The sequence below is a fragment of the Parafrankia sp. FMc2 genome (assembly GCF_041008525.1).
In the GTDB taxonomy this organism is placed as follows: Bacteria; Actinomycetota; Actinomycetes; order Frankiales; family Frankiaceae; genus Parafrankia.
In genome coordinates, this window is the sequence record NZ_JBFLUG010000004.1 from 1 (window position 1) to 57,671 (window position 57,671).

49 protein-coding genes (1 of these 49 running past the window's edge) are annotated in these 57,671 nt (G+C 72.7%); 26 read left to right on the forward strand and 23 right to left on the reverse strand.

Features of this window, described 5'->3' with window-relative positions:
* The first annotated feature begins 127 nt into the window (after positions 1-127).
* The 4 genes from AB1460_RS02625 (at position 128) to AB1460_RS02640 (ending at position 7,474) form a co-directional block, all read left to right on the forward strand.
* Positions 128-2,014, forward strand: coding sequence for a DEAD/DEAH box helicase (locus tag AB1460_RS02625; protein WP_368958925.1), 1,887 nt, complete (start codon positions 128-130; stop codon positions 2,012-2,014).
* The gene (locus AB1460_RS02630) at positions 2,014-2,574 is read left to right on the forward strand and encodes a hypothetical protein (protein WP_368959033.1); all 561 of its coding nucleotides are present in this window, start codon (positions 2,014-2,016) and stop codon (positions 2,572-2,574) included. The genes AB1460_RS02625 and AB1460_RS02630 overlap by 1 nt, the downstream gene beginning before the upstream one ends.
* A 258-nt stretch (positions 2,575-2,832) precedes the next feature.
* Entirely contained in the window at positions 2,833-6,717 is a 3,885-nt protein-coding gene (locus tag AB1460_RS02635) for a hypothetical protein (protein WP_368958926.1), read from the forward strand.
* A 46-nt stretch (positions 6,718-6,763) separates the two neighbouring features.
* Entirely contained in the window at positions 6,764-7,474 is a 711-nt protein-coding gene (locus tag AB1460_RS02640) for a hypothetical protein (protein WP_368959048.1), read from the forward strand.
* 2 nt (positions 7,475-7,476) lie between these two features.
* Here AB1460_RS02640 and AB1460_RS02645 read toward each other — a convergent pair whose 3' ends face one another.
* Entirely contained in the window at positions 7,477-8,130 is a 654-nt protein-coding gene (locus AB1460_RS02645) for a TetR/AcrR family transcriptional regulator (protein WP_368958927.1), read from the reverse strand.
* A gap of 47 nt (positions 8,131-8,177) precedes the next feature.
* On the opposite strand from AB1460_RS02645, the gene AB1460_RS02650 reads away from it, so the two are divergent.
* The 3 genes from AB1460_RS02650 to AB1460_RS02660 all read left to right on the forward strand — a co-directional run bounded on the left by AB1460_RS02650 (position 8,178) and on the right by AB1460_RS02660 (position 11,615).
* The gene (locus AB1460_RS02650; RefSeq protein WP_368958928.1) at positions 8,178-9,299 is read left to right on the forward strand and encodes a hemerythrin domain-containing protein; all 1,122 of its coding nucleotides are present in this window, start codon (positions 8,178-8,180) and stop codon (positions 9,297-9,299) included.
* Positions 9,300-9,450: 151 nt separating this feature from the next.
* Complete coding sequence (locus tag AB1460_RS02655) at positions 9,451-10,737, forward strand: ABC transporter substrate-binding protein (RefSeq protein WP_420497178.1); 1,287 nt, start codon at positions 9,451-9,453, stop codon at positions 10,735-10,737.
* A complete protein-coding gene (locus AB1460_RS02660) occupies positions 10,704-11,615 on the forward strand; it encodes a cobalt-precorrin-6A reductase (protein ID WP_368958929.1) in 912 nt (303 codons plus the stop codon). Before AB1460_RS02655 ends, AB1460_RS02660 begins: the two co-directional genes overlap by 34 nt.
* Positions 11,616-11,627: 12 nt before the next feature.
* Here the strand turns inward: AB1460_RS02660 and AB1460_RS02665 are convergent, their stop codons facing one another.
* Entirely contained in the window at positions 11,628-13,658 is a 2,031-nt protein-coding gene (locus AB1460_RS02665; protein WP_420497173.1) for a DNA polymerase, read from the reverse strand.
* Positions 13,659-13,662: 4 nt separating this feature from the next.
* Positions 13,663-14,211 carry a TetR/AcrR family transcriptional regulator gene (locus tag AB1460_RS02670; protein WP_368958930.1) on the reverse strand — a complete coding sequence of 183 codons (549 nt, stop codon included), beginning with the start codon at positions 14,209-14,211 and terminating at the stop codon, positions 13,663-13,665.
* Between the two features lie 130 nt (positions 14,212-14,341).
* Here AB1460_RS02670 and AB1460_RS02675 point away from each other — a divergent pair, with 130 nt between their 5' ends.
* The 3 genes from AB1460_RS02675 to AB1460_RS02685 all read left to right on the forward strand — a co-directional run bounded on the left by AB1460_RS02675 (position 14,342) and on the right by AB1460_RS02685 (position 18,002).
* Complete coding sequence (locus AB1460_RS02675) at positions 14,342-15,268, forward strand: TIGR03564 family F420-dependent LLM class oxidoreductase (RefSeq protein WP_368959036.1); 927 nt, start codon at positions 14,342-14,344, stop codon at positions 15,266-15,268.
* Between the two features lie 369 nt (positions 15,269-15,637).
* Positions 15,638-16,855: an acetyl-CoA C-acetyltransferase gene (locus AB1460_RS02680; RefSeq protein ID WP_368958931.1), complete on the forward strand. Its 1,218-nt coding sequence runs from the start codon at positions 15,638-15,640 to the stop codon at positions 16,853-16,855.
* Positions 16,856-16,988: 133 nt separating this feature from the next.
* Positions 16,989-18,002, forward strand: coding sequence for a zinc-binding dehydrogenase (locus AB1460_RS02685; protein WP_368958932.1), 1,014 nt, complete (start codon positions 16,989-16,991; stop codon positions 18,000-18,002).
* A gap of 57 nt (positions 18,003-18,059) precedes the next feature.
* Here AB1460_RS02685 and AB1460_RS02690 read toward each other — a convergent pair whose 3' ends face one another.
* On the reverse strand, positions 18,060-20,912 hold the full coding sequence (locus tag AB1460_RS02690; RefSeq protein WP_368958933.1) for a SpoIIE family protein phosphatase: 2,853 nt from the start codon (positions 20,910-20,912) through the stop codon (positions 18,060-18,062).
* A 285-nt stretch (positions 20,913-21,197) separates the two neighbouring features.
* On the opposite strand from AB1460_RS02690, the gene AB1460_RS02695 reads away from it, so the two are divergent.
* Positions 21,198-21,725 (forward strand): VOC family protein, encoded by a 528-nt coding sequence (locus tag AB1460_RS02695; protein ID WP_420497174.1) that lies wholly within the window; start codon positions 21,198-21,200, stop codon positions 21,723-21,725.
* Positions 21,722-22,123 carry a nuclear transport factor 2 family protein gene (locus AB1460_RS02700; protein WP_368958935.1) on the forward strand — a complete coding sequence of 134 codons (402 nt, stop codon included), beginning with the start codon at positions 21,722-21,724 and terminating at the stop codon, positions 22,121-22,123. Before AB1460_RS02695 ends, AB1460_RS02700 begins: the two co-directional genes overlap by 4 nt.
* Positions 22,124-22,140: 17 nt before the next feature.
* On the opposite strand, the gene AB1460_RS02705 is transcribed toward AB1460_RS02700, so the two are convergent.
* Positions 22,141-22,593 carry a VOC family protein gene (locus tag AB1460_RS02705; protein ID WP_368958936.1) on the reverse strand — a complete coding sequence of 151 codons (453 nt, stop codon included), beginning with the start codon at positions 22,591-22,593 and terminating at the stop codon, positions 22,141-22,143.
* Between the two features lies 1 nt (position 22,594).
* A complete protein-coding gene (locus AB1460_RS02710) occupies positions 22,595-23,299 on the reverse strand; it encodes a TetR/AcrR family transcriptional regulator (protein ID WP_368958937.1) in 705 nt (234 codons plus the stop codon).
* Positions 23,300-23,658: 359 nt separating this feature from the next.
* On the opposite strand from AB1460_RS02710, the gene AB1460_RS02715 reads away from it, so the two are divergent.
* The 7 genes from AB1460_RS02715 (at position 23,659) to AB1460_RS02745 (ending at position 30,310) form a co-directional block, all read left to right on the forward strand.
* Positions 23,659-23,943 (forward strand): hypothetical protein, encoded by a 285-nt coding sequence (locus tag AB1460_RS02715; protein WP_368958938.1) that lies wholly within the window; start codon positions 23,659-23,661, stop codon positions 23,941-23,943.
* Positions 23,944-24,225: 282 nt separating this feature from the next.
* On the forward strand, positions 24,226-24,819 hold the full coding sequence (locus AB1460_RS02720) for a TetR family transcriptional regulator (protein WP_368958939.1): 594 nt from the start codon (positions 24,226-24,228) through the stop codon (positions 24,817-24,819).
* Positions 24,820-25,155: 336 nt separating this feature from the next.
* Entirely contained in the window at positions 25,156-25,614 is a 459-nt protein-coding gene (locus AB1460_RS02725) for a hypothetical protein (protein ID WP_368958940.1), read from the forward strand.
* A 40-nt stretch (positions 25,615-25,654) separates the two neighbouring features.
* Positions 25,655-25,804, forward strand: a complete 150-nt coding sequence (locus AB1460_RS02730) for a hypothetical protein (protein ID WP_368958941.1) — start codon at positions 25,655-25,657, stop codon at positions 25,802-25,804.
* Positions 25,805-25,914: 110 nt separating this feature from the next.
* Positions 25,915-26,802 (forward strand): hypothetical protein, encoded by an 888-nt coding sequence (locus AB1460_RS02735; protein WP_368958942.1) that lies wholly within the window; start codon positions 25,915-25,917, stop codon positions 26,800-26,802.
* A 238-nt stretch (positions 26,803-27,040) separates the two neighbouring features.
* On the forward strand, positions 27,041-29,419 hold the full coding sequence (locus tag AB1460_RS02740; RefSeq protein WP_368959037.1) for a beta-glucosidase family protein: 2,379 nt from the start codon (positions 27,041-27,043) through the stop codon (positions 29,417-29,419).
* Between the two features lie 105 nt (positions 29,420-29,524).
* Positions 29,525-30,310: a hypothetical protein gene (locus AB1460_RS02745; protein WP_368958943.1), complete on the forward strand. Its 786-nt coding sequence runs from the start codon at positions 29,525-29,527 to the stop codon at positions 30,308-30,310.
* A 63-nt stretch (positions 30,311-30,373) separates the two neighbouring features.
* Here AB1460_RS02745 and AB1460_RS02750 read toward each other — a convergent pair whose 3' ends face one another.
* Complete coding sequence (locus AB1460_RS02750; RefSeq protein ID WP_368958944.1) at positions 30,374-30,997, reverse strand: copper resistance CopC family protein; 624 nt, start codon at positions 30,995-30,997, stop codon at positions 30,374-30,376.
* A 410-nt stretch (positions 30,998-31,407) separates the two neighbouring features.
* Here AB1460_RS02750 and AB1460_RS02755 point away from each other — a divergent pair, with 410 nt between their 5' ends.
* Complete coding sequence (locus AB1460_RS02755; protein ID WP_368958945.1) at positions 31,408-32,277, forward strand: sugar phosphate isomerase/epimerase family protein; 870 nt, start codon at positions 31,408-31,410, stop codon at positions 32,275-32,277.
* Positions 32,278-32,537: 260 nt separating this feature from the next.
* On the opposite strand, the gene AB1460_RS02760 is transcribed toward AB1460_RS02755, so the two are convergent.
* The 7 genes from AB1460_RS02760 to AB1460_RS02790 form a co-directional block, all read right to left on the reverse strand.
* The gene (locus AB1460_RS02760) at positions 32,538-33,575 is read right to left on the reverse strand and encodes a hydroxymethylglutaryl-CoA lyase (RefSeq protein ID WP_368958947.1); all 1,038 of its coding nucleotides are present in this window, start codon (positions 33,573-33,575) and stop codon (positions 32,538-32,540) included.
* Entirely contained in the window at positions 33,572-34,813 is a 1,242-nt protein-coding gene (locus tag AB1460_RS02765) for a CaiB/BaiF CoA transferase family protein (RefSeq protein WP_368958948.1), read from the reverse strand. Before AB1460_RS02765 ends, AB1460_RS02760 begins: the two co-directional genes overlap by 4 nt.
* Before the next feature lie 27 nt (positions 34,814-34,840).
* The gene (locus AB1460_RS02770; protein WP_071086314.1) at positions 34,841-35,629 is read right to left on the reverse strand and encodes an IclR family transcriptional regulator; all 789 of its coding nucleotides are present in this window, start codon (positions 35,627-35,629) and stop codon (positions 34,841-34,843) included.
* A 20-nt stretch (positions 35,630-35,649) separates the two neighbouring features.
* Positions 35,650-36,408, reverse strand: a complete 759-nt coding sequence (locus AB1460_RS02775) for an IgiC (protein WP_368958950.1) — start codon at positions 36,406-36,408, stop codon at positions 35,650-35,652.
* The gene (locus AB1460_RS02780) at positions 36,398-38,446 is read right to left on the reverse strand and encodes an FAD-dependent oxidoreductase (RefSeq protein ID WP_368958951.1); all 2,049 of its coding nucleotides are present in this window, start codon (positions 38,444-38,446) and stop codon (positions 36,398-36,400) included. Before AB1460_RS02780 ends, AB1460_RS02775 begins: the two co-directional genes overlap by 11 nt.
* A gap of 10 nt (positions 38,447-38,456) precedes the next feature.
* A complete protein-coding gene (locus tag AB1460_RS02785) occupies positions 38,457-39,287 on the reverse strand; it encodes a TauD/TfdA dioxygenase family protein (RefSeq protein WP_368958952.1) in 831 nt (276 codons plus the stop codon).
* Between the two features lie 132 nt (positions 39,288-39,419).
* On the reverse strand, positions 39,420-40,304 hold the full coding sequence (locus AB1460_RS02790; RefSeq protein ID WP_368958953.1) for an SDR family NAD(P)-dependent oxidoreductase: 885 nt from the start codon (positions 40,302-40,304) through the stop codon (positions 39,420-39,422).
* Positions 40,305-40,459: 155 nt separating this feature from the next.
* Here AB1460_RS02790 and AB1460_RS02795 point away from each other — a divergent pair, with 155 nt between their 5' ends.
* A complete protein-coding gene (locus AB1460_RS02795; RefSeq protein WP_420497175.1) occupies positions 40,460-42,193 on the forward strand; it encodes a dolichyl-phosphate-mannose--protein mannosyltransferase in 1,734 nt (577 codons plus the stop codon).
* Positions 42,194-42,248: 55 nt separating this feature from the next.
* On the opposite strand, the gene AB1460_RS02800 is transcribed toward AB1460_RS02795, so the two are convergent.
* Entirely contained in the window at positions 42,249-43,169 is a 921-nt protein-coding gene (locus tag AB1460_RS02800; RefSeq protein WP_368958954.1) for a TIGR03619 family F420-dependent LLM class oxidoreductase, read from the reverse strand.
* Positions 43,170-43,188: 19 nt separating this feature from the next.
* Positions 43,189-44,496, reverse strand: a complete 1,308-nt coding sequence (locus AB1460_RS02805) for an AMP-binding protein (protein ID WP_368958955.1) — start codon at positions 44,494-44,496, stop codon at positions 43,189-43,191.
* 225 nt (positions 44,497-44,721) lie between these two features.
* On the opposite strand from AB1460_RS02805, the gene AB1460_RS02810 reads away from it, so the two are divergent.
* The 3 genes from AB1460_RS02810 to AB1460_RS02820 all read left to right on the forward strand — a co-directional run bounded on the left by AB1460_RS02810 (position 44,722) and on the right by AB1460_RS02820 (position 49,063).
* Complete coding sequence (locus tag AB1460_RS02810) at positions 44,722-46,278, forward strand: acyl-CoA synthetase (protein WP_368958956.1); 1,557 nt, start codon at positions 44,722-44,724, stop codon at positions 46,276-46,278.
* A 135-nt stretch (positions 46,279-46,413) separates the two neighbouring features.
* Complete coding sequence (locus tag AB1460_RS02815) at positions 46,414-47,619, forward strand: NAD(P)/FAD-dependent oxidoreductase (protein WP_368958958.1); 1,206 nt, start codon at positions 46,414-46,416, stop codon at positions 47,617-47,619.
* A 16-nt stretch (positions 47,620-47,635) separates the two neighbouring features.
* On the forward strand, positions 47,636-49,063 hold the full coding sequence (locus tag AB1460_RS02820) for an MFS transporter (protein ID WP_368958959.1): 1,428 nt from the start codon (positions 47,636-47,638) through the stop codon (positions 49,061-49,063).
* A gap of 122 nt (positions 49,064-49,185) precedes the next feature.
* Here the strand turns inward: AB1460_RS02820 and AB1460_RS02825 are convergent, their stop codons facing one another.
* The 4 genes from AB1460_RS02825 to AB1460_RS02840 all read right to left on the reverse strand — a co-directional run bounded on the left by AB1460_RS02825 (position 49,186) and on the right by AB1460_RS02840 (position 52,888).
* Positions 49,186-50,115 (reverse strand): alpha/beta hydrolase, encoded by a 930-nt coding sequence (locus AB1460_RS02825; protein ID WP_368958960.1) that lies wholly within the window; start codon positions 50,113-50,115, stop codon positions 49,186-49,188.
* A gap of 151 nt (positions 50,116-50,266) precedes the next feature.
* Positions 50,267-51,010: an SDR family oxidoreductase gene (locus AB1460_RS02830; protein WP_368958961.1), complete on the reverse strand. Its 744-nt coding sequence runs from the start codon at positions 51,008-51,010 to the stop codon at positions 50,267-50,269.
* Positions 51,007-52,296 carry a cytochrome P450 gene (locus AB1460_RS02835; RefSeq protein ID WP_368958962.1) on the reverse strand — a complete coding sequence of 430 codons (1,290 nt, stop codon included), beginning with the start codon at positions 52,294-52,296 and terminating at the stop codon, positions 51,007-51,009. Before AB1460_RS02835 ends, AB1460_RS02830 begins: the two co-directional genes overlap by 4 nt.
* Positions 52,297-52,414: 118 nt before the next feature.
* Positions 52,415-52,888: a MarR family winged helix-turn-helix transcriptional regulator gene (locus tag AB1460_RS02840; RefSeq protein ID WP_368959040.1), complete on the reverse strand. Its 474-nt coding sequence runs from the start codon at positions 52,886-52,888 to the stop codon at positions 52,415-52,417.
* Positions 52,889-53,012: 124 nt separating this feature from the next.
* On the opposite strand from AB1460_RS02840, the gene AB1460_RS02845 reads away from it, so the two are divergent.
* Together AB1460_RS02845 and AB1460_RS02850 are read left to right on the forward strand one after the other, a co-directional pair.
* Positions 53,013-53,975, forward strand: coding sequence for an alpha/beta hydrolase family esterase (locus AB1460_RS02845; RefSeq protein WP_420497179.1), 963 nt, complete (start codon positions 53,013-53,015; stop codon positions 53,973-53,975).
* 25 nt (positions 53,976-54,000) lie between these two features.
* Entirely contained in the window at positions 54,001-54,813 is an 813-nt protein-coding gene (locus AB1460_RS02850) for a class I SAM-dependent methyltransferase (protein WP_368958964.1), read from the forward strand.
* Positions 54,814-54,892: 79 nt separating this feature from the next.
* Here AB1460_RS02850 and AB1460_RS02855 read toward each other — a convergent pair whose 3' ends face one another.
* From AB1460_RS02855 to AB1460_RS02865, 3 genes are all read right to left on the reverse strand, one after another.
* Entirely contained in the window at positions 54,893-55,537 is a 645-nt protein-coding gene (locus AB1460_RS02855; RefSeq protein ID WP_368958965.1) for a nitroreductase family protein, read from the reverse strand.
* An 85-nt stretch (positions 55,538-55,622) separates the two neighbouring features.
* Positions 55,623-56,345 carry a metal-dependent hydrolase gene (locus AB1460_RS02860; RefSeq protein ID WP_368958966.1) on the reverse strand — a complete coding sequence of 241 codons (723 nt, stop codon included), beginning with the start codon at positions 56,343-56,345 and terminating at the stop codon, positions 55,623-55,625.
* 180 nt (positions 56,346-56,525) lie between these two features.
* On the reverse strand, positions 56,526-57,671 hold the 3' portion of the coding sequence (locus AB1460_RS02865) for an ABC transporter substrate-binding protein (RefSeq protein WP_368958967.1). 78 nt of this gene lie beyond the right edge of the window; the window shows 1,146 of its 1,224 coding nt (coding positions 79-1,224); its start codon lies off the right edge, out of view; its stop codon occupies positions 56,526-56,528.

Sequence of the window (57,671 nt, forward strand, 5' to 3'; positions counted from 1 at the left end):
CGAGGGGGCGCCGGGCGGCCAATCGACGCAAGCCACACGCACGGCAGATGACTGAGAGCCACACCCGACACCCCTGGGCCCCCGGACCTTACGACCGGCCCGAGTCGACCCAAGGAAGAAGGTAGGGATGACTGAGCTGCCCGGTCGGCTGCAGGCCACCTTTGTCCCCGCGGAGGACGCGATCGCCTGGTGGGGTGTGGCCGAGCTGGACGACGCGATACGCGAGCAGGGGCTGCCCGCGGGCCGCCCGGGCGTCTGTCGCCTGGCCGTGGCCAGGGGCGACGAGGTCCGGCCGGCGAACGTGCCCGTACGGTTCGCCGACCTGGACGCCGCCCGGCACGGGCTCCTGACGCTTGATCCGCGAGCCGAGGTCGGCGCCTCCGTTCGGGCGTGGCGCGACGCTGCGCGGCTGCTGGACGGCGACAGCCCCGAAAGCGATGACAGCCCCGAAAGCGGGGACGCGGCCTTCGGGGCTTTGGGCCTGCGGATGCCGCCGGCCGCCCACGCGGTGCTCGACGCCGACGGCACCGCCATCGCCGCCGCCCCCACGCTGCTGGCGCAGTTCCGTCAGGCGGTGGCCACCCGCGTCCTGCTGCGCGGCGCGGCCGTCACCGCCGAGCTGCGGCCCTACCAGGCGCACGGTGTGGCCTGGCTCCACGCACGCCCCGGTCTCGGGCACGGGGGGATCCTGGCCGACGAGATGGGTCTCGGCAAGACGCTGCAGGCGATCTGCATGCTGGCCACCCGCCAGTCGGAGAAGCCACACCTGGTGGTCTGCCCGACCTCACTGATCGGCAACTGGCGGCGCGAGCTGGCGCGGTTCACACCCACCACCCCAGCGATCATCTATCACGGCGCCAGTCGGGCGCTGCCGGCGACCCACCCGCCCGGCACCGTCGTCATCACCAGCTACCCGGTGCTGCGTAGGGACGAGCCGCTGGCCGCCACGGCCTGGGACGTCGTGGTCCTGGACGAGGCGCAGCAGATCAAGAACCCGGACGCCCTCGCCAGCAGAGCCGCCGCACAGCTGTCCGCCACCGTGCGGATCGCGATGACCGGCACCCCGGTGGAGAACCGGCTCGACGAGCTGTGGTCCATCCTCAACGTGACCAGTCCCGGTCTGCTGGGCACCCGCGGCCGGTTCCGGCAGCGGTTCGTCGCGCCGATCGAGCAACGCCGATCCGCGTCCGCCGCGGCCGCGCTCACCCGGATGATCACACCACACCTGCTGCGCCGTACCAAGGCCGACGTCGCCGCCGATCTGCCACCCAAGCTGTACTCCACGATCGTCTGCACGATGGCTGACGAACAGGCCCGGCTCTACCGGGAAGCCGTCGACAGGGCGTTCACCGCCGGGCTCGGCGCCGGCATCGAGCGCAGCGGCCGGGTACTCGCCCTGCTCACCGCGCTCAAGCAGATCTGCAACCATCCCGCCCAGTACCTGCGGGAGGGCACCGCCGCGCCCGGCCTGTCCGGCAAGTTCGACCGGGCGACCGAGATGCTGACCGAGGTCGTCGAGCAGGGCGACCGCGTGCTCGTGTTCACCCAGTACCGCGCGATGGGCGAGCTGCTCTCGAAGCACCTGGGCACGGTGCTCGGCGTCGGCCCGGTCCCGTTCCTGCACGGCGGCCTCGCCACCGAGCGCCGCGACCAGCTCGTCCACGCGTTCCAGGAGGACGACGAGGCGCCGCCCGTCCTGCTGTTGAGCCTTCGCGCCGCCGGCTTCGGGCTCAACCTGACCCGCGCCTCCCACGTCCTGCACTACGACCGCTGGTGGAACCCGGCGGTGGAGGAGCAGGCGACCGACCGGGCGCACCGGATCGGTCAGCTGCGGACGCTCAACGTCCACACCCTCGTCACCGGCGGCACGATCGAGGACCACATCGCGCAGATGCACGAGAACAAGCGGGGCGTCGCCGAGATCGTCTCCGGTGACACCCGGGCCGCACTGGCCAGGATGTCCGACGACGACCTCCACGCGGTCCTGGACCTCGGCCAGGGGGTGCTCGCGTGATGCCACCGGAGTTCGGCGCCACGCCCTGGGGCCGGGCCTGGGTCCGCACCGTCGAGTCGACGTCCATGGCGCGGCCCAACCCGCTGCTCCCCAGGGCACGCGCCCTCGCGCGGAACACCACCACCGTCGTGGCTGCCGGCGTCGGCCACGTCGAGGCCGAGGTCACCGTGCCCGGGCAGGTGTGCCGGGTCCGGATCGACCTGCCGGTCTGGCCCGACGAGACGCAGGCCGAGGCAGGGCGTCTGATCGCCAGGGCCATGGCCGAACACCGTGGGCTGGTGGCCGGAGACCTGCCCGACACCCTCGAGGCGGACCTCACCCGGCACGCGATCAGCATCGCCGTCCCCCCGGAAGCGCAGCAGGGCGCCTGCACCTGCCGGGCTCGCACACGACCATGCGTGCACATCCTCGCCACGATCTACGCGCTCGCCCAGCTCGTCGACGAACGCCCGGCATTGGCGGTCGAGCTGCGATCCACCCCCACGAAGGCCACCATCACCGCGGACCCGGGCTGGGTCGCGCTGTCCGACCTCGACCCGGCCGGCTTCTACGGAGACTGACCCGCTGACGATCCCGACGATCCCGCAGGATGGCGAGATTGCCGATGAGGACCCGTGCGACGATCACCGGTCCGGCGGAAGACATCACACTACGGATGATCTGCGGACGCCGGAAAAGGGAAATGTGAAGGCGCTGGCGCGGTAGTTTCCCTTTTCGCGGTCTGGGTGGGCATCCGTGTCGCAGCTTTCCTTCGGCCGGCAGTCAGGATGGGCCTGGATTCCGCGGCTGCCGCGGGGCGTGGTGAGAGGAGACGACGCATGGCCGACGACCGCGAGGATCGCCGGGTTCCGAGCACGTTGTTCGCCACCGTGGAGCACCTGATGCGGCGGCGACGCGGTCAGCCACTACCCATGATCGTCGTGCATGGGGTGGGCGGTGCCGGGAAGACCCACCTGCTCGACGAGGTCGAGAAGTACTACGAGTACGCCGTGCCGACGATGCGCATTGATGCCGGCCCCGAGCTGCTTCCCACGTATCCGGCGTTGCTCGAGGCAATGCTGGAAAGTCTTGTCGACGGCCATGACGAGTTCGGCTCGCTGCGGTTGCGCCGGCTGCAGCTCGTCATGCTCCTGATGAAGATGGGGCAGATCAGGCCGCGGTCGATCCGCAGAGTTCCCGAGTTCCTGCTCGGCGGCCTGTCCCTCGTCTACTACGTGTTGGAGGAGGCTGCCGACGAGGTACCGCTGCTCTCAGCCCTGCTCAGGGCTTTTCGCGTGTGGGTGTTCGACACGGTGCTGCGGCTGCCGTCGCCGGTGCGCCGACTGTTCGCACCCCGCCAGAACACCCTGCTGCGATGGCTGGAGCGGGACGGCTGGCAGGCCCTGACAGGCACGTCCGGGCACCGGCAGGTCAGGAAGGTGTTCGAGGAGTTCTCCGTCCACCGGCAGCGCGACAGTCCCGCCGGTTTCGACCGGCTGCTGGTGCAGGCCCTCGTCGACGACCTGCGCGCCGCCTACCGGACGCACCCGCGGCGGCGGGTGAGCTGTCTGCTTCTCGTGGACGACGCGGATCTGGTCGAGGCGACGGGATCGGTCGGGAGCCGTCCTCTTCCCGCACTGCTGCGTGATCTCGCCGGCCAGCTGCAGGCGCATCCCGACCTCGGGCTGCTCGTCGTGGCGACGGCACAGACCGCCCCACCGCCTGGCAGCGCCGCCGCCGACCCGGATGACGAGGGCGAGCAGGAGCCGGCGGCGGTCGCTGCCGCGCTGGTCGAGTCCTGGCGAACGACCCGGTCCGAGCCCCGGCGGGGCACCCGACCGGCGGGCCCCTTCGGCTGGTATGACCCGCGGGTCATGCTCGCCTTCCATCTCGAGCCGCTCAGCCGGGCACGGACCCGGCACTACCTGCGCGACTCCGGGCTGCCGGCGGCGCTGGCGGACGGCGGTGGCGCGGAGGACCTGCTCGACCGGCTCCACCTGATCACCCGCGGTCATCCGCTCGCGGTCACTCTGATCCGGCAGTACCTGCACGAGCGGCTCGCCACGAACTCATGGCCCCGGGTATCCCGTGCGTTGCTGGAAGCACGGCTGCGGGACACCCCTCGCGGCACGGAACTCGACAGCATCCAGGAGTACCTGGACCTACGGTTCCTGCACCGCTTTCCCGAACTCTACGAGCGGCCCGGCGCACCACCGGACCCGGACCTGGTCGACCGGGACGACATCCGCGACCTGCTCCGGACGCTGGCGGTTCCCCGCCGTCTCACCGACGAGGTCCTGCGCCTGCTCGGTATCGCGGCCGGTTCCAGCGGCCTCGCCGCGCTCCGGGCCGGGGGCCTGTGCTCCCCGGCGCCGGACGGGCGAGGCCAGCTGCTCCAGCCGCTCCTGCGCGACCTCCATCAACAGGATCCGGCGGATCCCCGGTACACGGCCTGGCACCAGGAGCTGCGGGACCATGTAACCGCGGCCCTCGGCAGCCGGCGCGACGAGCAGGGTGCCGACGAGGTCGAGCAGGGTGCCGACGAGGTCGAGGAGCAGACCGACCTGCTTTACCACGCGCTGGCACTGGGTGACGTCGAGGCGGTGGTGACCGCGATCGCGGCGCAGGTCGGCCGGCAGGAGACGTGGCCTACCGTGCTGGAAGCCGTCACCGAGGCGCCGATCCCCTCCCGTCCGCTGGTGGGCGGGCCCCCATCCGGCGGCGGTGAACCGGACCACGGGCCGGGCGAGAGGGCCCGGGTGTTACAGCGGCTGCTCGTCCTGCTCTGGCGGCGCAGATCCGTGCGTCCCGGCGAGGGCGGCGAACTACCGCCCTGGCTGGCCGGCGAACTGGACGACGTCGGCGGAGACAGCCCGACGGCCGCGATCGCCGAAGCCTTCCGCGCGTGCGCCGACCCGGCCGGGCAGCGGGCGGCCGAACGCTACGAGGCCATGGCGGAGTCCGACGACGACGGGCTGCCGCCGCCCGGGCCCGTCCACCGGCCTCGACCGCACTACCGGTATCCGGCACTGCGGCCGACCCGGCAGGAGACCCGGATGCTCGCGCTGGCCACCGTGGTGCTTCTGATCGTCGGCTACGGAACCGCCTACGTGGACCAGCGGGCGGACCTGTGTCACCCGGCGGGCTTCACCGATGTGCGATCGGTGTTGGGTGCACGCTGGGATCCGTACGTTCTCGACAAGGTGGCGGGCGCGGAGTGCATCGGGGTGGCATGGCCACCCGTCGAGTTCGCGACCGGCTCCGCCGGGGCGGTGGACAGCTGGCGTACCGGTCGGATCACCGATCTGTCCCGGCTCATCAGCGCCGAGAACGACCGGGTCAGCAGGATCGCGCGGCAGGACGATCAACATCGGGTGGTGAAGGTCGTCGTGGCCACCCAGCTGAGTACCGCCCAGGAACCGCCCTACTTCGACCTGGCCGTGGGTATCAACGAGCTGATCGGTGCGCTGCTCGGCATGCAGGCCTGGAACGGCGCGTCGGACCAGCGTCCGGCACCGGTCCTCGTCCAGGTGGTGCTCGCGAATCTGGGTGGAACGTCGGCCCACGCCGCGAAGGCGCTGGCGCGGGTACAGCAGCTGGCCGAGTCCGATCCGAGCGTGGTCGCCGTCATCGGGCTCGGCCAGACCCGCGCCGGAACCGCCGAGAGCCTGGCCACACTGGGCTCCGCCGGCATCCCGATGATCGCCTCGGCCCAGTCCGGTGACGCCCTGGGCCAGCAGGAGAACTACTACCGGATCGCTCCGGCGAACTGGCTGCAGGCACAGCTGGGCACGGCCTGGATCCGTCAGGAACATCCCGACGCCCTGACGTCGCTGATCATTTCCAATCGGGACAACTACAGCGCCGGGCTGGCCGGGGACTACCGCCGCCAGCTCGCCGGTTCCCTCGCAGCGATCGACGACCGGGACGTGATCAGGTTCGACGAGCAGACCCCCGGGCTGTCGCACTACTTCCAGCGCGAGATCCAGCACCGGTGCGACAGGGAGCCGGAGAAGGACCAGGTACTCGTCTACACCGGCCGGGCCAACGAGGCGATCGAGCTGGTCCGTGCTCTGGGCTCGCCGCAACTCGATGCCGACTGCGCAGGGCGGGTGACGATGCTCGGCGGTGACGACATGACCCAGACCGAGGAGACCGAGATGCAGCGGGAGCTGCGAGGCAACCCCGCCCACATCTACTTCACGACGTTCGGCACGACCAGCGAGGCCCGCCACATCCTGCCCGACCGCTCCCGCCAGGTCTGGGAGCAGCTGTACTGCGACTACGACCAGCTGCGCGTCACGACGCTCCCCCAGCACGCGATCGAGCTGGGGGGACACATCCAGGTGGCCTACGACGTCTTCGGAGTACTCGCCGACATCGCCCGCCAGCTCGGCCAGCAGCATGCGGAGATCAACCGGGAGACGATCCGCGGTGCTCTCGCGGGCACCAGCCACGAGGGCGCGACCGGGCTGATCGATTTCACCCGGCCGGAGTTCACCGTCGAGCCCTGGACCTCGGACGGTCCGGCGTCGGACGTGCGACCGGAGCGGACTCGCCTGGTCGTCCTGCAGGAACTGCACGAGAGCGACGACACCGATGCGGCTGCCGGCAGCCGCGACGAGGACGAGGACGAGGACAGGACGGTGGTCACCAAACCGACGGCGTTCCTCGCGAACGGCGATCTTGTGCCGATCGCCCTCGAGGAACCGCAGCGCTGCTGACGACCAGGCTCTGGCAACGCAGAATGATCTCGTGGACGAACTGGGCATGGATGATGCCGTGAACGAGCTGGAGATCGTCTGGCGGCAGCTGAGCTCCGGCCAGAAGCCCATGGCGAGCCTGCCGCATCTCGCGGCGCAGGCGCTTGCCGACGGGCACGACAGCCCGGCGTTGCGCGAGCTGGCGGGGCTCGGCGTCCGTGACGATCTGCTGGCCCGCCGCCTGCTTCCGCTGGTACTCGAGGGGCTTGGTCGCGATCTTGACCGGGTGGTGGGCGACTGGGGGCGGACCGTGCCCTGGGAGACGGCGCGGGAGCAGTTCGAGGCCGATCTCGTTGACCGCACCGAACATGCGATGGCAGCTGTCCGGCGTGATCTCGCAGAGATCGGCAGCACGGTCGGCCGCCTGACGCTGCACTGGGCGGGCAGCTACGACGACGACGGTCAGCCGCATCTGCTGGTCGGCTTCGACGGCGAGCCTTACCTCGGCGGCGGGAACCCGGCCGAACCCCTGTGCGGCCGGGATCTGGCCGCGTGGGTGGCCTCCCTCGCCGCGAGCACGCAGGAGGCCGTGATGGAGCTGTTCCTGTCCTACTGGCCGACCTGCGAGCGGCATCGCCGCGGCCTGCACCTGCGTGATTCCTATGCGTACGGCGACGACGAGGGGGATCGGGGCGAGCAGGGGTGGCCGGTGTGGCGGTGCCGCGCGGAGGGCGGCCACCTCGTCGCTCCGGTCGGCGGGCTGGGAACCGGCAGCTGAGGTCAAAGAAGCAGTGTGGTGAGGGTGGCCTCGTACCAGGCGGCGACGGAGGCCTCGCTGCGGTCGGGGTCGTCCTCGTAGAGCAGCCACGCCGTGTACCAGTTGCACGTCGTCCACACCGTGCGCGAGGCGTCGTCCACGCTGAGACCGGGCCGCAGGCCACCGCCGGCCGCGAGGGCCGCCACGAACAGCCGCGTGTCCTGCAGGCGCCGCCGCTCCTGCTCGCGCCAGGCGGCGGCGATCGACTCGTCCTGCGCGGCCGCCTGGACGTAGGCGCGGCTGATCTGGGCGTTGCGCCTGGCCCGGCGGCCTGCGAGCACCCCGAACAGGTGCAGCTGGCTTCGCTGGTCCGCGGCTCCCATCGCGGCGCGGAAGGTGTCGTCGTCGGCGAGCGCGGTGTCGGTGCCGTCGTCGACGGTCCGCTCCAGGGCCAGTTCGAGCAGCCGTGCCTTGGAGGCCAGCGCGTAGACCGACTCGACGGCGACGCCGGCCTTCGCGGCGACGGCCTGCATCGTCGTTCCGGCGTAGCCCTGGGTGCAGAAGAGGTCGACGGCGGCGTCGAGGATCGCGGCCCGGGTCGCCTGGGCCTGTGCGGCCCGGCGGGGCGAGTGGTAGCTGCGGGTCGGCTTCACGACGACGTGCACTCCAGGTGGCATGGAATCAATACGGTCTGCCTGTAGTGATTCTAGCGAGGGAGCCTCCGATGGCGAAACCGACCGCCTATCTTCTGATCCACGACGCCATCCGCCTGGAGCTGCGTCGTCTGGCCGACGTGACGTCCGAGCTCGCCGACGGCCGCCGGGTGGCCGGGCCGGCGCAGCTCGCTGCACTGCGCGACCACGTGAACGACGTCCTCGACGTCCTGCACCACCACCATGTCGGCGAGGACGACTACCTCTGGCCCCTGCTGCGTGACCTCGGCCTGCCGGCCGACGGCCTTGCCGTCCTCAGTGCCGATCACGAGAAGCTCGACCTGCTGATCCAGCGGCTGCGCACCGGGCTGACGGGGCTCGCCGGCGGCGACCGCGGGGCCGTCGGCGCGCTCGCCACCGTCACCGGCACCCTGCACACGCTCATGGACGAGCATCTGGCCGTCGAGGAGTCACTGGTCGTTCCCGCGATCGAGACCATGATCACGGACGCCGAGCTGACCCGGCTCGAGAAGCGGATGAGCCGCGACTCGACGGCGCGGATGTCCTTCGCGCTGCCCTGGGTGGCCGAAGCGGGCCCGGACCGGATGGCGGAGGTCGCCGGCGGGATCGGGCCGCTGCTGCCCGCCCTGCTTGCGGTGAGCCGTGCCGGTTACCGGCGCCGGCTGGGGGTCGCCTACGGGGCCCTCGTGGCGGAGCCGGGCCCGGTGCGGCTGCGCGGCGCGGCCGAGATCGTCATCCCCGCTCCGGTGGAGGAGGTGTATGCGGCGGTCTCCGACGTCCGGCGGATGGCCGGCCACAGCCCGGAGTGCTACCGGTGCGCGTGGCTGGACGGGGCCTCCGAACCTGTGGTCGGGGCCCGCTTCCAGGGCTGGAACCGCTTCCGGGGGTTCCGGTGGTCCCGTGAGTGCGAGATCGTCACCGCCGATCCGGGCCGGATGTTCGCGTTCCGGACGCGTCGGACCAGTCTCCGGCCGGACAGCACGCTGTGGCGCTTCGAGCTGCGCGAACACCGCGCGGGCACGCACGTCAGCCAGACGTTCGAGCTCTCCGCCGGTGCGGCGGTCATGCTGTTCGAGCGGGTCAGCGGTCGGGAGACGAGTACTCCGGCCGCGATGCGGCGCACCCTGGAGCGGCTGCGTGACGACCTGGCCCGCCTGCCCGTGCACACCTGAGTCGACCAGCCGCAGGGCGGTGTAAATCCGCCCGAAAAGGTTGACGCGGGCCGGCCCACTGCGAATGCTGAATGGCCGGTGCGGAAAGGGAGCGAACAGCGGAATGGTGCTCTGGGGAAGTGGCGTGGCCGGCCGGCCTGTGCGACGCTCGATGCCGGACTTCACCTGGAGTAAACGGAGGCGGAGGCAGAGCCGGGTAAGTGCGGGTCGCCGCCGTGCCCCGTGGGCAGCAGCCGGTCTCTCAGTGGTTCTCCTGACGGTGTCGAGCGGGTGTTCTGGCGCCGCTGATGCTCCGGCTGCGCCGGACTGCGCGAGCGCGCCGGGGATTACGAGCGACACCATCCGCCTGGGTCTGCTCATGTCGGACTCGGGGACTGCGGCCAGTCAGGTCATCGGTGCCCGGTCCGGCATCGACGCGCGCATCGAGTCCCAGAACGACCGGGGTGGGGTGCACGGCCGCAGAATTGTCTACGACTGGCGCGACGACGAGTCGAATCCGGCGGCGAATCTGATCGCGGCGCAGGACCTGGTCGAGAGAGGTGGGATTTTCGGCCTGCTCAGCGCGAGCATCGTGGCGACCGGTTCGGCCGATTACCTGCACGAACGGGAGATCCCGATCGCGGGCCTCGCGACCGAGCCGGCCTGGTCGAGCTACGACAACATGGTGAGCTACCTGAACCGGGTGCCGACGGCGGTCATCTACGACACCCTGGCGCAGTTCGCCCGGTCGAAGGGGGTGCAACGAGCCGTCATCGTCAAGACCTCGATGTCGGCGGCCTCCGAGGTCGGTGCCCAACGGATCGAGCGGATCCTGCGGCACGCCGGAATCGAGATCGTCGCGGCCGTCGACTACACGCCGAACGGCATCACCGCGGCGACCCTCGGCCGCCAGATCGCCCAGACCGGAGCCGACGGCCTGTTCGGCGCGCTCTCCGGCGACCAGTTCGCCGAGGTGTACGGCGGCGCGGTGGCGGCCGGTGCTCCGCTGCGTGCCGGCGTGGGAACCAACGGCTACGGCCATGAGCTCCTCAGCAGGTACGGCGCGAAGATCGCCGGGGCCTACTTCTACCTCGCCTACCAGCCGTTCGAGGCTGACACGCCCGCCCAGCGGGAGTATCTGGCGGCGCTGGCGCGTCATGCCCCGGAGCTTCATCCGCCCGACGCGCAGGCCGCCGTCGAGTCCTACATCGTCACGGACCTGCTGATCAGGGGACTCGACGCCGCCGGGCCGTGCCCCACCCGGGCCGGGCTGCTCGCCGCGCTGAGATCCATCACGGACTTCGACGGCGCGGGCCTGCTGCCCGGGCCGGTCGATCTCACCAAGGGCTTCGGCCAGTCGGCGAGCTGCCTCACCTTCGTGCAGGTCACCCGGGCCGGGACGGGCTTCGACGTCGAACAGACGCGGTGCGGTCAGCCCATCTCCGGCCCGGCGGCGTGACGCGGCGGGTGCTGGTGCTCGGCGGCACGGCGGACGGCCGCCTGCTCGCGGAGCGGCTCGCCGAGCTGCCCGACGTGCGGGTGACCTACTCCCTCGCGGGCCGGGTCGCCGCGCCCGCGCTGCCGCGGGCCGCCGGCGCGGCCCGGATCCGCGCCGGCGGGTTCGGCGGCGTGGATGGTCTGGTCGACTATCTCCGGTCCGCGCGGATCACGGCGGTGATCGACGGGACGCATCCGTTCGCCGCCGTGATGACCGGGACGGCGGTGGCGGGCTGCCGGGCGGCCGGAGTACCCCTCCTGGTCATGCGGCGGCCAGGATGGAGCGAATCCGCCGGTGACCGCTGGCACCGGGTGCCCTCACTCGACGCGGCGGCCCGCGCCCTCGACGGACTCGGCGAGCGCGTGTTCCTCACGACGGGCCGTTCCAGCGTTGCGGTGTTCGCCGGTCTGGACCGGCACTGGTTCCTCCTGCGGTCGGTCGAGCCGCCCGGGCCTGTGCTGCCCGCCCGGTCGGAGATCCTGCTGGAGCGGGGCCCGTTCACCGTCGAGGGGGAGACGGCGCTGATGCGCCGCCACCAGGTGGACGTCATCGTCACCAAGGACAGCGGCGGCACGCTGACGGCGGCGAAACTGGGCGCCGCGCGGGCCCTGGGCCTGCCGGTGGTGATGGTCGACCGGCCCCCGCTGCCGGCCGGCGCGGTCACCGCACCGGACTCCGGTGCGGCCCTGCGCTGGCTCGACGCCCACGGCGACGGAGCGGGCGGCCCGCCGGACCCACCAGGCCCGCCAGACCCACCAGGCCCTCCGGACCCACCAGGAACGCAGGACCCACCAGGAACGCCGGGCTCCGCGGACCCGCTGGCGTGGCCTGGCCGCTGAGCGGCGGCTGGTTCAGCTCTTGGCGTCCGACCACCGTTCGGAGACCGTGATGTCGGCGACGAACCGGACACCGCTGCCCGCGGCCCAGTAGCCGGCCGTCGCGTCCAGCGCACGGCGGGTCGTCACCACCACCTCGTCGGCCCGTTCCGTGGGCACGTGGAGCAGCAGCTCGTCGTGCAGGCAGAGCACGATCTCCCCGCCGAGCGGCACGAGCAGCTGGCGCACCGTCACCGCCCACGCCTTGAACAACTCGGCGGCCGCGCCCTGGACCACCGCGTTGCGGGCGAAACGGCCCCAGCTCGCGTTGACCCGTTCCGGATCGCGCGCGCCGTCCGCCTCGTCCGTGCCGTCAGGCCTGACGGGCAGCGGGATCCGGCGCCCGCCGAAGGTCCGCAGCGGGGGCCGTGTCACGCCCGCCGGCGCCGCGGGCTCCCGGCCGACGGCCTCGGCCGCGTCGAGGTAGGCGAGGGCCACGGGGTAGGTCCGCTGCATCTGGCGCAGTGCCTGGCCGGCGGCTCCGGACGTCTGCCCGTACATCGCGGCGAGGACGGCGACCTTCGCCGTGGGACGGTCGACCCGCAGGCGTGCCGCGACGGGTGCGTACAGGTCGTCCTGCGCGGTCGCCCGGGCCAGCTCGGGATCTCCGGAGACCACGGCGAGTACACGGGGCTCTATCTGGCCGAGATCCGCGCGCACGAACCGGTACCCGGGTTCGGCGATCACCGCCACCCGCAGGTCGCCGGGCAGGCTGTGCAGCCCGGCGTCGGCCGTCATCCGGCCCGCGGCGCCGTCGCTGCCCCGCCAGCCCCCGCGCAGCCGCCCGTCGGCGCCGACATGGTCGTCCAACCAGCCGAAGCCGTAGGTCGTGGCGATCCGCTCCGCGCGCCGCCAGGCCAGCAGCGGCTCGATCACCGGGTGGGCGCCGCGCAGCGCGGTGAGCCGCCACGACCGGGTGTCCGGCACGTCGATGCCGACCGCGGCCAGGCCGGCCCGGAGCGACAGCGGGCTGCGCAGGTCCACCGACGGGCCGAGATGGCGCAGGACGGGGGCGTCGCGGGCCTGCCTGGCCGTGACCCGTCCGGTCTCGTCACGCGGCCTCGGCCCGATGATGCCGGCGATGGTCCGCTCGGCGGTCGGGCGGTGCACCGGCAGGCCGCGCCGCGCCAGCTCGTGGGCGAGCAGCTCCGCGGCCGACTCGGCGCGCGCCGTCAGGACGGCCAGCGGCACACTGGTCGGGCGGGCCCGCGGGTCGGGCAGGGCCCGCAGCGCCCGCTCCTGGGCAGCCATGGCCGCCAGCGCCAGCTCGGCGAACCGCTCCGCCCGCGCCAGCCTCACGTCCACCCCGCCCGCCGCGGTTCCGCGCAGGGTCTCGTCGATCCACCCCGGGCGGAGCTGGCCGTCCGCCCCGACCGGGCCGTCCGCCGGGACGTCGTCCCCGACCCGTCCCGCGCCGACCGGGCCGCCCGCACCGGGCAGCTTCGGCGACTCGTCGATGGTCGCCAGCAGGTCGAGCTGGCCGTCGCTGCGGTGGCGCGGCGGCGACGGCGGGGGCGGGAGCCCGCGGACGGCGGCCCAGACCGCACCTGGGTCGTCCCGCCGGCCGCCGTGCAGGACGCGGTGGACGGCGGCCAGATCCCAGCACAGCGCGGGATCCGTGCCTCCGTCACCCGCCGGGCGGGGGCCCCGACCTGTGGAACCGGCATCGGCCCCGGAACGGTCGTCGCCGGTCCCTGTCAGCAGCGACCCGATGCCGCGCACCGCCCACCACACCCATCGGGGCGAGAGAGCCGCCTCCACCGCGCGGAGGACGGCGGCGGGGTCGGCGGAGTAGGCCCACGTCGTCCCCCCGTGCGCCAACGCGACCCCGGTGCGGCCCACGGGGACCACCGCCACCGGCGAGCCGCGGCCTGCGCCGGCCGCGGCAAGCGCCCGCGCCGCCGCGCCGCCGGCGTCCGCTGTCGCCTCGGCGCCGGCGGTCCGGGGACTGTGGGGGGCGTGGGGCGTGCTGGTCCCGGGCGCCCTGGGCCCGGGCGCCCTGGTCACGCGGTCATCCGGATGCGGACCACAGGACATCGTCGGCGGCGCGGGCCCGCAGGCCGTCGAGCAGCACCGTGGTGAGGTGGTCGTCCGCGCGCGCACCCGGGCGGCACAGCGCGACGTTGAGGATGCCGATGACCTCCGCGGACGGGATGTCGGAACGCAGCGTGCCCTCCCGCTGCGCCCGCTCGATGACGCGTGCCAGCAGCGCGTTGAAGTCGGTGACGAGCTCCTGTAGATGCGCGGGCGGCGGCAGGCCGGCGGTGAGGTCCTTGATGACCGCCAGTGGCAGGTCCGTGCACAGCGCCACCAGACGGAGCAGGGTCGCCCAGCCGTCCTCCGTCGGGTCCCGTTCGGGGGCGAGCAGGGTCCGCAGGGCTTCCGCCGCGACGTCGACCAGCAGGGCCTGCCGGTCGGGAAAATGCCGGTACAGCGTGCCGACGCCGAGCCCGGCGGCACGCGCGATCTCCTCCATGGACGCCGCCGAGCCACGCCGGGTCAGCAGGGCGCTCGCTGTGGTGACGATGAGCTCCCGGTTCCGCCGGGCGTCCGAGCGCACGGGCCCGACCTCCCCTCGGCACGATCTCCTCGGACCGATCTCTCGAACCGATCCCCGCGCCACCGCGGGACATCATGCTACGGTTTCGCCGACGCGGAAACGGAATCCGAGATTCACCTTGGGGGAACCGCTGAAGATCGGCCTCTATGTCAGTGGCACCGGCTCCAGCCCTGACGTACTCATCGACCAGGTACGCGCGGCGGCGGACGCCGGGCTCGACAGCGCGTACCTCAGCCAGCTGCTCTCCTGGGACGCCCTCACCGTCGCCGCGCTCAGCGCACGGGCGGTGCCGGGAATCGAGCTGGGCACGGCCATCGTGCAGACCTATCCACGGCACCCGCTCGCCCTCGCCGGCCAGGCACTCACCGTGCAGGCGGTGAGCCGGGCGCCGTTCACCCTCGGTATCGGCCCGAGCCACCCGCAGATCATCGAGGGCAACTTCGGTTACAGCTACGACCAGCCGGCCCGCCACATCCGCGAGTACCTGTCCGTCCTGCGGCCGCTGCTGCGCGGCGAGCCGGTCGACCACCGGGGGCAGGCGGTCACCGCCGCCGGGATGGTCGACGCCGCGGGGGTGCCGGCGCCGTCCGTCCTGCTCTCCGCACTCGGGCCGGTGATGCTGCGCACCGCTGGCGAGCTGGCCGACGGCACCGTCACCGTCTGGACCGGTCCCGAGCTGGTCGGCGACTACATCGCTCCCACGATCACCCGGGCCGCCGCGGCGGCCGGCCGGCCCGGACCGCGGGTCGTCGCGACCGTCGTGGCCAGCGTGACCGATGATCCCGACGGTGCCCGGCAGTGGGTCGCCGAGCAGCTCGGCTTCGCGGCCGGCTTCCCCGGCTACCAGGCCGTGCTGGAACGCCAGGGCCGCACCGGCGTCGCGGAGACCATCGTCGTCGGCGACGAGGACACGGTCGGCCAGGCGCTCGCCGCGTACGCCGCCGCCGGCACCACCGAGCTGGTCGTCGGCCCGATCGGTGACGCCCAGGCCCAGGCCCAGACGCTGGACCTGCTCGCCAGCCTCCGCGGGGACCTCGCGCCGACTCCGCCGGCATGAGCGTGGTGTAGTGGTGCGGTGGCAGCCGGTTGCGGAGTGTCATCCGGCGCCAGGGGCGGAGATCCGGGGGAGGGGCTTCCCGGCATCCGTCAAAGAAGGTCGTCGGGTCAGTCTCCGGAAAGCGCCCGGCGGGTGCGAGCACCGGCCGGTGGCGTCGCCATCCGCCTCGGGTGACCTGGTGTGCCCAGCCGGGCTGTTTGTTTTCTCGGAAGCACATCCGCCGGTTTCCTGACAGGGCGCATCAAGGGGCGGCGCGGGACCGAACTCGGTATGGTCGGCGAGATCGTCGATCCGCCGGAGCGGCCTTGCGCGCGGGCCGGCGAGTTCGTACCAGCCGGGCCGGGCACGGACGATCGAATGGGGTGTGTGATGCGTGACGCGGTGATCTGTGAACCGGTCCGTACCGCGGTCGGGCGTTTCGGCGGGGCACTGCGCCCGCTGAGCGCGCAGGCGCTCGGCGCGGCGGTGCTGCGGGGCCTCGTCGAACGGACCGGCCTGGGGCCGGCGGATCTCGACGACGTCGTGTTCGGCACCTGCTACCCGACGATGGACGCGCCGGCCCTCGGCCGCGTCGTCGCGCTGGACGCCGGCCTGGACATCAGCGTCCCCGGTCTGCAGCTCGACCGCCGCTGCGGGTCGGGCGTGCAGGCGGTGGCGCTGGCGGCGATGCAGGTGCAGACCGGGGTCAGCGACGTCGTGATCGCCGGCGGCGCGGAAAGCATGAGCAACGCGGCCTACTACTCCACCGGGATGCGCTGGGGCGCGGGCGGCGGGGACGTCACCCTGCACGACGCGCTCGCCCGCGGCCGCGTCACCGCCGGCGGCGAGAACCATCCGGTGCCCGGGGGAATGATCGAGACGGCGGAGAACCTGCGCCGTGAGTACGGCATCCCCCGCGCCGAGCAGGACGCGCTCGCACTGCGCTCGCACCAGCGGGCGGTGGCGGCGCAGGCCGCCGGCCGTTTCACCGACGAGATCATCCCGGTGCGGGTGCCGGGTCGCCGCGGCAGCGTGACGGTTGTGGACGTCGACGAGCATCCGCGGGCCGACACCACCGTCGAGTCGCTCGCGGCCCTGCGGCCGGTGATGGGCCGCACCGACCCGGAGGCGACGGTCACCGCCGGGAACTCCAGCGGGCAGAACGACGGCGCCTCGGCGTGTGTGGTGACGCACCCGGAGGCGGCCGAGCGGCTCGGCCTGCGCCCGCTGGCGCGCCTCGTGAGCTGGTCCGTGACGGGCGTCGAGCCGGGGCGGATGGGGATCGGGCCGGTCTCCGCCACCGCGCGGGCGCTGGAACGGGCGGGGCTGAAACTCGCCGACATCGACCTCATCGAGCTCAACGAGGCGTTCGCCGCGCAGGTACTGGCCTGCACCCGCGAATGGGGCTTCGGCGCCGCCGACTGGGAGCGGTGCAACGTGAACGGGTCCGGAATCTCGCTGGGCCACCCGGTCGCGGCGACCGGCGGCAGGATTCTCGCGACGCTGCTGCGTGAGATGCACCGCCGGGGCGTCCGCTACGGCCTGGAGACCCTGTGCATCGGCGGCGGGCAGGGCATCGCGGCGGTCTTCGAACGCGTCGACGGATAAGCCGCACGTCTCAATACAGGCCCGGTGCGGCCCTGGGTTCCCGGCATAGCGGCACCAGTGAAATCATCGTGGCTGACCTGGGTGACGTCGCTGCGTTCCCGATCGCTGGACGACCGTTCGGAGGGAGATATCCGTGGACCTGATGCGAGCCGCCCGCCTCCACATTCCCAGCCACACTCTCACGATCGAGGAGGTCCCCAGACCTGTTCCCGGGCCGTGGCAGGTGCTGGTGAAGGTCGAGGCGGCCGGCGTGTGCATGTCGGACGTCCACCTCATCGACGGCTCGCTGGGCCGGCCCCGGTACCTGCCCGACGACACGGTCACGATCGGCCACGAGGTCGCCGGCACCATCGCGGAACTCGGCCCGGACGTACCCGAGCTGGCCGTGGGCCAGCGGGTTGTCCTGCAGGCGGGTGAGGTCCGGGAGGGTGACATGCACACCCGCGGCATCGACTTCGACGGCGGCTGGGCCGAGTACGCCCTGGCCGGGGCGGAGTCGGTGTTCCCGTTGCCCGCCTCGATCCCGTTCGAGCAGGGGGCGATCATCCCGGATGCGGTGTCGACCCCGTGGGGCGCGATCGTGAACACGGCCGCGATCCGGCCGGGCGAGGCGGCGGGGGTGTGGGGCGTCGGCGGGCTGGGCGCGCACGCGGTCCAGGTACTGCGGGCGGTCTGCGCCTACCCGATCGTCGCCGTCGACCCCGTCCCCGCCGCCCGGGAACGGGCCCTGGAACTGGGCGCGGACCTCGCGCTCGACCCCCGGGACAACACGCTCAAGGACCGGATTCTCTTCCTCACCCGCGGCGCCGGCCTGAACACCGCCTTCGACTTCGCCGGGGTCCCCTCGGTGTACGACCAGGCGTTGGGCGTGCTCGCGCAGGAGGGCCGGCTGGTGGTCGTGGGCCTGTCCGGCCGCCCGCTGACCATCCGCAACAGCACGACCTTCGGCTACATGAAGCACCAGGTCCTGGGGCACTTCGGGTCCGGGCCGGAGGTCGTCGCCCGCCTGGTGGACCTGGTGGAGCACGGCCGGCTCGACTTCTCCCGGTCGATCACCGACGTCCTGCCGTTGGAGCAGGCCAGCGTCGCCGTCCAGCGGATGCACACCAAGGAGGGCGACCCGCTGCGCCTCATCCTGCGGCCCTGACGCGCGCCGGACCGGGCTCGATCGGCCGGGCCCCGGCCCCGGGTTCAGGGGCCGGGTTCAGGATTCGAGGCGGACGGCGAGCATCGCCACGTCGTCGTCGTTGTCCCCGGTGCGGCCCAGCGCGGCGAGCAGGAGGTCGCACAGCTCCTCAGGCGGCAGGTCCGGCGTGGCGCTGCGCCGCAGCAGCTCCAGGCCCTCGTCGATCGGGCGGACCCGGTCCTCGACCAGTCCGTCGGTGTACAGCAGCAGCGTGCTGCCCGGTTCCAGGACCAGTTGCGACTCCGGGTAGTGCGCCACCCCGGTGCTCAGTGGTGGCCCCGGCTCGACCGGCGGATACCACGGCTCCCCGCGCGGCGGCATGATCAGCGGCGGCAGGTGCCCGGCGGACGCCACCGTCAGCGACCCGTCCGCCGGGTCGAGGACGCCCACCGCCACCGTGGTGATGCTCCCCGCCTCGAGGCGGCTCATCGCCGCGTCGAGCTGGCCGAGGACCACGGCCGGAGCGAACCGCTCCCCGGCGTACGCCCGGGCGGCCGCGCGGATCTGGCCCATCGTCGCCGCGGCGTGCAGCCCGTGTCCCATGACGTCGCCGATGACCAGCGCGGCCCGTCCGCCGTCGAGGTGCAGGACGTCGTACCAGTCGCCGCCGACCAGCGCGCCGGCGCTGCCCGGCAGGTAGCGCCAGGCGACGGTGAGCCCGGCGACGTCGGGTGGCCGGCGCGGCAGCATGCTGCGCTGCAGCGTCACCGCGATGGCCCGCTCACGCTCGTACTGCAGCGCGTTGCCGAACGCGCCGCTCGCCCGCCGGACCAGTTCCTCGGCGAGGGCCTCGTCCCCGGCGTCCGCCCCGTACACCGGCCGGCCCGGCCCCGGCTCCCGGCCCGGACGGCCCTGCCCGGACCGACTCTCGGGTTCGGGCAGGGCCCGCCGACGGCCCAGGGCGACGACCGCGGCGGCGCGGCCGGCCACCAGCAGCGGGAAGGCGAACGTCCCGGTGTCCGGGTCGCGGACGGCGACTCCGTGCTGCGCCGCCGTGACGACCGGTGGTGGCGGACGCCCGGTCAGCGTGCGCAGCGCGTCGGTGCCTCCGGCGGTGGCAGCCGTCACGGCGGTGGCCTCGAGAAGCGATGGGGCGCCGGCACCGTCCATCGGGATCCGCCAGGCGGCCGCCGCGTCCGCGTACCGGGGCACGAGCAGCCCGAGGAGGCGGTCGAGGATCTGGCCCGAGTCGAGGGTGGACGCGAAAAGCTCGGCCGCGTTCGTCAGGAAGGCAGCGCGCTCGCGGGCCCGCCGCTCCGCGGCGAACAGCCGGGCCCGTTCCATCGCCAGCGCGGTCTGCGCGGCGATCGCCTCGACGAACGACCGCTCGTCCGGGTCGAACAGGTGTGGATGGTCGAACGAGAACCGCAGGGCGCCGAGCACCCGGTCGGTGACGACCAGCGGCAGGCAGCACATCGCCACCACCGACGGCTCGAACCGAGCCAGGTCGGGATAGCGCAGGTGGCACTCGGCCCGCGACTCCAGCCAGACCGGGCGGCCGCTGCGCAGCGCGTCCACGGCCGGCAGCTGGTCGTCCAGCCGCTCCGCCCGCAGCTGGGCCATGAGCTCGTCGCCGTACCCGACCGCCCCCGGGACCTGGACCTGCGCCGCTCCGCCGGTACCCGGCTCCACGGGCACCAGCAGGCCGCCGCCGACGGCCCCGAGCGCCGTCACACTCTCCGAGACGACCACCGCCGCCACCTGCTCCGGTGTCGTCGCGGTGGCCAGCGCCGCGGTCACCCGTTGCAGGCGCGCCGCGCGTTCGGTGGCCCGCCCGGCGAGGACCTCGGCGTCGAGGGTGTCCAGCAGATACTGCTCGAAGGTCGGTGTCGCCACCGGCGCGTCGCCCGTCTCCAGCGCCCGCAGCTGATCCACCAGCGAGCGGACGTACCAGCGGCGGAACGCGACATGCTGCGGCGGGGACTGCAGGGTCAGCAGCCGGGCCGCCCGGGCGTAGCTCTCGATCTCCTCCAGCGCCGTCAGATAGGCGTCGCCGGCCTCGGCGGAGGTGGTCGACAGCTCCAGATCCAGAGTGGTGCGGGGCGCGCCGCTGGCGGCCGCGGCGAGCGCCAGCCGCCGGATGGCCTCACGGGGCTCGGCGAACCTGGTCGTCACGATCCGCAGCAGGTCCGCCAGCCGCCCCGGCAGTGGACCGCTGGACCCGCTCCGCGCCCCGGACGTGGCGAGGGTGAACTCCCGCATCAGCCCGTCGACGTGGTTCTTCGCCGCGAGCAGCAGATCTGTCGGGACGTCCCCCAGCCTGATCGCGAGCCGCACCGGGCCGCCTGTGTCGGGTGATGCCGGGTCGTGTGGCGCCGCGTCGGGTACGCGCGGGGCAGCAGGCAGCTCACTGGCGGGAACCGCCGCACTGCTGGGGTCTGCCGCACTGGCGGGGTCTGCCGCGCTGGCGGGGACCGCCGCACTGGTGGCGGCCAGGGCTCCGTCGCCGGCCAGCTCCGCCCAGATGATCTTGCCGTTGCCTGTCTGGTCGACGCCCCACCGCCCCGCGAGCGCGGCGACGAGGCCGATGCCGCGGCCGGTCAGCCCCAGCCCACCGGCCGGCGGGCACACCGGTGGCGTCGCACTCCCGTCCGCGATCTCGATGCGGATGGCCTCGTCGCTGACCAGGAGCCGTGCCTCGACCGGCGGCTGGCCGTGCAGCCAGGCGTTCGCGGTCAGCTCACTGGCGATCAGGACGGCGTCCGGCCGCAGGTCGGCCCACCGGTCACCGCGCAGCGCCGCGCCCACCAGCCGACGCACCGCGGACGGCGCTGACGGCTGGCAGTCCAGCTCCCACTGGCCGGCCTGGACCCAGCCCTCACCAGGCGGGGGCCAGCCCAGAGGTGCTGCCGCAGCCAGGCCGTAGTCCACCGACCATGTATACCTGCCTTCGCCGGGAAGCACCTCCCGGGATACTTATGCCTGAACGCCGCGTTTCGGGCTGGTCGCAGGCTTCCGGTGTAGGGCGTCATCCTCCCGGTACGTCCCGCTTTCCGGGGTGGTGCCGCGACAGGTACCCGTCGATGCCGCCGTGCGGGAGGTGCGGCCGGCGCCGAACCGGGTGAAGGCCCGGGAGGTCTCGAGCCGCGGTGGGTAGGACTGCGCCGAGCAGGTGACCGGCCGATGCCCGCATCGGCCAGGAGGGGAGTGACGCCGGTGACCATCGATGCGACACCAGCTGCCCGGCCCGTCGTCGTGACGGGCCGCGAGACTGCCGGTGACCAGGCGGGCGGCGCCGGGATCACCCAGCCGCGCTGGACCCACATCGCGCTGCCGTCGGGTGACCTCGACGCCTCCATCGCCTTCTACACGTCCATGACGCCGCTGGTCGTGGTGGCGATGCGGGAGGACGCCGACGGGCGCAACGTCTGGCTGTCCAACCCCGGGCAGTGGGAGACGCCGTTCGTGCTGGTGCTGGCCTCGTTCAACGCCACCAGAGGCAGCCAGCAGGGCATCATGAAACCGTTCGCGCACATCGGCATCGAGCTGCCCACCCGCGCGGACGTCGACAGGGCCGCCGACCGGGCCCGGGCCGCCGGCTGCCTGCACTGGGAACCGCGGGACATGCCGGACCCGATCGGTTACATCTGCGCCGTCACCGACCCCGACGGCAACGTGATCGAGTTCAGCCACGACCAGCGGGTCTTCGCGACCGTCCGGGAGCTGTGGGGCCCGAAGTCGTGACGGCGGCAGCGGCGGGGGAGTGGTCCGCGCTCCCCGCGCCGGTCGCGGCCTACGCGGCGGCCCTGAACGCCGCCGACCCGGATGCGGTGGCGGCCTGCGTCACGGAGGACTTCCGCAACGAGCACGCCTCGCCCGCCGGCCAGGCCAGCGCCGGACGGACCGCCTACCGGGAACGGCTGCCGGGATTCCTGGCGGCCTTCCCGGGACTGCGCTACACCCCCGACGCGGCACCCGTGGCGTCCGGTGACCAGGTGGCCGTGCCCTACCTCATGACCGCCGCGCTTCCCGGCGGCCCGCTGCGCCTGCGCGGCCTGTGGCTGCTGACCCTGCGGGACGGCCTGATCGCGGCACGCCTCGACTACTGGGACAGCGGCGCTGTCCCGCCCTCGGCGGCCTGACCGGGCGCCGAGGCCGGTCAGGCCGCGGTGTCGGTGCGCGGACGAGGTTCGTGGATCCCCCGCAGCTCGGCGTCCACGATGACGATGAGCTCGACACGCATGCCGTCGGGATCGGTGAACCAGACGGCCTGGAACGCGCCCAGATCCTCCACCGTGCCGTCGCCGGCACCCCGTTCGACGAGACGGGCGCGCAGGGTGTCGAACGCCTCCGGTGACGCGGCCGTGAGGGCGACATGGTCGAGGTGACCTCGGTCGAACATCGCGGGCAGCGCGGCGCCGTGGGGATTTCCGACCACCTCGGCGGGGTGCAGCCAGGAATGCGGGCCGGTCCGCAGAATCGCGTGCCGGAACGCCGGTGTCGTTTCGGTGAATACGACATCGAGGTCGAAGACCTCGCGATAGAAGTCGACGAAACGGTCGAGATTGTCGGTGAGGACGGCGACGTGGTTGACGCCGGCAAGCAGAGGCATGTCAGCTTCCTTCGGTCGTGGCCGGGTGGGGCGCCGGTTCGGAAGGTTCCCGCTCCGGGGACATCTGTTCGCCGGAGGCGACACCGCCGATAGCGTGGGGAACGGTCGGGCGGTCAGCGTGGGGCTGGGGCTGGGCGTCGGCTCGCGCCCGGGCGCCGGCGAGCAGGAGCTCGAGGGCGAGGGCCGCGGACTCGGCGGACTCCTCGCCGTCCATCTCCCAGAAGTCGCGCAGGTTCTGCCAGGTGGACGCGGTCGTGAGGAGCTGGGCGACGGCGGCGACGCGGCGGGTGTCGTCCGCGCCGAGGCCGGGTGCCTCCGCGCGGACGAGCGCGATGGCGGCGCTCCGGCGTTCCTCCCGGTTCGAGAGCCGGGCGAGCAGGCCTTCGGGGGCGAGCAGGAGTTCGCGGATGACCGGGGCGATCGTGTCGAACCCCGGAAAGGCCCGGCGGACGAGCGCGACGGCGCCGCGGCCGTCGGTCGGGAGCCGACCGTCGAACCCGATGCGTCGGTTGGCCCAGGCGAAGACAGCGGCGAGCAGCGCCTCCCGGGTCGCGAAGTGCCGGTAGACGGTGCGTTCGGGGACCCCGGCCTCCTTCGCCACCTTGGCGAAGGTGAGGTCCTCCCCGGCGGTGAGCAGGGCCGCCACGCCGTCGAGCACGCGTTCGCGGACGAGCTCGGAGCGGGCCTCCCGGAGCGACAACGTCATGGCAGTGATACTGCCGAAATGGCAGTGGTACTGTCAACATCTGTCGGGCGGGTGTCACCCGCCGCCTCGCGGTCCGAGCGATCACCTCGCGGCGGGCCCGGACGCGCCACCTCGGCTGCACGTGGGAACGCTGAGACCCGTGACCCTGTCATGGTCTGCCTAACGACCCGGGTGAGAACGCGTGTTCGCGCTCGCCCGCTGAGTACCCTGGCGATCGGGAAGTTCTACCGAATGTAGAACCTCTGTCGGTCGGCCAGCAGAAGTGTGTCGGTGGCCGGCTCGGCAGGCGGCGCGGAGGGCGTTTCTCCGGCACGGCGCCCCTGGGCAGGCGCCCGCGGACAGTGCGGAAGGGAATTCCGGTGAGCGGCAGGGTGAACTGGCTCGTCTGCAAGGTCGGCTGCATCGAGTGCGGCATCATCGAGGAGCCGGCACTCATGATCATTGGGATATACGCGGACGAGGAGCAGGCCGTGACGGCCGCCCGCGACGCCTCCCACACCATTGCGAAGCGGTGGGGGATGACCAACCCCGAAGAGCCGTACGCAGTGCGCGCCGCCGAGGTTCTCGGCACCCGGATGGGCGCCGGCTGGATGTGGACACCGGCCGACCACGAGCAGGTCTACGCTGTCCAGGTCCCGTTCTGAGCCGTTCGGATCTGAGTCGTTCGGAGATCTGCGTGGCGCAGGGCTGAAAACGGCACCGGGCCTCAAGCACGGTTCTCATCCGCTCCAGGTCTGCCGCATCCCGCGAATGTTTCTCCGGCCGCGACGCCAGCCCGCGAACGTCCAGTACAGCCTGCTCGACAGCCCGGGTGGCAACGCGAACGACTGCAGGAACCGGATCCGCCCGGAGGCGCCTGGACGATCACCGGGGGCCGGGGCGGATAATGTCCTGGGTTGTCCCGACCTCGGGGGGTGAGAACCTGCTTGCAGCCATCAGACGAGATCGTCCGCGTGGTGCTGGAACTGTTGGAGTCCGGCGGCTACGAGGGTGTGCGCCTGCGTGAGGTGGCGCTGCGGGCGCAGGTCTCCCTCACCACGGTCTACAAGACGTTCCCCACCCGCAACGAACTCATTGTCGCGGCGCTGGAACAGTGGCTTGCGGTCCACGCCGACCCGCGGCTTCGGCCCGCTCCGGCACCGGAGCCCCTGTACGACGGGCTCATGCGGATCTTCCGTCACGTCCTGGAACCGTGGACGCAGCACCCACCGCTGCTCGCGGCCTGGGTGCGGGCGCAGCGAGAACCGGGTGGTCACCGTCTCCTCGCCCAGGCGACCGCGGCGATCGAACCGGCGTCCCGGGTGCTGCTCGATGTCTGCGAACCGGTCTATGCCGACGACATCGCTGTCGTCCTGACGAATGCGGCGCACGGTCTCGTCTGGCAGTTCGCGAACGGCGCGATCGGAGCCGACGAGATTCTGCCCGGGCTGGAACGCACCGTGTTCCGGCTCACCGCCGACAACAGGCATCCCGCCCGGCGCGTCCGGAACACGACCACCCGCGGGCAGCTGCCGGCCTGAGTGCGGCCTGCGTCGACCTGTCGGACCGGCCTGGGGCCGGCCAGCCCCCACCTACGGGCCGGCGGTCGCCGGGAAGGCGGGCATTCTGACCAGGCATAGGTCGATCTGGCAGCTCTCGGGGGACCGTGGCTGAAACACCGGCGGGGCAGCCTGCGGGAGAGGCCCAGCCCCTGGCACCTGGCGAGGGCCCCACGGACCACGGGACCTGCGGAGTCCGCCGACGGTGCTCTCTGCCGTGGGCGTGCCGGCCCGTGCCGCGTAGCGTTCACAACCGGCCGGGTTCCTGGACGTCGGACCAGGCGCCGGACCGAGCCGTCCGGAGGGTGACGACCGAAGATGATCGTTGTGCTGATCGTGCTGTTCCCCTTCGCGCTGATGGTGATGATGCTGGGGATGCACGCGATCGAGGGCGCCTTCACCAGGTCGGCCGCGTTCGCCGAGCCGCCGAGGCTGACTCTCGCCACGCCGCCTCTCGCCACGCCGCCCGCCGGCTCCGTGGCCGCGGGCTTCGCGGCCGCCACGCCGCCGGCGGCGCACGGGCGGTCCGCCGCGCCCCGTCCGGCGGCGGTGCCCGACCCGACCGGCGCGCCCCGTCCGGCGGCAGCGCCGCTCCTGTCGATCGTGCCCCGTCAGACCCCGGCGCCCGGTTCTGCGGTGCCGTCCCGTCCGGCGGCTTCGTCCCGTCCGGCGGCTTCGTCTCCGCCGGCGGCGCCTCGCGTGACGGGGCCCCGTCTCTCGGTCGTGCCGGCGCATCCGTCCCGGTCCGTCACGCCGTCGACCGTGCCGACCGCCTAGCGTTCCTGCTCGGGCGGCACCGCGGAACCGGCACCGGCGGGTGCAGTGCCGGGTCCGGCTCGACACCCACGAGACGCTCACCGAGGCCGTCGCCCTGTACACGAAGGCGGGTTACGAGCCGGTGGACCTGTACAACGACAATCCGTTCGCGACGCGTTTCTTCGAGCGGGTGCTGCGCGACGTCCCGTAGGTCGGGGCGACGCGACGGCTGGCCGCGGCACGGCGCCGCCACCACGCGGGTCGGCTCCTGTACGTCTCCGGACAGGAGCGCGCCTGATGGTGCGTATGGGCGGTAGACACATGTCCGTGACTGTGCATCCCGATGACCGGCCGGCTCGCCCGGGAGAGGGGGCCAGGCCTCCGAGCGGGCCGCGGCCGAGCCCGCCGCCCCGACCAGCCCGGCCCGGCGAGCGGGCTGAGGGTGGCGAGCGGGCTGAGGGTGCCCCGCCGGAGGGTCTCCTGTTCCGGCTGGTCCGGGGGCCGGTGTTGCTGGTCGCGCTCGTGGTGGTCGTGCCCCTGCGGTTGCTCTGGGAACTGGTCGTGATGACCGTGCGGGCGCTCCGGATGCTGCTGTGGAACTGGCTGGCCCGGCCGCTCCTGCTCGGGCTGAAGCGCCTGGTGTGGGACTGGTTCCTGGCGCCTCTGTGGCGCCTGCTGTGGCGGTGGGTGTTGTGGCCCCTGCTGACTGCCGCCCGGGTCCTGCTCCACCTCCTGGTCGTGGTGCCCGTGCGGTTCCTGGTCACCTACCTGCTGGTCGTGCCAGCGCGATGGTTGTGGCAGCAGGTGCTGAGGCCGGTACTGCGGGCACTGCTGGCCGCCGCCCGGTTCGTCCTGCGGCTGGCGGGGCAGGTGCTGTGGGTGCTGGTGGTGTGCCCGCTCCGCTGGGTCTGGCGGGTGGTGGCGGTGCCGGTGGGCCGCGCCGTTGCCGTGGCGGTCCGGTTCGCTCTGCGGGTCGCGGCCGCGATCTGCCGGGGCGTGGGCATCGTGCTGCGGATCGTGCTGGTCCGGCCGGTTGTCGTGGTGTGGCGGGCGGTGGTCGTGCCCGTGGCCCGGGCTGTCGCTGTGGTCTGGGACGTGGTCGTTGTCGCCCCGGCCCGCTGGGTGCGCCGCACGTTCTGGCTGCCGGTCGCGCGGGCGACCCGCGAGGTGACCAGGGCGCTGTTCGGTCGACCAGCCCGGCGTCAGTGACCGGATCACGCGCCGACGGAACCGGGCGAGGTCCGGCGAACGCCTGATCCGCGGCTGCTGCCGGCGGGCCGAGGGCGGTGTTAGCGTCACGTTTTGTGCGGCCGCTGCCACGCGAGTGCCGCCGGACCCGCAGACCCCGGACCCGGGAGTGCCCAAGGTGACCCGCAGGGACGATGCCATCCGCAGGGACGATGCCACCCGCAGCCCGGAGGCCCGGGCCGACGAACTCCTGCGCAGGATGACCGTCGAGGAGAAGGCGCAGCAGGTCACCGGCGTCATGCCCATCGCCCTGTTCGGTCGGGCCGGCCTGCTCCGCGACCAGGCGGAGCGGCTGCTGGGCACCGGCATCGGTCACATCGCCCCGCTGGGCATGCTCAGTCATCCGACTCCCGCGCGGCTGGCGGCCTCGGTGAACGAGATCCAGCGGTTTCTCGTCACGCACACCCGGCTCGGCATCCCGGCGCTGTTCCATGTGGAGGCGCTGAACGGGGTCGTCTCACCGGGGTTCACCGGGTTCCCGACCGCGATCGGCCTGGCCGCGACCTGGAACCCGGCCGGGGTGGAGGAGATGGCGGGCGTCCTGCGCCGCCAGACGCGGGCGATCGGGCACCGCCATGTCCTGTCCCCGGTGCTGGACGTCGCCCGCGACGCCCGGTGGGGCCGGGTGCACGAGACCTACGGTGAGGACCCGTACCTCGTGTCGGCGATGGGGGTCGCCTTCGTCCGCGGCCTGCAGGGGCCGGACCCGCGCGACGGGGTGATCGCGACCGGCAAGCACTTCCTCGGCTACGGGCTGACCGAGGGCGGGCAGAACATGGCGCGCACGACCGCCGGCCCGCGGGAGCTGTACGAGGTGTACGCCCGCCCGTTCGAGGCCGCGATCCGGCTCGCCGGCCTGGGCGGGGTGATGAACTCCTACAGCAGTGTGGACGGGGTGCCGGTGGGCGCGAGCCCGGCCGTGCTCACCACCCTGCTCCGGGACAGGCTCGGTTTCACCGGCACTGTCGTCTCCGACTACGACACCGTCCGCCACCTGCACACCCGCCTGGAGGTCGCCCGCGACGCCGAGGAGGCCGGCCGCCTCGCGCTCGCCGCGGGCATCGACGTCGAGCTGCCGACCCCCTACGGGTACGGCCCGGCCCTCGCGGCGGCGGTGCGGCGCGGCACCGTCCCCGAGGACCAGCTGGACCGGGCCGCGCGGCGGGTGCTGCGGGACAAGTTCGCGCTCGGCCTGTTCGACCAGCCCTACGTGGACGAGGACCCGGCCACCCTCGGCCGCGTCGCCGGCGAGGGGTCGGAGCTGTCGCTGGCGCTGGCCCGCCAGTCGGTCACCCTGCTCACGAACGACGGGACGCTCCCGCTGGACCGGGCGGCCCTGCGGCGGATCGCGGTCGTCGGCCCACACGCCGACGGAGTCGCTGTCGCGTTCCCGCCCTACACCTACCCGGGCGCGCTGGAGATGCTCCGTGCCCGCATCACCGGCGAGCGGGCCGCCATCCCCGGTACCGAGCACCTGACCGCCGACCTGCCCGCGGAGGCGATCGAGCTGCTCGGCGACGAGCTGATGGCCGCCTTCGCCAGCCCGATCGACGAGTACGTCCGGGAGGGCTACGGCGCCGTCTCGCTGGTCGACGCCGTCCGGCGGGCCGCCCCCGGTGTCGAGGTGAGCACCGCGCCCGGCTGCGGCGTGCTGGCCGAGGAACCGGCGGACGTCCCCGCTGCCGTCGCCGCCGCCCGTGACGCCGACCTGGTCATCCTGGCCCTGGGTGGCCGGGCCGGCTGGTTCACTCCGCGGATCACCGAGGGCGAGGGCTGCGACACCGCGGACATCGACCTGCCCGCCCACCAGGTGGATCTCGCCCGCGCCGTCGCCGCCACCGGGACGCCGTGCGTCGGCGTCGTCCACACCGGGCGGCCGATGGCGCTGACGGCGCTGGTCGACCGCCTGCCGACCCTGCTGTGCGCCTACTACGGCGGGCCGCACGCCGCCACGGCGCTCGCCGAGGTGCTGTTCGGCGAGGTCAACCCGGCCGGGCGCCTGCCTGTCTCGATCCCGCGCCACTCCGGGCAGGTGCCGGTCCACTCCGGGCAGCCGACGGGCACCGGCTACCGGCGCACCGACCTGGACATGCACCAGGGTTACCAGGACCTGCCCTCGACCCCGCTGTTCCCGTTCGGCCACGGACTCAGCTACACGGACTTCACCTATGGTGATCTTGCCGTCACCCCGGACCTGGTGGACGCCGGCACCGGCGCCGTCACCGTGGAGGTGACCGTGCGCAACAGCGGGGCGCGCGCCGGGGACGAGGTCGTCCAGCTCTATCTCTCCGACCAGGCCACCGGAGTCAGCCGGCCGGCGCGGGAGCTCGTCGGCTTCACCCGCCTCACCCTCGCCGCCGGCACCGCCGCCGCGGTGCGGTTCACGGTGCCGATGAGCCAGCTGGGCTACATCGGCCTGACCGGTGAGTTCGTCCTCGAGCCCGGCCCCGTCCAGGTACACGTCGGCAGTTCCTCCGCGGACATCCGGCTGACCGGCACCTTCGAGATCGCCGGTGACACCGTCGTCCTCGACGGCCGGCGCACCTACCTCTCGGAGGTCACCGTCGTCCAGCACTGAGCGTCGGGCGCGCAGCGCTGTGTCCGTGCGTTTCCGGTGCGGCGCTGCGGGCGATCGATACGCTGCTGTCGCGTCAGATCGACGACGGCACGGGGGCGGGGGATCATGGACGCGGGGATCGTCGCTGCCCTGATCTCCTCCGTGCTGAGTGCCGTCGTCGCGGTCGCCGCGACGGTGTGGACACACCGGCAGGGCGTCGAGATGGAACGCCTTCGCCACGACCTCGAACGGTCCGAGCGGGACAACGAGAAGCGGTCCGCCGCGAAGACCGAGCTCGACCGCTACCGGGAACCGCTGCTCGTCGCCGCGTTCGATCTCGGTTCCCGCATCCACGCCATCCGCAAGAAGGAGTTCCTCGCCTATCTGACGTCCACGGAGCGCCGGAGCCGGCTCGCCCTGCTGGGCACGCTGTTCTGCGTCGCCCGCTACTTCGGGACACTGGAGATCGTGTACTCGCGCCTGGCGTTGCTGCGCTTCGAGAGCGCAGACGACACCCGGGTCGTCGCCGCACTGCTCGCGGACATCGGCGGGGCGTTCAGCAGCGACCAGTACGACCGGATCGACACCTACCACTCCTCTCGCTTCATGCTGTGGCGGGAGGAACAACGGGCCATCGGCGAACTCATACGCGGCGGGCCCGGCAGCACCGCGACCGAGTGCCTGGGGTTCGCCTACTTCCACGACACCTACGACAAGGTCTTCGCCGAGTGGTTCGACGCGTTCGCCGCGGCGCTGGAGTCACCCACCGCCGCGGCCAGCGCCCGGCTCGCCCGGCTGCAGACGCTGCTCGCGCTGCTCGTCGGCCTCCTCGACGAGGAGGGCGCGTTCACCCTCACCGTCGGGGGCGAGCGCCTCGCCCCCGACTGGGTCACCCCGGCAGGCCTGGCCTGACCCGTCCGAGCGGTCGGGGCGCCTGCCGCCCGGGCAGCTGACGGACGAGCGGATGTCCGCCCGTCAGGGCTCGCGGCGGGTCGGCCGGCGCCTCCTGATCACGAAGGTGGCGGCGATGATCGCGAAGGCGGCGATGCCCGCGCCGATCACCGCGATGATCCAGCCGTGCCCGCCGCCGCTGTCGTCCGGCGCGGGGCGGATCACCTCTGGGGCGGTGCTCGTCGCGGACGTGACAGCAGCCGTCGGTGCCGACGTCGGTGCCGACGTCGATGTCTGCGTGGGCGTGGGGGTGGGCGGCGGTGCGGGGGCGGCCACGGTGAAGGAGAACTCGCCGTTCATCGCATGGCCGTCCCCGGCGATCACCCGCCAGACGACCTGGTAGCCGCCGCCCGCGAGCCCGGTGACGGGCACCGTCAGCGTGGTGTCGGCAGCAGACGGTGCGCCGACCGTGACGGGCGCGCCCGCACCGCCCGTCACGGTGACGGTGGAGCCGTCGGCGCGGACGAGCCCGCTGAAGGTGAGCGAGAGCTGCCCGGGCACCGTGTCCAGCGTCGCGCCGGCAGCCGGATCGGAGGCGGTGAGCGCCGTATGGGCCCAGGCGGGCGAACCCAGGGCGGTGACCGTCAGTGCGGCCAGCGCGACGACCAGTGTCGCTGCGGACCGGATCGCGCGTGATCGTCTGTGCACGGCTCGGATGTTACGGCGCGCACCGCTCCGCCGACCGCAGAGCCGGCCTCCCGCCCCGCGCGGGTCTGCCCACACGTCCGCCTGCATCGGCGTGGTCGGCTGCATCAGCGTGGCGGCCGGCCGGGGGCAGAAGAATCCGGTGCGCCGCCGCGGCCAATTCCGTCATCTCGCGTGGAACGGAGCGGTATTACTTCCTGGATGCTGCCTTGACGCGCGGCCGGCGACACACCTAATCTGTGTTATCCGAATGTCATCATATCGTCAACGGGAGTTGCCGTGGGCAGGCTGATCTGTATGGTGAGCGGGGCGATCTGTTTATCGGGCGGCCGGGGCGCGGGAATCCGCGCGAGTATGCGTCCCGGTTTTGTCGATGATCGGGCTGTGTTCTCCGTGTGGGCCGGGGTCGCCCGGTGACTGCGCCGGCGCCCGGTGCCGCGTCGGTCGCGGTGACCGCCCCGACGCTTTTTCCGCTCGGCGGTCCCTTCGGGGCGGCTGAGGCGCGTGCCCTGGTCGACGCGGTGGCCGGTGCCGGTTTCGGTGCCGTGCAGCTGACCGGCGCCCATGTCGACGGCGCCGCCGCGGATGGGATGGCCCGCGAGGAGTTCCTCGACCTGCACCGGGCCCGCGGGCTGGAGGTCGTGACCGTCGAGGTGCTGATGGGCTGGGCGACGGCCGACCAGGAGGCGATCGCCGCCGAGGCCGTGCCGCTCCTCGACCTGGCCCGGCACGCCGGCTGCGACAAGGTCGTGGCGATCACGATCGACAGGTCGGGGGCGTCGGCGGCCGAGGTGGCGCAGCGGCTCGGGTACCTGTGCGATCTCGCGGCCGAGCGCGGCCTGCAGATCAGCTACGAGTTCATACCCTGGTCGGTGGTGCCGACCCTGGCGGATGCGCTGCGCCTGCTCGACGCGGTCGACCGGCCCAATCTCGGGCTGGTGCTGGACACCTGGCACCTGTTCCGCCAGCCGGGCGGCCTGGATGAGGCGGTGCTGCGGGCGGTGCCCGCCGACCGGGTGCACGTGGTGCAGCTGTGCGACGCTCCCGCCCGGCCCGCCGACGACCCGGTGGTGGAGACGACGACCGGCCGGCTGCTGCCCGGGGAGGGCGACATCGACATCCCGGCCGTGCTCGATGTGCTCGCCACCGCCGGTGCCACGCCGGTTCTCGCGGCCGAGGTGTATTCCGCTCCGCTCGCGGAACTCGGGCCGGCGGAAATGGCACGGCGAGTTTACGCGGCGACCGGCAAGGTCCTCGGAACTCGTTTTTCCGCGCGGGCGTGAGTAGATAGGAGGGCGCCGTTCGCCCGGCTGGCGGAAGGTGCACACCTGCCAGCCGGGAAACGACGTCACCGGTGCTCGCGCGGTCCGCGGAAAAGCCGGTCGGCGGAAAAGCCGGTCCGCGGAAAAGCCCATCGCCGCGGGCGGCCGTGTATTCCGAGAGAAATCGGTACCGCGGCGGTTATCCGCCGTCGCCCACGGTCAACACCATCGTCACGAACGGCCGCCATCGCCCGCGGTGCGTCAGCCGCGGTGCGTCAGCTCTACCGGGTCGTGGTGACCCCGCCGAAACCGCTCATGATCTCCTTCCAGGTCGTGTCGACCATGCCGCGCGCCGATCCTCCGCGGGTGCGGTGGTCGAGCGGGTCGCGTCCGGTCGCCTCCCGGGCCAGCTCCGACACCCGGGTGTACCGCTCGGCGTCCACCCCGGTGCTGACGCCGATCGCGTCGGTGAACGCGAGGATGTCCTCGGTCGGCAGGTTCCCGAGGACGTCCGGCTCGCCGGGGAACCACAGGTCGCCGCCGATGCCGCAGAACGCCGACTCCAACCAGTCGACACCGGTCTGCAGCGCGGCGAGGGCGTTCGCGAGCGCGAACCCGTTGCGGGCATGCAGGTGCAGCCCGAGCTCCAGGCCGGGGAAACGCTGCCGGGCCGCGGCCAGCGCCTCGGCGACCTGCACCGGGTTGGACATGCCGACGGTGTCACCGAAGTAGACCCCGGTCGCGCCGGCGTCGACGGCACGCCCGATGATCTCCATCCGCGCGGTGGGGTCGGTCGGCCCCACACACGGCGCGAAGAACGCCATCGCGATCCCGACGACGAGCGTGGCACCCTCGCGCCGGGCGGCCGCCCCGATCGCGGGCAGCTCGGCGAGGACCTCCTCGACGCCGCGGCCCTGGTTGAGCCGGCTGACATCCTCGTCGCAGCAGGTCAGCGCGACCAGGTGGTCGAGACCGCAGCCGGCGGCGCGCAGCGCCCCCTTCAGGTTCGGGACGAGCGCCCGGTAGCGGACGCCGTCGACCCGGGGCACCGCGGCCAGGACGGCTTCGGCGTCCGCGAGCTGCGGGAGGACCTTCGGGTGCGCGAACGAGGCGACCTCGATCTCGCGCACCCCGGCCTCGATCAGCCGGTGGACGAGATCGACCTTCACCTCGGTCGGGATGGTCTGCTCCACCGACTGCAGGCCGTCCCGCAGTCCGACCTCGACCAGCGTCACGCTGTCCTGCAGGGTGAGCGCGGCCGCCGGCGCCGGCCCGCCCTCCGCCGGTGTGTCCGGCGCGTCCGGTGTGCCCGGCGTCATCGGACGACACCCCGCTCACGCAGGTCGGCGATGTCGGCGTCGCTGAAGCCGAGCTCGTCCAGCAGGTCGTTGGTGGCGTCGCCGAGTGGCGGGCCGGCCCAGCGCACCCGCGCCGGGGTGCGGCCGAACCGCGGGACGACGGTCTGCATCGGCAGCTCCGAGCCCTTGACGTCCACCGCGACGATGGACTGCCGGGCGGCGAAGTGCGGGTCGTCGAGCATCTCGGGGGCGCGGTAGACCATCCCGCAGGGGACGGCGTGCTCCTCGCAGCTGCGCTCCACCTCGTGGTGGGTCAGCGTGCTGGTCCAGGCGGCGATGCGCTGATCGAGCTCCTCCTGCCGGTCGCCGCGGGCACCGTGGGTGGCGTAGCGGGGATCGTCCGCCAGCTGCGGGGCGCCCATGGCGGCGGCGAGCCGGCGGAAGACGGTGTCCTGGTTCGCGGCGATCAGCACCTCGGCGCCGTCCGAGGTCGGGTAGACGTTGGACGGCGCGACGCCGGGAAGAACCGATCCGGTGCGCTCCCGGACGTGCCCGAAGGCGGCGAAGTCGGCGACCAGTGACTCGCTCATCGCGAGGACGGCCTCGTACAGCGCGCAGTCGACGACCTGCCCGCGCCCGCTGACGCCACGCTCGACGAGCGCGGAGACCGCGCCGAGCGCGCCGAGGGTGCCGGCCAGGCTGTCACCGATCGACAGGCCGGCGCGGCTCGGCGGGCGGTCCGCCTCGCCGATGAGGGCCCGCAGCCCGCCCATCGCCTCGCCGATGGAGCCGTAGCCGGCCCGGGCGGCGTACGGGCCGGTCTGGCCGAAGCCGGTGACCCGCACCATGATCAGGCCGGGGTTGATGGCGGAGAGCTCCGGGTAGCCCAGGCCCCACCGTTCCATCGTGCCGGGGCGGAAGTTCTCCACCAGGATGTCGGCGGTGGCCGCGAGCCGGCGGACCAGCGCCTGGCCCTCGGCGCTGCGCAGGTCGCAGCCGAGCGAGCGCTTGTTCCGGGCCAGCACCGACCAGTGGACGGGGTCCCTCGTCCCGTCGGTGTGCCCCCAGCGCCGCATCGGGTCGCCGGCCGACGGATCCTCGATCTTGATGACCTCGGCGCCGTAGTCGCCGAGGAGCTGGCCGCAGAACGGGCCGGCGATGAGCTGGCCGAGTTCCAGCACCCGAATGCCGGCGAGTGGGCCCTCACCGGGCCGGCGGCGTGCGGCCGGCGCGCTCGTCGTCCCGGGTTCGTCCACCATCTCCGGTCTCCTCGATCCTCGGTGTGCCTACAGAAGCTGCTGGGAGATCGCCTTCGCGCAGTCCACCAGAGTCGGCGCGTGCCGGGCGGCCGACTCCAGGGAGAGCCGGAAGGTGGGCGCGCCGATCGCCAGCGCCCCGACAAGGGTCCCGTGCGCGTCGGTGACCGGCGCGGCCATCGAGCTGAGCCCGCGTTCGCGTTCCTCCGGGGCGTATGCCCAGCCGCGGCTCCGGGTCTCCCGCAGGTCGTCCTCCAGCCGCTCGCGGCTGACGATCGTGTTCGTGGTGTACGCGGTGAGGCCGGCGTCGAGGGCGGCCCGCAGCGCCTCGGGGTCGTAGGCCATGAAGACCTTTCCCGCGCCGCCGGCGTTGAGCGGCTGGATCTGGCCGACCCGGCCCTGGTAGATGATCGACTGCTCGGAGTGGCTGATCAGCACGGCGACCCGCGACCCGCCCTGGCGCACGTAGACGATGCTCGACTCGCCGGTGCGGTCGCGCAGTTCGGTGACGACCGGCTTCGCCGCCTCGATCAGGTCGGAGCCGGCGGTCGCCGCCGCCGACCAGGCCATCACCCGCAGCCCGATCGAGTAGAAGTCACCTGTCCGCGCCAGCAGGTTCTCCTGGACGAGTGACCGCAGGATCCGGGCGACCGTCGTCGCCGGCAGGTCGGTGGCGGCCCGGACGTCCGATGCCCGCAGCCGCGGCTGCCCCCGGGAGAAGCAGTCGAGGATCAGCGCCTGGCGGTGGAGTACCTGCACCGCGTCTGCGTCACGGGCTGCCCCGCGTTCCGGCTCGTCGTCCTGGTCGTTGGTTCGCAATCGGTGTGCTGCCCTCAGGTTCAGTGGTGGAGGAGGAGTGAGCCGAATCCCTCGCGCCGGTCCGGCAGACCGGCCCGGCGCAGCGCGTGCCAGTACGTCGCGGTGTTCACCGCGATGACCGGCAGCCCGAGCCAGCGCTCGGCCTCGTCGGCGAGCCGGGCCATCGAGAGGTTCGCGCCGAACTGGATGATGGCCCGCGGCCGGTCCCGCGCCAGGTCGGTGAGGGCGGTGCGGACGTCCGCCTCGGGGATGTGGGAGATCTGCAGCGGGGTGGGTGCCCGCAGGTGGATCGCCCGCCGGTAGTCGTAGCCGAGCTCCTCCACGAACCCGCGCAGGTGCCCGTCGGCGTCCGGCATGTACGGGGTGACCAGGGAGACCTCGCCGCCGTCGACGCCCAGTGCCGCCAGCGCGGCGGGCAGGGCATCCGCCGCGTGGATGAGGGTCAGCGGGCCGAACTTCTCGGCGAGGCGCTTCTCGATCGCCCGCGCGGCGGAGATCCCGCCCTGGTAGACGGCCTCGATCGAGACACCCATGAGGACACAGTCCGGAGCGCAGGACAGCACCCGCCCGACGGCGTCGTCCAGCGCGCCGTCGATGGCGCGCACGAGTTCCTGGAACCCGGAGTCCCCGTCGATCGGCTTCTCCGGGATGTGGATGCGCGCCACGTGGTTCGTCACCCCGTACGGCCGCATCGCGTCGTACTCGGGCTGGACCACCGTGTTGACCGACGGCGTCACCACGCCGAACTTGGCGCGGTATCCCAGTGGGTCACCGGGCATGGTCTCGTCTCCTCAGGCCTGGTAGCGGGTGGGAGGCAGCGGTGATCGACCGGGCGGCGAGGTCACCGTCCCAGACGGCGTCGAACACCCGGCGCGGGGCGACGCAGTCGCCGACGGCCACCGCGTGCTGCCCGGCGGCGCGGAGCTCGCGCAGCAGGCCGTCCTCGGCGATCTGCCCGGTCACCAGCACCACCGCGTCGACGGGTTCGCGCACCTCCTCCTCGCCGGTGTAGACGTCCGCGAGACGCACCCTGTCCTCGTCGATGGCGACGAGCTCGAAGCCGGCGGTGAGCCGGACCCCGGCCCGGCGCAGCCGCCCGGTGACGCTTGGCAGGTCGTGGCTGTCGGCCAGCCCGATGCCGACGTGGGGGAGCCGGGTGACGATCTCGACGGTGCGGCCGGCGGCCAGGTACTCGGCGGTGGCGAGGGCCCGGCGGTCCCCGATGTCGTCGAGGACGAGCACCGACGCCGGCAGGGTCACCTGGTCGCCGAGGACCTCCCTGACCGTGTAGACGTTCCACTGGCCGGTGCCCGGGACAGGCGCCGACCCGGGCGCCCACCGGGACGGCCGCAGCGCCGTCCACCCGTCGCGGCGCGGGACGGACCCGGTCGCCACGATGCAGGTGTCGTAGTGGCCGGCGAGCTCCGCGGCGCTCACCTCGTGGCCCAGCCGCAGGGTGACGTCATGGTGCCGCAGCTGCTCGGTCATCCAGTCGGTGATGCCGAGCCACTCCCGGTACGGCTCGGCGGCGCTGAGCCAGCGCACCTGGCCACCGGTTTCCGCCGCCTGCTCGAACAGCGTCACCCGGTGGCCCAGCTCGGCCGCTGTCAGCGCCGCCCGCAGCCCCGCCGGCCCCGCCCCGACGACCGCGACGGTGGCCGCGGGCGTGGTGGTGGCGGTGGCCGCGGCCACCACGGTCCCGGCCTCCCGGCCGACGTCCGGGTTGTGGATGCAGGCGAGTGAGGTGCGGGCGATCGAGGCGATGCAGTGGTTCGCGCCCACACACGGCCGGATGTCGTTGGGACGCCCCGCCGCCGCCTTCGCCACCCACTGCGAGTCGGCGATCAGCTGCCGGGCCATCCCGACGAAATCCGCCTGGCCGCGCTGGAGCACGGCCTCGGCCAGGTCGGGGGTGGTGATGCGCCCGACGGCGATGACGGGCAGCCCGCCGGCGGCCGCCCTGATCCGTTCGGTCGCCGGGAGCTCGTAACCCGCCGGCGCGGGGGCGGCACCGTAGATGAGCATCCGGTCGAGGTAGGTGCCCTGCGAGACGGAGAGGTAGTCCACCTTGCCGGTGGCGACGATCCGCCGGGTGATCTCCACCCAGTCAGCGGGGCGCAGCGCGGCCTCGAAGTCACCGTCGTCGCCGTTGATCCGGATCCCGACGACCAGGTGTGGCGGCACGACGGCGCGTACCCGTTCGATGATGCGCTCGACCAGCCGGAACCGGTTCTGCGCGCTGCCGCCGTAGTCGTCGGTGCGGTGGTTGGTGGCGGGGGAGAGGAACTGCCCCAGCAGGTAGCCGTGCGCCAGCCCGTGGATCTCCACCCCGTCGAGGCCGCCCTCGACGGCGAGCCGCGCCGACTGCTCGTACCCGTCGACGAGCTCGTCGATCTCCGCGGCGGTCACCTCGTGCGGGATCTCCCGGTACACCGCGCACGGGACCGGGCTCGGCGCCCACACCGGCAGCCGGCTCACCACACTGTCCGTCTCCCGGCCGCGGTGCCACAGCTGGGCGAACAGCAGGGTGCCGTGCGGCTGCACGGCCGCAGCGACCTTGCGGTAGCTCTCCACGACCGCCGGGTCGTAGGCGAGCACGACACCGGTGCGGGGCTGGCTCGTCGGATGGACCGACGTCGCCTCCATCGTGATGACCGCGACCCCGTTCGCCGCCCGCTCTCCGTAGTAGGCGGCGTGCGCGTCGGAGTAGGTGTGGTCGGTGGTGAACTCGGTCGCGTGGGCCGTCATCCAGACCCGGTTGCGGGTGGTGCGCGGACCGAGCCGTCCGGGGGTGAACAGCGCTGGGTAGGTCGTCATCCCGCCTGGCCTACTGGATCGGCTCGTCGCCGAGGAGGGTCGTCCGGTGCATGACGCGCGGCTTCGAGCGGTCGAACTCGCAGGCCCGGTGGACGAGGCCGCGGTTGTCCCAGATCACCATGTCGCCCACCGTCCAGGTGTGGCGCAGTACCCGGTCGGGCGTGGTGGTGCGCTGCTCCAGCTCGTCGAGCAGCTGCCGGCCGTCGGTGGCCTCCAGCCCCACCACGTGGGACGTCGTCGACCCGATCACGAGCGAGCGACGGCCGGAGCGCTGCCCCCAGACCAGCGGGTGCGTCCGTTCCGGCCGGGACGCCCACTCCGCCAGCTGCTCCGGTGTCGGGTCCGGGTAGCTGTGGCGCTGCACGGCCTCGAAGGTGTGCACCACCCGCAGCTTCGCGAAGCGCTCCTTCTCCGCGGCGGAGAGGGCCTCGTACGCGTTGTAGGTGCTGGCGAACTCCGTCTCGCCGCCCTCGGCGGCGACCACGTGGGCGCTGAGCACCCCGGCCTTCGGCGGGGGCACGGCGTCGAGGCAGCCGTCGAGGTGCCAGCGGTCGTTGCTGCGGAAGTACTCGGCGTTCGGGTTCGCCGGGTCGAAGCTGATCTCGGTGACCTCGGGGATCCGGTACTTGGCGGACTTCGCCAGGCTGCCCAGCTTCCGGCAGAACTCCACCTGGCTCTCGTCGTCAGCGTGTAACTCGCGGAAAAGTAGCACGCCGTACTCCTCCAGCGCGGCTGTGCAGGCCCCCGGCAGATCGTCGTCGGCGCGCAGGCGCTCGACGTCGACACCGAGGATCTCCACTCCGACGTGCTCGCTCAGTCTCTCCACGGCGATCACGGCCATCCGTCGTTCCTCCTCCTGCCGGTGCCCCGCCCGGGAGCCACCGACCCGCTGGTCCTGCTGGTGCTTTCCTCGCGTTCGCGTTGACCCACCGCGGCGCTCGGATCGTGGTTCGATTGTGCTACTGATCGGCCGTCAGATCCGGCGTCCGGCCGGTACCTCGTTGTGCCTGCGCGGCCAGCGGAACATCGCGTTCGACGCGTGCTGACCACCGTTGATCAGCAGGGTCACGCCGGAGACCCAGCCGGCCTCCGCCGAGCACAGGTAGAGCGCCGCGGCGGAGACGTCGTCGACGTGGCCCACCCGGTTGATCGGGTAGAACGACGCCAGATCGATCTGGTCCTCCTCGGAGACCAGCCGGTCGGCGACGAGCGGGGTGTCGATGAGGCCGGGCGCGATCGCGTTCACCCGGATCCCGTGCGTGCCGAACTCCATGCCCAGCGTCGAGGTCAGATGATTGATGGCCGACTTCGCCGACCCGTAGAGCACGGCGCCGGGTGTCGGGAACAGGCCGCCGGTCGAGGTGATGTTGAGAATGGCGCCGGGAATGCCCAGGCGCACCATCGACTCCGCGGCCCTGATCGAGGTGAACAGCGCCGACTTCACATGCAGCTGGTAGACGTGGTCGACGTCGTCGTCGGTGAGATCGAAGGTGGAGCGCTCGAGCCGCCCGGTGTCACCGGCCGAGTTCACGAGGACGTCGATCCGCCCCATCACGTCGAGCGCGCGGGTGACCAGGTCCTGCGGGGCGCCGCGGGCGGTCAGGTCGACGGGCAGCGCCCACGCCTCCCGGCCCAGCTCCTTGATCTCCCGGACGGTGTCGTCGAGCTGCCCGGGGCTGCGGGCGGCGACGGCGATGTCAGCCCCGGCCTTCGCGTAGGCCAGTGCGATCGCCCGGCCGATGCCGCGGCCACCCCCGGTTATCAGGGCTCTGCGGCCAGCATAGGAGAACATGATCGACCTCCGTACGTGGTAGCGATCCGGCCGGGGCTCCGCGAGCGTCTCCTGGCCGGCCGACATGACCGTATCGTGGTTACTGGACCCGCAATACGGCTTCGACGAAAAATCATTGCTCGGGCAACCCGCACCGGATCGCCATCCACTGAGACGCTCCGGCCGCCTTTGTGTGGATATCGGAGGCAAGGTTCCACCCCGTCACCACCTACGCTGGACGCGTGACGGCACCGACGACGGCTGACCCCGCCGCCTCCGCGACCGGCCCCGGTACGGCGGGCACGCCGCGGCCGGGCGGGGGCGGGCCTGGGCGGCGGCGTCTCCCGGACCGCGTCGCCGCCCTCCGGTCCCGCGGCGCCGCTGGCGCCGCCGACGGCTCTGGCGGCTCCGGGCAGGCCGCGGCCGGTCCCGGCCCGGCCGCCGGCAGCGACCGGGCCGACGAGGTGCTGAGGGACCGGCTCTGTCCGCCGATGCCGACCGATCGGGTGCTCGGCTGGGCAGCGGCCCTCGCCGTCACCGTCGTCGCCGGCCTGCTGCGGTTCTGGCAGCTGACCGAGCCGAAGGGCATCTACTTCGACGAGGTCTACTACACCAAGGACGCCTGGGGCCTGATGACCGCGGGCTACGAGGTGGACAGCAACACCTGCTCCGGGCCTGCCTTCGTCGTGCACCCACCGCTGGGCAAGTGGTTCATCGCCGCGTCCGAGAAGGTCTTCGGCTACATCGACTGCGCCGGGGTGCCGCACGGCAGTCCCGAGCTCGGATGGCGGTTCGCCTCCGCGTTCTTCGGCACCCTCGCCGTGCTGGTGCTCACCCGGCTCGCGCGGCGGATGTTCCGGTCCACCCTGCTCGGCTGCGTCGCCGGCCTGCTGCTCGCGCTGGACGGGCTCGCCTTCGTCCAGAGCCGGATCGGCATCCTCGACATCTTCCTGATGACGGGCCTCGTCCTGGCACTGGCCTGCCTCGTGCTCGACCGCGACCACGGCCGCGCCCGCCTCGCCGCCCGTCTCGCGGCCGACGGCGCCGCGCCCGACGAGCGTGCGGCGCGGTACGGGCCCCGGCTCGGGTGGCGGCCGTGGCGGATCGCCGCCGGGCTGTGCCTGGGCGCGTCCATGGGGGTGAAATGGAGCGCGCTCTACACCCTGGTCGGGTTCGCCGCGCTCGCCCTGGCCTGGGACATCGGCGCCCGGCGCACCGCCGGCGCCGCCATGCCGGGGCGCGGGGCGCTGCGCCGCGACGCCCCCGCCTGGGTGGGCTGCTACGTCCTGCTGCCGATCGTCACGTTCCTGGCCACCTGGACGGGCTGGTTCGCCACCGACGGCGGGTGGCGCCGGCACGAGCACGGCGACGGGTTCGTCGCCGCCTGGCGTGGCTGGTGGTCCTACCAGCAGGCGATCCTGAACTTTCACGAGCACCTGTCCTCCCCGCACGTCGCCCAGTCGATGCCGATGAGCTGGCTGGTGATGGGGCGTCCGGTGGCCTACGACTACGAGGGCGTTCCGTTCGGCCAGCAGGGCTGCCAGGCCGCGGAGGGCTGCGCCCGCGAGGTGCTGGCGCTCGGTAACCCGGCGGTCTGGTGGGTCGGGTCCGCCGCCATGGCGGCGATGATCGCGCTGTGGGTCAGCCGGCGCGACTGGCGCGCCGCCCTGGTGCTCGTCGGCTTCGGCTCGTCGTTCCTGCCCTGGCTGGCGTTCCCGGACCGCACGATGTTCTTCTTCTACGCGCTGCCGCTGCTGCCGTTCCTGATCCTCGGGATCACGATGTCGGCCGGCCTGGTTCTCGGCCCCCGCACCGCGTCCGACACGCGCCGCCTGGCGGGGGCGGTGGCCGTCGGCAGCTACCTCATCGTGGCCATCCTGCTGTTCGCCTACTTCTACCCGCTGCTGGCCTGGCAGGTGATTCCGCTGAACGACTGGCGGGACCGCATGTGGTTCCCCAGCTGGATCGTCGCCTGACCGATTCGCTCTGGTCGAGCGGCCGCCCTCCCGGGGCGGCGCCGCAGACCGGGAATCAGGCGATCGCGGGCATGATCTCCTCGGCCACCCACTGGGTGTAATCGTAGTATTCCTGGATGTCGTTGACGGCGGGAATGGGTACCGAGCTCATGGTGACGCCGAGTTCGGAGAACCAGCCCAGCCGGTCAATGATCTCCTGCCTGGTCATGCCCGGCCGGGCCCGCGGATCCGTCTGGACGCTGTGGCCCTCACCGACCCGGGAGGTGGCGAACCCGTAGTACACCTCGGAGAGCCGGCCGTTGTAGTCCGGCTGCGAGCGGATGAAGTCCAGCCGCGCCGGAATGTCCTCGGGCTTCGTGAGGAACGGCCACCACCCCGACGCGTAACGGGCGGTGCGCCGCAGGACGGGGTCGGCGTCGCCGCCGAACCACACCGGCGGGTGCGGGCGCTGCACCGGCTTCGGCTCGAAGGCGACGTCCCGGAAGGAGACGTAACGGCCCTCGAAGGCGGGTTTCTCCGCCGTCCACAGCTCGATGATCGCCTGGACGTACTCCTCCGCGATGGCGCCGCGTTCCCGGAACGGGACACCGAGGATCTCGAACTCCTCGGCCAGCCACCCGACACCGAAGGTGACGGTGACCCGCCCGCTGGACAACCAGTCCGTCGTTGCCAGCGACTTCGCCGTCACCACGGGATTCTGTAACGGCAGGATCGCGATGCAGGAGTTGACCCGGATCCGCTCGGTGGCACCCGCCAGGTAGGCCATCCCGGAGTAGGCGTGGAAGTAGTGCGGGCCGGACAGCTCGACGTGGCTTTCCGGAATGACGTGGTGCTCCGGCAGGCTGATCATCGCGTAGTCGAGCTGTTCCGCCCAGCGGGCCAGGCGGGTCTGGTCCGCGCCGGTCACCTGGGCCTCCCACGGCTGGCAGGTGGCCTTCAGCCGCAGCATGTGCGGCATCGAGAATCCGAGTCTCACGTTCGTCCGCTCCCGTCGCTCAGGTGAGCAGTAGCTTCTTCTGGACCTTGCCCATCGGGTTGCGCGGCAGGGACGTCGCGAAGCGGATCTCCCGCGGGCGCTTGTGTGGCGCCAGCGTCGACGCGACGTGATCGATCAGGTCAGCGGCCTCGACAGTGTCACGGGTGACGACGACCGCCACGATCCGCTGGCCCAGGTCGTCGTCGGGAACGCCGATGACTGCGGCCTCGGCGACCGCGGGATGGGCGAGAAGTGCGTTCTCGATCTCCCCGGCGCCGATCTTGTAACCGCCCGACTTGATGAGGTCGGTGCTCTGCCGGCCGACGATGCGCAGCTGCCCGTCCGGTTCGAACACCCCGAGGTCACCGGTGGCGAACCAGCCGTCCGGCGCGAGCGCCGCCGCTGTCGCCACCGGATTGCCCAGGTAGCCGGTGAACACGTTCGGACCGCGCACCTCCACCGGGCCGAACTCCTCCGCCCCGGTGACGCGGACCTCGACGCCGCGCAGCGGGGCACCGACAACGCCCGGCCGGCGGTCGCCGTCGGCCCGCGCGGCGGTGTTGATGAGGGTCTCCGTCAGGCCGTAACGTTCCGCGACCCGCTGGCCGGCCTGGGCCACGAACCGGTCGAACACCGGGACCGGCAGTGCCGCCGAGCCCGAGACGAGCAGGCGGGCCGACGCGAAAGCCGCCGGCTCCGGCACCCGGGACCACATGGTGGGCACCGCGAAGTACAGCGTCCCGCCGGGCACCGGCGCGAAGCGTGCCACGTGCCGCAGCGCGGAGCCGATCCGCAGCGGGCCCAGCGTGCCCAGCACGAGCCCGTGCACGTGGAAGAGCGGCAGGGCGTGCCCGAGCACGTCGTCCGGTGACCAGGCCCAGGCGTCCGCGAGCGCGTCGATGTTCGCGGCGATCGCCCGCCGGGGGATGACCGCGCCCTTCGGCGGCCCGGTCGTCCCCGAGGTGTAGATGACAAGCGCGGGCGCTTCGGCGCCAGCCCCGCCAGCCCCGGCCGCCCCGGGGGGCAGCGCTGAGCGGGCGGTCAGGTCGACCTCGTCGAGGACCAGGTCGGGTGCGCTGTCCTTCAGGACGTAGGCCCGCTCCGTCTCGCCCGCCTGCGGATTGATCGTGACCACGGTGACGCCGGCCTCCACCGCGCCCGCGATGGCGACGACCGTCTCCAGGGTGGGGGTGGCGACCACGGCCACCCGGCGCACGCCCCGCAGCCGCGCGGCGACGGCGCCGACGGCACCCGCAAGATCGTCTCCCTCCAGAGCGACGTCCGACACCTGGACCCTGGCCTTGCCTCGGCGCAACGCAGTCAGCACCCGCCCATTCTCCGGCCCCGGCGCGCCTCAGGTCGACGGAACCGGCAGGGCCGGGAGGAACTGGCAGGGCCGGGAGGAACTGGCAGGGCCGGGAGCAGGACCGCGGCCCGGGGGTCCGGCAACGGCCGGACAACGCCGCCTCCACTGGCCTAACCTGCCCTGGTGTCCCGTCATCCGCACGCGACCGGCCCTTCCCGCTAGAGACGACCGACGGAGAGGGAACGAATGTATCCGGGGGTACACGCCGAGCGCTTTCCTGACAAGGCTGCCGTGGTCGTGGCGGAAACGGGGGAGCGGCTGACCTACCGCGAACTCGAGGACCGTTCCGCGCGGCTGGCCCGGTATCTGTACGACGCCGGTTTCCGCCGCGGCGACCACATCGCCCTGCTGACCGACAACTCCCCGCGCGCGTTCGAGGTGTACTGGGCCGCGATGCGCTCCGGGCTTTACCTGACCGCCGTCAACAGTCATCTCTCGGCGGCCGAGGCCAGCTACATCGTGAACGACTGCGACGCGGGTGCCCTGGTCGTCTCGGGCGTGCTGCGTGACATCGCCGAGAAGGTCGTTCCGGACACGCCCGCGGTGCGGGTCCGGCTGGTGTTCGGCGGGGCGGCCGAGAACCATGACGACTACGATGCCGCGCTCCGCTCCGTCTCGCCGGAGCCGCTTCCGGTGCAGCCCCGCGGGGCGGACATGCTGTATTCCTCCGGCACGACCGGCCGGCCGAAGGGAATCCGCAAGGCACTGCCGGAGCGGGAGGTCCACGAGCCCGGTGACCTGTACGTCGGGCTGCTCACGCCGATGTACGGATTCGATGCCGACACCGTCTACCTCTCGCCCGCGCCGATCTATCATGCGGCGCCGCTGCGGTACACCGGCGTCGTCCTCGCCCTGGGCGGCACGGTCGTCCTGATGCGCCGTTTCGACGCGCGGGCGGCGCTGGCCGCGATCGCGCGGTACCGGGTGACACACAGCCAGTGGGTGCCGACCATGTTCGTGCGCATGCTGAAACTGCCGGCCGCGGACCGGGAACTGCACGACCTGTCGAGTCACCGGGTGGCCATCCACGCGGCCGCGCCGTGCCCCGTCGAGGTGAAGCAGGCGATGATCGACTGGTGGGGGCCGATTCTCTACGAGTACTACGCCGCCACCGAGGCCATCGGGACCACGTTCATCACCAGTCCGGAATGGCTGCGCCGGCCCGGATCCGTCGGCCGGGCCAGGCTGGGCATTCTGCACATCTGCGGGGATGACGGAGCCCCGGTGCCGACGGGCGAGACCGGGACCGTCTACTTCGAGCGGGACGACCCGCTGTTCGAGTACCACAACGACCCGGAGAAGACGGCCGGGTCCCGGCACCCGGACCACCCGACCTGGATCACGGTCGGCGATGTGGGGCACACCGACGCCGACGGCTATCTCTATCTCACCGACCGCAAGGTGTTCATCATCATCTCCGGCGGGGTGAACATCTATCCGCAGGAGATCGAGAACAGCCTGGTGCTGCATCCGAAGGTGTTCGACGTCGCCGTGGTCGGGATGCCGGACGAGGAGATGGGCGAGTCGGTGCTGGCGCTGGTGCAGCCGGCGCCCGGTGTGCCACCCGGGCCCGCGCTCGCCGCCGAGCTGGCGGAGTTCCTGCGCGGGCGGATCGCGTCCTACAAGATCCCGCGCAGGTTCGACTTCGTGGCCGATCTACCCAGGACCCCGACCGGCAAGATGGCGAAGAAGGCGCTGCAGTCCTCGCGGATCGCCACCCCGCCGGGGGAGGGCGGCGGCTGACCGTCCCCTTGGTGTGCCAGGTACGCCACCTCGGCGTGCACCGCTCGTTCCGGCCCGGACTCCGAACGTAGCGTCGAACCGTACGAGACCCGTACGGGGAGATGACTCGGTACCCGCAGGATCGGGAGGTCCACGTTGAGTGGCATCGCAGCCAGGCACCGAGTGCTGATCATTGGGGGCGGCACGGCCGGGGTGAGCGTCGCGGCCCGGTTGCGTCGCGCCGGGCTGGCGGACGTGGCGCTGGTCGAACCGTCCAGCACGCACTACTACCAGCCCCTGTGGACGCTGGTCGGCGGTGGCCGGGCGCCGGTGGAGCGCACCGCACGGCCTGAGCAGGACGTGCTGCCCCGTGGCGTCCGCTGGTACCCCGAGGGGGCGGTCGAGATCGACCCGGACGCCCGGATCGTCCGGCTTGCCAGCGGCGTGCGGTTGGCGTACCAGACGCTGGTCGTGGCGCCCGGGTTGCAGCTGTGCTGGGATGCCGTCCCCGGTCTGGAACAGACCCTCGGCCGCGAGGGGGTGTCCAGCAACTACAGCTACGAGTTCGCCCCGGCGACCTGGAACTTCATCCGCAACCTGCGGTCGGGCACCGCCGTGTTCACGATGCCGTCGACGCCGGTGAAGTGCGGCGGTGCACCTCTGAAGATCGCCTTCCTGGCCGCTGACTACTGGCGCCGCACCGGGGTGGCCCGCGACATCCGGGTCGTGCTCGCCTTCGGCGCCTCCGCGCTGTTCCGGGTCGCCGAGTACCTGCCGGCGCTCGAGGCGGCGGTCGATCGGTACGGCCTGGAGCTGCGGCTGTCCACCGAGCTCACCGAGATCCGCCCCGGGCGGCGGCAGGCCGTCCTGCGTGATCTCGCCACCGGTGGCACCGCCGACCTGGACTATGACCTCATGCATGTCACCCCGCCGCAGCGGGCTCCGGACTGGATCCGGACCGGTCCGCTGGCGGGCCCCGACGATCCCGGCGGGTACGTCACCGTCGACCCGCACACCCTGCGCCACACCCGGTATCCGGACGTCTTCGCGCTCGGCGACGTGGCGAACCTGCCGACCTCCAAGACCGGGGCCGCGATCCGCAAGCAGGCGCCGGTGGTCGCCGCGAACCTGCAGGCCGTCCTCGCGGGGCAGGAGCCGGCGGCCCGCTACGACGGCTACACGTCCTGCCCGATCGTCACCGCCCGAGACCGGATGGTGCTCGCCGAGTTCGACTACTCGATGCGGCCGGCCCCGACCCTCCCCCTGATCGACACCACCCGGGCCCGGCGGGACATGTACCTGCTGAAGCGCTACGGGTTGCCCGCGCTCTACTGGAACCTGATGCTGCGCGGCCTGGCCTGAGACAGGAGAACCCGCCTTGGCGCGGTCAGTGACGGACGAGGCCGTTCCACCCGCGGTGGACGCCGAGGCGCTACGCGAGCTGTCCCGGGCCCGGGCCGCGACGATGGTGTGCTTCTTCGTCCTGGCACTGCTGTTCGCGTCCTGGGCCCCGCGGATCCCCCAGGTGAAGGAGGAGCTGGGTCTCTCCGACGGCGAGCTGGGCCTCGCCCTGCTCGGCGGCCCTGCCGGTGCACTCGCCACCATCTCGATCGCCGGGTTCCTGGTCGGTCGGCTCGGCAGCCGCGCCATGGTCAGGGTGACGCTCGTCGGCTACGCCGCGGCGGCCCTCGGGCTGGTCGTGGTGTCCGGCGTGCCGTCGCTGTTCGCGGTGCTCGCGCTCTGGAGCGCGCTGGCCTGCGCGCTGGACGTCGCGAGCAACGCCCAGGCTGCCATCGTCGAGGACCGGTTCGGCCGCCGGATCATGATGACGGTGCACGCGGCCTGGACGGGTGGCGCCCTCGCGGGCGCGGTGCTGGGGGCCGGGGCCGCGGCCCTCGACCTCTCCCTGGGTCTGCAGTTCCTGGTGCTGGGAGCCGCCGCGACCGCCGGTGCGCTGCCTGTCACCGGCTGGATGCTCGGCGGTGATCGGCCGACCCGGCCGATCCGGCCGGCGAGCGTGGCCCTTCCCGCTGACCCGGCCCTTCCCGCTGACCCGGCTCTTCCAGGTACCCACGCCCTTCCGGTCGACCCTGCTCCTCCGGCTGACGCGGCCCGCGCACCGGGGCCGGCGGGCCGGCCCCGGGCTTCGCCGCGCCGGCTCCGGCGCGGACGGAGCCGGAGGCGCCTGCCCTCGTTGCGCTGGGCGGTGCCGCTTCTCCCGCTGACGATGATCACCTTTGCGAGCTACCTGGGCGAGGGCATCGCGGCCGACTGGAGCGCGGTGTACCTGACCGACGTCACCGGCGCGTCGCCGGGTCTGGCCGGCGTGGGTCTGGTGGCCTACATGACGTGCATGCTCGGCGTGCGGCTGATGGGGGACCGCCTGGTGGAGACCCACGGTGTGCGGCGCACGATCCGCCCGCTCGCGTTCGCCTCCGCGGTCGTGTTCGCCCTCGCCCTCGCCGCCGCCGACACGCCGTCGGGCACCGTGCTGGGGATCGCCGGTTTCGCCGTGCTCGGCGCCGGGCTGGCCTGCGTCGTGCCGGCGGCGTTCTCCGCCGCGGGCCAGCGGGCGGTGCGCGCCGGCGCGCCCGCCGGGCCGGCGATCGCGCTGGTCAGCTCGGTCGGCTACGCCGGCTGGCTGGCCGGGCCACCGCTGATCGGCGGCCTGGCCGAACTGGTCGGCCTGCACACCACCATGTGGACGGTGGTCGGCCTGGCCTGCGCGATCGCCGCGCTCACCGGCGTTCTCGCCGGCTTCGCGCCGATCGGGTCAGGTCCGGATCCCCCAGACCCGCCTGCCTGACCGGGCCGGCCGTCGGGTCACCGGGCCTGCGACGCCGGCGTCGGCTGTCCTCTCCGGTCGTCAAGATAGTCATCGGTGTTGACGTGCGCCCCTTCGCAAAAATGATCTTTGGGGGCCGGTCTTCACCCGCCCGTGCGGCCCGGGGCCCGGGCCGCACGGGCAAGCTGGCGGCCGAGGAAGGCGAGCTGGGCCGGGATCGCCGCGCTCCAGTAGGCAGGGGTGTGGCCGCCGGGGCCGAAGTTCCGCTCCTGCGCCTGCAGGGCGTCCGCCGCCTCGCGGGAGACGCTGGAGAACGGGTCCGCATCGCCGCAGTCGATGCGGTAGGCGACGCCCGGCACCGGCGGCGTCCCCAGGATCGCGTGCTCGGTGAAGTCGGCGGAGGAGTCGAAGGCGCCGGGTGCGCTGGCCCGGTAGGAGTGCCACATCGCGGGGCTGCTCGCGGCGACGGCCACCACCAGACCGGGATGGCGGCGCGCGAGGAGGAGCGCGCCGTAGCCGCCCATCGACCAGCCCGCTGCCGCGATCCGGTCGGTGCGCAGCCCCTGCGCGGCGAGCCGGGGGAGTACCTCGCCAATGATCATGACCTCGGGGTTGTCCCCCGAGGCACGGCGGTGCCAGTAGGTCTCCCCGCCGTCGAGGGTGACCAGTGCGAACGGTGCCGTGCCGGTCGCCAGCGCGGCCGTCAGATGCGCGTCGAGCCCCAGCAGGCCGACCGCCCGGTCGGCGTTGTCGCCGCGCCCGTGCAGCACCAGGCAGACCGGCAGCTCGCCCGCGCCCGCGGGGGTGGGGGCGACCACGACCATGTCGACGGGGCGGCCTCGTGCCGTGCTTGCGAACGTCGTCCGCCGCACCGCGACGGGCCCGACGGTGGGCGAGGTCGCCACCTGGCCGGACGGAGGCGGATCACCGGCGGGCGGCGGGGTGCCGCCGCCTGCCGTGCCGGCACCGCCGGCGGGAGGGGAACCGCTCGGCGGCGGGCTGTCCGTTCCGCATCCCGCGGCGAGACCGCCCGCCGCGGCCGCGATGAGAAGCGCCCGTCTGCTCGCTGGCATGGTACGGATGCTCTCATCGCGGGCAGACCGGCCGCCGCGCCCGGGCCCCGGCGCCCGGCGCCCGGCGCGGGCACCGGGCACCGGGCACCCGGGGCGGCGCAGCCCCGGCACCCGGATCCTGCGGCCGGTTATCTGGGCAGTGGGAGCGACGTCAGATGTACATGCCGCCGTTCACACCGATGATCTGGCCGGTGACGTAACCACCGGCCTCCGAGCAGAGGTAGGAACAGGCGCCGGCGATGTCCGCCGGTGTTCCCGCCCGGCCGAGCGGGACCATGGCCGCGATCACGTCGATGCCGGGGACACCGCCCTCGGCCTCGCCGCGACGGGCCATCGGGGTGTCGACGAGCGTCGGCGGAATCGTGTTCACCGTGATGCCGTGGACGGCGAGCTCCCGTGCGAGCGACTTCGTGAGACCGATGACCCCGCCCTTGGAGGCGGCGTAGTGGGCCATGTTCGGCGCGCCGGACTGGGCGCTGGACGAGGAGATGGTGACGATCCGCCCCCACCTCGCCTCGATCATGCCGGGAACGGCGGCCTGGACGCAGCTGAACGTCCCGGTGAGGTTCACGGCGAGCATGTGGTCCCACGCCTGCGGGGTCAGGTCGAGGAGCGGGACGAACGACTCGATGCCCGCGCTGGTCACCAGGATCTCGGTCGGCCCGAGCGCGGTGTGCACCTGCTCGAAGGCGGCCTGCACCGCCTCGCGGTCACCGACGTCCACCGCCACCGCGAGTGTCCTCGCGCCGACGGCGGCGAGACGCTCCGCCGCCGCGCCGGCCGCGTCACCGTCGCGGTCGAGTAGCGCGACGTGGTACCCGTCGGCGACGAACTGCTCGGCCACGCCGAGGCCGATGCCGGACGCTGCGCCGGTGACGACGGCGACCCGGCTCATCGGCCGCTGCCCTCGACCGGGGTGAACTCCAGGTGCAGCTCGGTGAGACCCCGCAGGAGCCACGTCGGCTCGTAGTTGAAGCGGCGGTCGCCGGGCGGCCCGTGGTGCTTCTCGGCGAGCTGGATGTCGCGGGTGCGGTCCAGGATGCGCTCGAGGCTGATCCGGCCCTCGACCCGGGCGAGCGGACCACCGGGGCAGGAGTGCACCCCGCGCCCGAAGGCGACGTGCTGGCGCAGGTTCTGCCGGTCGATGCGGAACTCCGCCGGGCATTCGAAGTGCCGCGGATCGCGGTTGGCCGCTCCGTTGAGCAACATCACCGGGGTTCCGGCGGTCACCTCGACACCACCGATCGTGGTCGTCCGCCGAGCGAGCCGGAAGTCCGTCTTGACCGGGCTCTCGAGCCGGAGCGTCTCCTCGATCAGGTCGGGGATGAGCTCCCGGTGCGCCCGCAGCTCGTCCTGGACCTCCGGGTTCTCGGCGAGGTACTTCAGGACGCCGCCGAGCAGTCGGGCGGTGGTCTCCTGCCCCGCGGCGAACAGGAACGTGGCGGCCCGGACGACGGCGACGACGTCCGGCGTGCTGCCGTCGGGGTACACCGCCGACGCCATCTGGGTCAGCACATCGTTGCGCGGGGTCTCGCGCCGGTTCTCGATGTACCGGGTGAACCACTCGTCCAGCCATCCGAGCGCGTTCATCTCGCCGTCGCCGTCACCGCCGGATCCGATCATGCCCGGGCTGGTGCTGAGACCGAAGCCCTGCCGGAACCGCTCGTGATCGGATTCCGGCACCCCGAGGATGTCGGCCACCGCGAGCATGGAGAACGGCTGGGCGAAGGCACGGATGAACTCGCAGTGGCCGTCGGCGAGGAACTCGTCCAGCTGCCGGTCCGCAAGTCCCCAGATGAACGCCTCGTTCTCCTGGAGCCGTTTCGGCGTCAGCATGCGCATCACGAGCGCCCGCTCGTTGGTGTGCATCGGCGGGTCCATCGTGACCATGTGCTCGTTCATCGGCAGCTGGTCGCGATAGGTGTCGATGACCTCGCTGACGTCGTCACCCTCCAGCGGTACGGGAAACGCCGCGAACGGGCCCACCACCGAGTTGCACGACGAGAACGTCTCCACGTCGCGATACACTTCGGTGACCTCGGCGTAGCCGGATACCGCCACCACTCCGAGATGCGGCAACGGTAGCACCGGGCACGCCGAACGCAGTGTGTCGAAATAGGGGTACGGGTTCTCGACGAGCGATTCGTCGTTGAAGAAATCGATCGTCTTCCAGTCGGTCAACCCGCTCTCCTCCGGGGCAGTCGAATGCACGGCAGAGAACTTTTAGGCGGGTGCCCAAACCGTGTTGGGCACCTGTCTAGCACATCTCCGACATCGCGGGCAACCATGATTCCCGGGTTCAGGGGCCCGCGGTGTTCCCGGCGCCGTTCCGGGATTCGCCACCGTCCTCGGACAGGAGCGCGGTGAGCAGCTCCCTCAGCTGGTCCAGGCCGTCCGGGCCGAGGTGCCGCGACCACTCGCCCTCGAGCGTGAGTGCGGTGCGGCGCATCGCGCGCAGGGCGGTCATGCCGTGCGGGGTCAGGCGCACCAGGCGCGCCCGGCCGTCGTCCGGATCGGCGACCCGCTCGACGTAGCCACCCCGCTCCAGGACGGTGACGGCCTGCGCGACGGCCTGCCTGGTCACACCGAGCCCGTCGGCGAGCTCGGAGACCCGCCGCCCGCCGCCCAGCAGCGGCACGAGCAGCTGGGCGTGGCCGGGGCGCAGGTCGGTGAGGCCGGCGGCGGCGAAGCCCTCGGCCACCCGGGCGGCCTGCCTGCGGGCGACCATCTGCAGCAGCGCCGGCGTCGTCGGTGCCGCGAACGGGCGGTACATCTGCGTCACCGACCCATCGTCCCATTGCAGATAGGCAAGGACCTTGCCTATTCTGGCCGGTATGTCGACCTCGATCGGTTCCCCGCGGCCACGGCCGCGGGTGGTGCTGGGCTCCACCCTGCTCATGGCCGTCGTCCTCGCCCTGCTCCTGGCGTCCTGCGAGCCCGGGCAGCGGCGATCCGGTCCGTTGCAGCAGGGGCAGGCCGGCGAGCCGCGGCCCACCCCGTCCTCCGCGGGCTCGGTGGCGGCCATCCCGGCGGGCCGGTCGAGCCAGACGCTCACGGTCGGCGGAGTGGAACGCACGGTGAACCTGTACCGCCCGGTCGGGCTGGTCGAGCCCGCCCCCCTCGTGGTCATGCTGCACGGCGGGTACGGCAACGGCATCCAGGCCGAGACCAGCTACCACTGGGACCGGGTCGCCGACAGCGGCCGCTTCCTCGTCGCCTTCCCCGACGGGACCAACCACTCCTGGAACGCCGGCGGCCAGTGCTGTGGCCCGGCCGCGGCCTCCGGCGTCGACGACGTCGCGTTCCTCAGCGAGATGGTCACGGCGCTGCGCGGCCAGATCGCGGTCGACCCGCGGCGCGTGTTCGTCGCCGGCATCTCCAACGGCGGCGCGATGGCGTACCGGATGGCGTGCGAGACCGACCTCTTCGCCGGCGTCGGCGCGGTGTCGACGACCATGCTGGTCGACTGCCCGGACCCGGCACAGGCCTCCGTCCTGCACATCCACGGCGTGCAGGACACGGCGATCCGCTACGACGGCGCTCCGGGAGAGCCCTACAGCCGGCGCAACGCCGGTATCGACGGCCCGCCCGTTCCCGAGGTGCACGCCGCCTGGCGAAGCCACGACGACTGCTCCGCGCCCCAGGTGACGGTCGCGGGCGTGCTCACCACCTCGGCCGCACGCTGCCCCGCAGGGCGCGCCGTCGAGCTGATCACCATCGACGGCGCCGGGCACCAGTGGCCCGGCGGCGACCCGAACACCCTCGCGCAGCGTCTCGGCGCCGCCACCCCGTCGACCGCCCTCGACGCGACGGCGCGGATCTGGGACTTCTTCGCAGCCCACCCCGCGCCTGCGGGCTGAGCATGTTCCAGTGGATGATCAGGGCATGCGTTACTACGGGGATGACGTGCTCGGCGGCGCGCAGGACAGCGAGCGGGCGAGGCTGGCGGCGATGGCCGCGGTCTGCGACCCGACCACCGCCCGCGTCCTCGACGATCTCGGGGTCGGCCCCGGCTGGCGCTGCCTGGAGGTGGGCGCCGGCGCGGGCACGGTCGCGACCTGGCTCGCGGGCCGGGTCCGGCCGGCCGGCGGTCACGTCGTCGCGACCGACATCGACCCGCGCCCGCTCGACGACCTCGCCGGCCCGAACCTGACGGTCCTGCACCACGACATCACCTGCGACCCGCAGCCGCCCGGCGGGCCGTTCGACCTCATCCACGCGCGGTTCGTGCTGGAACACCTGCCAGCCCGCGAGCAGGTCCTGGACCGCCTGGTGGCCTGGCTGGCACCCGGCGGTGTGATCGTCGTCGAGTCGATCGCCGGATTTCCCGTCGACTCCTCGCCGCACCCGGCCTTCCGCCGGGCGATGCACGCCGTCGAGGACGTCCTCGCGGTCACGATCGGTACGGACGCCACCTGGGCGCGCAGGTTCCCGGCACCGCTGCTGAACCGGGGCCTGTCGGACGTCGGCCTGACGGCCAATCTGCCGGCAACCGGCGGGGCCAACGCCTCCGCACTGTGCTGGGCGCTCACCCTGAGCCGCCTGCGCCCGCACATCCTCGAGCATCAGCTCGTCGCCGCCGACGTCCTCGACGAGGCGCTCGACCTGCTCGCCGACCCCGGCTTCTTCGACCTCGCCGCCGCCACCGCCATCGCCTGGGGCCGGCGGCCGCCAGCCGTTCCGGCACCCGAGGTATGAGCCGACACCAGCGGCCCGAGCCGTGCCGGGCGGACGGGCGGACGGGGCAGCCAGGGGCCGCGGCTACCAGCGGCCGCGGCTACCAGCGGTCGCGGTGCAGGACGGTCTCGAGGGGATCCCGGGCCGCCGGCCGGAAGTCGGTGCCGATGGTGTGCGCGACGGGGATCAGCGCGCCCTGGCTGTAGCCGGGCGGGATGCCCAGCAGGGCGGCGACCTCACCGGCGTAGGCCAGGTGCAGGCTCGTCCACGCCGTGCCGAGCCCGCGCAGCCGCGCGGCGAGCATGAAGTTCCAGACCGCGGGCAGCAGGGACCCCCAGAACCCTGCCTGGGCCTGCGGCGGGATGGTCGCGACATCCCCCTCCAGGCAGGGGATCACCAGCACCGGCACGCGGTGCAGGTTCTCGGTGAGATACCGCGCCGAGTCGGTGACCCGGCCCTGGGTGGCGGCCCGGTCGCCGGTGTAGCCGGCATTGCGCCGGTCGGCGCCGTCCAGGTAGGCGAGGGCGCTCCTGCGGTAGTACTCGGCAATGCCGGCGCGCAGCTCGGGGTCGGTCACCACGATCCAGTGCCAGCCCTGCCGGTTCGACCCGGAGGGTGCCTGCAGCGCGGTCCGCAGGCACTCCTCGATCAGTTCCGGATCGACCGGGCGATCCAGATCGAGCCGCCTGCGCACGCTGCGCGTCGTCGTCAGCAGTTCTTCGGGAGTCAGGTCGAGCAGAGCCACCGGACACTCCTCGCGGTGCCGCGCGCGGGCAGGCGCGCTCCTGGGGAACAGGCGGACATCGACACGGTAACGGCCCCGGCACCGTTCAGCCGGTCGGGATCCGCTCGAACCACAGGAACGGGTTGTCACCGACCAGGACGCCGGACGTCAGCACGATCGCGGCGACGGTCAGGACCGGCACCACCACGAGCCGCTCGACCCGGCCGTCGGTGCGGGGCACCAGGACGGTCTCCATCCGCCAGGGGATTGGCCAGAGGAGCAGGCAGCCGCGCGGCGTCAGGCAGTCCCCGAGCAGGTGGGCGAGGCAGCCGAGGGTGACCGCGATCCCGGCGAAGCCCATGTCCAGGTCGTGCATGAGGTAGACCGCGGCGCCGGCGGCCAGGCAGTCCTTCAGGCCTGACCAGAACTCGTGGCCCTTGAAGTCCAGGCCGAGCCCGCGCAGCCCGAATCCGACCAGGATGAACAGCGCCGCCCACCAGCCGTACCGGACGTACTCGGCGAGCGACCACATCAGGACACCCATGGCGACGGCGAACAGCAGCGAATGCGTGGCCTGCCGATGGCCTCCCGCCGCGCGGCTCACCCACCGGCACAGCGTCTTCGTCACCGGCCCCAGCGTGTTCGCGATACGCCCGGACGGATGGTCGATGTCGGGCAGCAGCGCGGCCCCGGCGGCCACCACCGCCCCGGCGATCAGCTGACTGGACGACAGCGGCACCGCGTACGTCCCCAGCAACTCCTCCCGTGACAGGACAGGCGCCGCGGCCAGCCAGACCACCGCGCCGCTCAGCACGTGCGTCTGCCCCATCACGTCAGATCAACCCCAATGATCAGCACCGGCGGACTTTAGCCTGTTCACGGCCCACAGTGCACGTGACGCGCCTAAGGGACATCCCGCCCCTACCGTCCGCAGGCGCGCCGCTGCACTCCTCGTACGACGACGCTGCCGCCTGCCGGCCACCGCGCCGAGCCGAGCCGCGCCGCCGTCTCAGCCCAGCCGGCGGCCGCAGAAGTTGGGGTTGACGACCTCGATACGGTCGCCGGCCGCGTTCACCTGGGTGAACGAGTAGCACTCCTCGAGCTTCCCGAAGTCCGCGGTGAAGTCGGTGACGTTGAGGAGACCGCCCGCGTCATAGTCCTTCACGGCGCGCAGGCCGTCGATGAAGCTCTGCCGGGTCGGGCAGTCACCGGCCTCCTGCAGGCCGCGCACGAAGATGTCGGCGACGATGTACCCCACCAGCGCGAGGGTCTGGTTGGCATCCTGCAGCTCGGGGGCGAACCTGGCCATGTTCGTGCGGTAGGCGTCGATCGCCGGTGAGTTCAGCTCCAGAGGCTGGTAGCTGGTGAAGGTCGTCAGACCGGCGATGCTGGAACCGTACTGGGCGAGGAGCTCTCTGCTCGGTGCCTGGCTGCCGCTGAGGACGACCTTGACAGGCAGCCCGTTCCGGCGTAGCGCGGTAACGATTTTGGCCAGGCCCTCGGCCCCGATCGCCCCCACGATCGTGTCGGCGCCCTCCGCCCGCATCCGCTGTTCGAGCGCTTCGATCTGGTCCGGTGCCGGATCGTTGTCGCCGCCGATCGAGGAGGACGTTATACCGGCCGCCGCGAGGCTGGTGGTGAACTGCTGGGCAATATGTGGCGACACCATCGCGTCCAGTGCATTGTAGAAGATCACCGCGCGCGTGCCGCCCTGCTCCTGGACGAATCTGCCGAAGGTGTCCACCGCACCGTCGCCGGTGAAGCTGTAGCCGAAGGTGAACATGTTGCGGTAACGAGTCCATACCTTCTCGACCGCGAGGCCCACGACCGGGATGCCTCTCTCGGCGAGGTAGTCGGCGCTTCCGGAGGACGCGACGCTGGCCTGGAGGATGCCGAAGACATTGCCCTCCTCGATCAGCTTCTGGCTGACGGCCCGGTTCACGGCCGCCTGGGCCTGGTCGTTGCGTGTCTCGTAGGTGATCTGGCGGCCGTGTACCCCGCCGGCGGCGTTGGCCGCCCCGAAACGGGCGTCCACGCCGGCACGCAACGGGGTGAAGATGTCGGCGCCGAGACCCGAGTCCGGATAGACGAGCCCGGCGGCGATCTCCTGCCCGGAGACGCCCGGAACGTCGCAGGGGGCCGCCTGGGGTGCATT

What these genes read in the sequence shown, in the direction of transcription:
- AB1460_RS02625 (WP_368958925.1), top strand. Translation starts at nt 128, where the DNA reads ATGACTGAGCTGCCCGGTCGGCTGCAGGCCACCTTTGTCCCCGCGGAG.
- AB1460_RS02630 (WP_368959033.1), top strand. Translation starts at nt 2,014, where the DNA reads ATGCCACCGGAGTTCGGCGCCACGCCCTGGGGCCGGGCCTGGGTCCGC.
- AB1460_RS02635 (WP_368958926.1), top strand. Translation starts at nt 2,833, where the DNA reads ATGGCCGACGACCGCGAGGATCGCCGGGTTCCGAGCACGTTGTTCGCC.
- AB1460_RS02640 (WP_368959048.1), top strand. Translation starts at nt 6,764, where the DNA reads ATGGATGATGCCGTGAACGAGCTGGAGATCGTCTGGCGGCAGCTGAGC.
- AB1460_RS02645 (WP_368958927.1), bottom strand. Translation starts at nt 8,130, where the DNA reads ATGCCACCTGGAGTGCACGTCGTCGTGAAGCCGACCCGCAGCTACCAC.
- AB1460_RS02650 (WP_368958928.1), top strand. Translation starts at nt 8,178, where the DNA reads ATGGCGAAACCGACCGCCTATCTTCTGATCCACGACGCCATCCGCCTG.
- AB1460_RS02655 (WP_420497178.1), top strand. Translation starts at nt 9,451, where the DNA reads ATGCCGGACTTCACCTGGAGTAAACGGAGGCGGAGGCAGAGCCGGGTA.
- AB1460_RS02680 (WP_368958931.1), top strand. Translation starts at nt 15,638, where the DNA reads ATGCGTGACGCGGTGATCTGTGAACCGGTCCGTACCGCGGTCGGGCGT.
- AB1460_RS02705 (WP_368958936.1), bottom strand. Translation starts at nt 22,593, where the DNA reads ATGCCTCTGCTTGCCGGCGTCAACCACGTCGCCGTCCTCACCGACAAT.
- AB1460_RS02710 (WP_368958937.1), bottom strand. Translation starts at nt 23,299, where the DNA reads ATGACGTTGTCGCTCCGGGAGGCCCGCTCCGAGCTCGTCCGCGAACGC.
- AB1460_RS02725 (WP_368958940.1), top strand. Translation starts at nt 25,156, where the DNA reads ATGATCGTTGTGCTGATCGTGCTGTTCCCCTTCGCGCTGATGGTGATG.
- AB1460_RS02735 (WP_368958942.1), top strand. Translation starts at nt 25,915, where the DNA reads ATGTCCGTGACTGTGCATCCCGATGACCGGCCGGCTCGCCCGGGAGAG.
- AB1460_RS02740 (WP_368959037.1), top strand. Translation starts at nt 27,041, where the DNA reads ATGACCGTCGAGGAGAAGGCGCAGCAGGTCACCGGCGTCATGCCCATC.
- AB1460_RS02745 (WP_368958943.1), top strand. Translation starts at nt 29,525, where the DNA reads ATGGACGCGGGGATCGTCGCTGCCCTGATCTCCTCCGTGCTGAGTGCC.
- AB1460_RS02760 (WP_368958947.1), bottom strand. Translation starts at nt 33,575, where the DNA reads ATGACGCCGGGCACACCGGACGCGCCGGACACACCGGCGGAGGGCGGG.
- AB1460_RS02765 (WP_368958948.1), bottom strand. Translation starts at nt 34,813, where the DNA reads ATGGTGGACGAACCCGGGACGACGAGCGCGCCGGCCGCACGCCGCCGG.
- AB1460_RS02775 (WP_368958950.1), bottom strand. Translation starts at nt 36,408, where the DNA reads ATGCCCGGTGACCCACTGGGATACCGCGCCAAGTTCGGCGTGGTGACG.
- AB1460_RS02780 (WP_368958951.1), bottom strand. Translation starts at nt 38,446, where the DNA reads ATGACGACCTACCCAGCGCTGTTCACCCCCGGACGGCTCGGTCCGCGC.
- AB1460_RS02785 (WP_368958952.1), bottom strand. Translation starts at nt 39,287, where the DNA reads ATGGCCGTGATCGCCGTGGAGAGACTGAGCGAGCACGTCGGAGTGGAG.
- AB1460_RS02790 (WP_368958953.1), bottom strand. Translation starts at nt 40,304, where the DNA reads ATGTCGGCCGGCCAGGAGACGCTCGCGGAGCCCCGGCCGGATCGCTAC.
- AB1460_RS02810 (WP_368958956.1), top strand. Translation starts at nt 44,722, where the DNA reads ATGTATCCGGGGGTACACGCCGAGCGCTTTCCTGACAAGGCTGCCGTG.
- AB1460_RS02825 (WP_368958960.1), bottom strand. Translation starts at nt 50,115, where the DNA reads ATGCCAGCGAGCAGACGGGCGCTTCTCATCGCGGCCGCGGCGGGCGGT.
- AB1460_RS02830 (WP_368958961.1), bottom strand. Translation starts at nt 51,010, where the DNA reads ATGAGCCGGGTCGCCGTCGTCACCGGCGCAGCGTCCGGCATCGGCCTC.
- AB1460_RS02840 (WP_368959040.1), bottom strand. Translation starts at nt 52,888, where the DNA reads ATGTACCGCCCGTTCGCGGCACCGACGACGCCGGCGCTGCTGCAGATG.
- AB1460_RS02845 (WP_420497179.1), top strand. Translation starts at nt 53,013, where the DNA reads ATGGCCGTCGTCCTCGCCCTGCTCCTGGCGTCCTGCGAGCCCGGGCAG.
- AB1460_RS02850 (WP_368958964.1), top strand. Translation starts at nt 54,001, where the DNA reads ATGCGTTACTACGGGGATGACGTGCTCGGCGGCGCGCAGGACAGCGAG.
- AB1460_RS02860 (WP_368958966.1), bottom strand. Translation starts at nt 56,345, where the DNA reads ATGGGGCAGACGCACGTGCTGAGCGGCGCGGTGGTCTGGCTGGCCGCG.